Source organism: Peribacillus sp. ACCC06369 (assembly GCF_030348945.1).
In the GTDB taxonomy this organism is placed as follows: Bacteria; Bacillota; Bacilli; order Bacillales; family DSM-1321; genus Peribacillus.
In genome coordinates this window covers 4,381,634-4,439,304 of sequence record NZ_JAUCEN010000002.1, presented here as the reverse complement: position 1 = coordinate 4,439,304, position 57,671 = coordinate 4,381,634, and the positions used below count along the sequence as shown (strand labels likewise).

52 protein-coding genes and 1 pseudogene (2 of these 53 running past the window's edge) are annotated in these 57,671 nt (G+C 40.6%); 38 read left to right on the top strand and 15 right to left on the bottom strand.

Annotated features, from left to right (window positions below; all coding sequences use genetic code 11):
- The 6 genes from QUF78_RS22505 to pdxR all read left to right on the top strand — a co-directional run.
- Nucleotides 1-545, top strand: partial view of a uracil/xanthine transporter gene (locus tag QUF78_RS22505; RefSeq protein ID WP_289326427.1) — the final stretch only. Its footprint begins 751 nt before the window's first position; only the last 545 of its 1,296 coding nucleotides appear in the window; its start codon lies beyond the left edge, outside the window; its stop codon occupies nt 543-545.
- Nucleotides 546-1,022: 477 nt separating this feature from the next.
- A complete protein-coding gene (locus QUF78_RS28070) occupies nt 1,023-1,202 on the top strand; it encodes a hypothetical protein (RefSeq protein ID WP_483313863.1) in 180 nt (59 codons plus the stop codon).
- Between the two features lie 83 nt (nt 1,203-1,285).
- A complete protein-coding gene (locus tag QUF78_RS22495; protein WP_289326425.1) occupies nt 1,286-3,229 on the top strand; it encodes a putative thiazole-containing bacteriocin maturation protein in 1,944 nt (647 codons plus the stop codon).
- Nucleotides 3,226-5,169, top strand: coding sequence for a TOMM precursor leader peptide-binding protein (locus tag QUF78_RS22490; RefSeq protein WP_289326424.1), 1,944 nt, complete (start codon nt 3,226-3,228; stop codon nt 5,167-5,169). The genes QUF78_RS22495 and QUF78_RS22490 overlap by 4 nt, the downstream gene beginning before the upstream one ends.
- Nucleotides 5,170-5,192: 23 nt before the next feature.
- On the top strand, nt 5,193-6,764 hold the full coding sequence (locus QUF78_RS22485) for a SagB family peptide dehydrogenase (protein ID WP_289326423.1): 1,572 nt from the start codon (nt 5,193-5,195) through the stop codon (nt 6,762-6,764).
- 201 nt (nt 6,765-6,965) lie between these two features.
- Nucleotides 6,966-8,396: a MocR-like pyridoxine biosynthesis transcription factor PdxR gene (pdxR, locus tag QUF78_RS22480; protein WP_289326422.1), complete on the top strand. Its 1,431-nt coding sequence runs from the start codon at nt 6,966-6,968 to the stop codon at nt 8,394-8,396.
- Between the two features lie 510 nt (nt 8,397-8,906).
- On the opposite strand, the gene QUF78_RS22475 is transcribed toward pdxR, so the two are convergent.
- The gene (locus tag QUF78_RS22475; RefSeq protein WP_289326421.1) at nt 8,907-11,366 is read right to left on the bottom strand and encodes a SpoIID/LytB domain-containing protein; all 2,460 of its coding nucleotides are present in this window, start codon (nt 11,364-11,366) and stop codon (nt 8,907-8,909) included.
- A gap of 129 nt (nt 11,367-11,495) precedes the next feature.
- Between QUF78_RS22475 and QUF78_RS22470 the strand changes: the two are divergent.
- The 3 genes and pseudogenes from QUF78_RS22470 to QUF78_RS22460 all read left to right on the top strand — a co-directional run.
- Nucleotides 11,496-11,729 (top strand): annotated as a pseudogene (locus QUF78_RS22470) (IS4 family transposase); the annotation flags it as partial.
- Between the two features lie 995 nt (nt 11,730-12,724).
- Nucleotides 12,725-12,919 (top strand): hypothetical protein, encoded by a 195-nt coding sequence (locus tag QUF78_RS22465; RefSeq protein WP_061464872.1) that lies wholly within the window; start codon nt 12,725-12,727, stop codon nt 12,917-12,919.
- 213 nt (nt 12,920-13,132) lie between these two features.
- Complete coding sequence (locus QUF78_RS22460) at nt 13,133-13,582, top strand: YfmQ family protein (RefSeq protein WP_289326420.1); 450 nt, start codon at nt 13,133-13,135, stop codon at nt 13,580-13,582.
- Nucleotides 13,583-13,944: 362 nt separating this feature from the next.
- On the opposite strand, the gene QUF78_RS22455 is transcribed toward QUF78_RS22460, so the two are convergent.
- The 3 genes from QUF78_RS22455 to QUF78_RS22445 form a co-directional block, all read right to left on the bottom strand.
- Nucleotides 13,945-14,799, bottom strand: coding sequence for a MurR/RpiR family transcriptional regulator (locus QUF78_RS22455; protein WP_289326419.1), 855 nt, complete (start codon nt 14,797-14,799; stop codon nt 13,945-13,947).
- A 147-nt stretch (nt 14,800-14,946) separates the two neighbouring features.
- Nucleotides 14,947-15,639: an N-acetylmannosamine-6-phosphate 2-epimerase gene (locus tag QUF78_RS22450; RefSeq protein WP_289326418.1), complete on the bottom strand. Its 693-nt coding sequence runs from the start codon at nt 15,637-15,639 to the stop codon at nt 14,947-14,949.
- Nucleotides 15,640-15,670: 31 nt separating this feature from the next.
- The gene (locus QUF78_RS22445; protein WP_289326417.1) at nt 15,671-17,206 is read right to left on the bottom strand and encodes a maltose/glucose-specific PTS transporter subunit IIC; all 1,536 of its coding nucleotides are present in this window, start codon (nt 17,204-17,206) and stop codon (nt 15,671-15,673) included.
- 337 nt (nt 17,207-17,543) lie between these two features.
- On the opposite strand from QUF78_RS22445, the gene QUF78_RS22440 reads away from it, so the two are divergent.
- The 12 genes from QUF78_RS22440 to QUF78_RS22385 all read left to right on the top strand — a co-directional run bounded on the left by QUF78_RS22440 (nt 17,544) and on the right by QUF78_RS22385 (nt 30,724).
- The gene (locus QUF78_RS22440; protein ID WP_370016368.1) at nt 17,544-17,912 is read left to right on the top strand and encodes a DUF2294 domain-containing protein; all 369 of its coding nucleotides are present in this window, start codon (nt 17,544-17,546) and stop codon (nt 17,910-17,912) included.
- 197 nt (nt 17,913-18,109) lie between these two features.
- Nucleotides 18,110-19,156 carry an ABC transporter substrate-binding protein gene (locus tag QUF78_RS22435; RefSeq protein ID WP_289314959.1) on the top strand — a complete coding sequence of 349 codons (1,047 nt, stop codon included), beginning with the start codon at nt 18,110-18,112 and terminating at the stop codon, nt 19,154-19,156.
- Nucleotides 19,157-19,177: 21 nt separating this feature from the next.
- Nucleotides 19,178-20,107, top strand: a complete 930-nt coding sequence (locus tag QUF78_RS22430; protein WP_289326416.1) for a nucleoside hydrolase — start codon at nt 19,178-19,180, stop codon at nt 20,105-20,107.
- 24 nt (nt 20,108-20,131) lie between these two features.
- Nucleotides 20,132-20,953, top strand: a complete 822-nt coding sequence (locus QUF78_RS22425; RefSeq protein ID WP_289326415.1) for an ABC transporter permease — start codon at nt 20,132-20,134, stop codon at nt 20,951-20,953.
- A 6-nt stretch (nt 20,954-20,959) separates the two neighbouring features.
- The gene (locus QUF78_RS22420) at nt 20,960-21,748 is read left to right on the top strand and encodes an ABC transporter permease (protein WP_289326414.1); all 789 of its coding nucleotides are present in this window, start codon (nt 20,960-20,962) and stop codon (nt 21,746-21,748) included.
- 15 nt (nt 21,749-21,763) lie between these two features.
- Entirely contained in the window at nt 21,764-22,828 is a 1,065-nt protein-coding gene (locus QUF78_RS22415) for an ABC transporter ATP-binding protein (RefSeq protein WP_289314963.1), read from the top strand.
- Nucleotides 22,829-22,844: 16 nt separating this feature from the next.
- On the top strand, nt 22,845-24,563 hold the full coding sequence (locus QUF78_RS22410; protein WP_289326413.1) for an adenine deaminase: 1,719 nt from the start codon (nt 22,845-22,847) through the stop codon (nt 24,561-24,563).
- A 309-nt stretch (nt 24,564-24,872) separates the two neighbouring features.
- A complete protein-coding gene (locus QUF78_RS22405; protein ID WP_289326412.1) occupies nt 24,873-25,031 on the top strand; it encodes a hypothetical protein in 159 nt (52 codons plus the stop codon).
- Between the two features lie 666 nt (nt 25,032-25,697).
- Nucleotides 25,698-27,602 (top strand): endonuclease MutS2, encoded by a 1,905-nt coding sequence (locus tag QUF78_RS22400; protein WP_289326411.1) that lies wholly within the window; start codon nt 25,698-25,700, stop codon nt 27,600-27,602.
- 810 nt (nt 27,603-28,412) lie between these two features.
- A complete protein-coding gene (locus tag QUF78_RS22395; protein WP_289326410.1) occupies nt 28,413-28,826 on the top strand; it encodes an Rrf2 family transcriptional regulator in 414 nt (137 codons plus the stop codon).
- A 66-nt stretch (nt 28,827-28,892) separates the two neighbouring features.
- Nucleotides 28,893-29,798 (top strand): NAD(P)/FAD-dependent oxidoreductase, encoded by a 906-nt coding sequence (locus tag QUF78_RS22390; protein ID WP_289326409.1) that lies wholly within the window; start codon nt 28,893-28,895, stop codon nt 29,796-29,798.
- A gap of 293 nt (nt 29,799-30,091) precedes the next feature.
- Nucleotides 30,092-30,724 carry a class I SAM-dependent methyltransferase gene (locus QUF78_RS22385; RefSeq protein WP_289326408.1) on the top strand — a complete coding sequence of 211 codons (633 nt, stop codon included), beginning with the start codon at nt 30,092-30,094 and terminating at the stop codon, nt 30,722-30,724.
- 267 nt (nt 30,725-30,991) lie between these two features.
- On the opposite strand, the gene QUF78_RS22380 is transcribed toward QUF78_RS22385, so the two are convergent.
- Entirely contained in the window at nt 30,992-31,135 is a 144-nt protein-coding gene (locus QUF78_RS22380; protein WP_289326407.1) for a hypothetical protein, read from the bottom strand.
- Between the two features lie 35 nt (nt 31,136-31,170).
- Entirely contained in the window at nt 31,171-32,136 is a 966-nt protein-coding gene (locus QUF78_RS22375; RefSeq protein WP_289326406.1) for a DMT family transporter, read from the bottom strand.
- A 135-nt stretch (nt 32,137-32,271) separates the two neighbouring features.
- On the opposite strand from QUF78_RS22375, the gene QUF78_RS22370 reads away from it, so the two are divergent.
- From QUF78_RS22370 to QUF78_RS22355, 4 genes are all read left to right on the top strand, one after another.
- Nucleotides 32,272-33,168, top strand: a complete 897-nt coding sequence (locus QUF78_RS22370; RefSeq protein WP_289326405.1) for a LysR family transcriptional regulator — start codon at nt 32,272-32,274, stop codon at nt 33,166-33,168.
- 97 nt (nt 33,169-33,265) lie between these two features.
- Nucleotides 33,266-34,159 (top strand): LysR family transcriptional regulator, encoded by an 894-nt coding sequence (locus QUF78_RS22365; RefSeq protein ID WP_289326404.1) that lies wholly within the window; start codon nt 33,266-33,268, stop codon nt 34,157-34,159.
- An 811-nt stretch (nt 34,160-34,970) separates the two neighbouring features.
- Nucleotides 34,971-35,210 (top strand): hypothetical protein, encoded by a 240-nt coding sequence (locus QUF78_RS22360; protein ID WP_289326403.1) that lies wholly within the window; start codon nt 34,971-34,973, stop codon nt 35,208-35,210.
- Nucleotides 35,211-35,291: 81 nt separating this feature from the next.
- Nucleotides 35,292-37,523, top strand: coding sequence for a transglycosylase domain-containing protein (locus tag QUF78_RS22355; RefSeq protein WP_289326402.1), 2,232 nt, complete (start codon nt 35,292-35,294; stop codon nt 37,521-37,523).
- Between the two features lie 147 nt (nt 37,524-37,670).
- On the opposite strand, the gene QUF78_RS22350 is transcribed toward QUF78_RS22355, so the two are convergent.
- Complete coding sequence (locus tag QUF78_RS22350; RefSeq protein ID WP_289326401.1) at nt 37,671-37,922, bottom strand: hypothetical protein; 252 nt, start codon at nt 37,920-37,922, stop codon at nt 37,671-37,673.
- Nucleotides 37,923-38,162: 240 nt separating this feature from the next.
- Here QUF78_RS22350 and QUF78_RS22345 point away from each other — a divergent pair, with 240 nt between their 5' ends.
- The 4 genes from QUF78_RS22345 (at nt 38,163) to QUF78_RS22330 (ending at nt 42,520) form a co-directional block, all read left to right on the top strand.
- Entirely contained in the window at nt 38,163-39,365 is a 1,203-nt protein-coding gene (locus tag QUF78_RS22345) for a M20 family metallopeptidase (RefSeq protein ID WP_289326400.1), read from the top strand.
- A gap of 71 nt (nt 39,366-39,436) precedes the next feature.
- Nucleotides 39,437-40,867, top strand: a complete 1,431-nt coding sequence (locus QUF78_RS22340) for a YfcC family protein (RefSeq protein ID WP_289326399.1) — start codon at nt 39,437-39,439, stop codon at nt 40,865-40,867.
- A 226-nt stretch (nt 40,868-41,093) separates the two neighbouring features.
- Entirely contained in the window at nt 41,094-41,960 is an 867-nt protein-coding gene (locus tag QUF78_RS22335; RefSeq protein ID WP_289327387.1) for an RNA polymerase sigma-70 factor, read from the top strand.
- 98 nt (nt 41,961-42,058) lie between these two features.
- Complete coding sequence (locus tag QUF78_RS22330; protein ID WP_289326398.1) at nt 42,059-42,520, top strand: carboxymuconolactone decarboxylase family protein; 462 nt, start codon at nt 42,059-42,061, stop codon at nt 42,518-42,520.
- 267 nt (nt 42,521-42,787) lie between these two features.
- Here the strand turns inward: QUF78_RS22330 and QUF78_RS22325 are convergent, their stop codons facing one another.
- The 4 genes from QUF78_RS22325 to QUF78_RS22315 all read right to left on the bottom strand — a co-directional run bounded on the left by QUF78_RS22325 (nt 42,788) and on the right by QUF78_RS22315 (nt 44,590).
- Nucleotides 42,788-43,015, bottom strand: coding sequence for a hypothetical protein (locus QUF78_RS22325; protein ID WP_289326397.1), 228 nt, complete (start codon nt 43,013-43,015; stop codon nt 42,788-42,790).
- A complete protein-coding gene (locus tag QUF78_RS22320; RefSeq protein WP_289327386.1) occupies nt 43,015-43,335 on the bottom strand; it encodes a YbjQ family protein in 321 nt (106 codons plus the stop codon). Before QUF78_RS22320 ends, QUF78_RS22325 begins: the two co-directional genes overlap by 1 nt.
- Before the next feature lie 640 nt (nt 43,336-43,975).
- A complete protein-coding gene (locus QUF78_RS27910) occupies nt 43,976-44,110 on the bottom strand; it encodes a LuxR C-terminal-related transcriptional regulator (RefSeq protein ID WP_353957923.1) in 135 nt (44 codons plus the stop codon).
- Nucleotides 44,111-44,122: 12 nt separating this feature from the next.
- A complete protein-coding gene (locus tag QUF78_RS22315) occupies nt 44,123-44,590 on the bottom strand; it encodes a hypothetical protein (protein ID WP_289326396.1) in 468 nt (155 codons plus the stop codon).
- A gap of 531 nt (nt 44,591-45,121) precedes the next feature.
- Between QUF78_RS22315 and QUF78_RS22310 the strand changes: the two genes are divergently transcribed.
- The 6 genes from QUF78_RS22310 (at nt 45,122) to QUF78_RS22285 (ending at nt 50,804) form a co-directional block, all read left to right on the top strand.
- Nucleotides 45,122-46,939 carry a sensor histidine kinase gene (locus tag QUF78_RS22310; protein ID WP_289326395.1) on the top strand — a complete coding sequence of 606 codons (1,818 nt, stop codon included), beginning with the start codon at nt 45,122-45,124 and terminating at the stop codon, nt 46,937-46,939.
- Nucleotides 46,911-47,657, top strand: coding sequence for a LytR/AlgR family response regulator transcription factor (locus QUF78_RS22305; protein ID WP_289326394.1), 747 nt, complete (start codon nt 46,911-46,913; stop codon nt 47,655-47,657). The genes QUF78_RS22310 and QUF78_RS22305 overlap by 29 nt, the downstream gene beginning before the upstream one ends.
- A 141-nt stretch (nt 47,658-47,798) precedes the next feature.
- Nucleotides 47,799-49,592 (top strand): carbon starvation protein CstA, encoded by a 1,794-nt coding sequence (gene cstA / locus QUF78_RS22300; protein WP_289326393.1) that lies wholly within the window; start codon nt 47,799-47,801, stop codon nt 49,590-49,592.
- A gap of 259 nt (nt 49,593-49,851) precedes the next feature.
- The gene (locus QUF78_RS22295) at nt 49,852-50,007 is read left to right on the top strand and encodes a DUF1540 domain-containing protein (protein ID WP_065310844.1); all 156 of its coding nucleotides are present in this window, start codon (nt 49,852-49,854) and stop codon (nt 50,005-50,007) included.
- Nucleotides 50,008-50,207: 200 nt separating this feature from the next.
- Nucleotides 50,208-50,336 carry a hypothetical protein gene (locus QUF78_RS22290; protein ID WP_289326392.1) on the top strand — a complete coding sequence of 43 codons (129 nt, stop codon included), beginning with the start codon at nt 50,208-50,210 and terminating at the stop codon, nt 50,334-50,336.
- A 270-nt stretch (nt 50,337-50,606) separates the two neighbouring features.
- On the top strand, nt 50,607-50,804 hold the full coding sequence (locus tag QUF78_RS22285) for a hypothetical protein (RefSeq protein ID WP_289326391.1): 198 nt from the start codon (nt 50,607-50,609) through the stop codon (nt 50,802-50,804).
- Between the two features lie 223 nt (nt 50,805-51,027).
- Here the strand turns inward: QUF78_RS22285 and QUF78_RS22280 are convergent, their stop codons facing one another.
- The 4 genes from QUF78_RS22280 to QUF78_RS22265 form a co-directional block, all read right to left on the bottom strand.
- Complete coding sequence (locus QUF78_RS22280; RefSeq protein ID WP_289326390.1) at nt 51,028-51,666, bottom strand: O-methyltransferase; 639 nt, start codon at nt 51,664-51,666, stop codon at nt 51,028-51,030.
- Nucleotides 51,653-51,997 (bottom strand): hypothetical protein, encoded by a 345-nt coding sequence (locus QUF78_RS22275; RefSeq protein WP_289326389.1) that lies wholly within the window; start codon nt 51,995-51,997, stop codon nt 51,653-51,655. The genes QUF78_RS22280 and QUF78_RS22275 overlap by 14 nt, the downstream gene beginning before the upstream one ends.
- A 169-nt stretch (nt 51,998-52,166) precedes the next feature.
- Nucleotides 52,167-52,610 carry a MarR family winged helix-turn-helix transcriptional regulator gene (locus QUF78_RS22270; protein WP_289326388.1) on the bottom strand — a complete coding sequence of 148 codons (444 nt, stop codon included), beginning with the start codon at nt 52,608-52,610 and terminating at the stop codon, nt 52,167-52,169.
- A 133-nt stretch (nt 52,611-52,743) separates the two neighbouring features.
- Complete coding sequence (locus QUF78_RS22265) at nt 52,744-53,835, bottom strand: low temperature requirement protein A (protein ID WP_289326387.1); 1,092 nt, start codon at nt 53,833-53,835, stop codon at nt 52,744-52,746.
- A gap of 209 nt (nt 53,836-54,044) precedes the next feature.
- On the opposite strand from QUF78_RS22265, the gene QUF78_RS22260 reads away from it, so the two are divergent.
- From QUF78_RS22260 to QUF78_RS22250, 3 genes are all read left to right on the top strand, one after another.
- Nucleotides 54,045-54,605, top strand: coding sequence for an NADPH-dependent FMN reductase (locus tag QUF78_RS22260; RefSeq protein ID WP_289326386.1), 561 nt, complete (start codon nt 54,045-54,047; stop codon nt 54,603-54,605).
- Nucleotides 54,606-54,783: 178 nt separating this feature from the next.
- Complete coding sequence (gene ycaC, locus QUF78_RS22255) at nt 54,784-55,425, top strand: isochorismate family cysteine hydrolase YcaC (protein ID WP_289326385.1); 642 nt, start codon at nt 54,784-54,786, stop codon at nt 55,423-55,425.
- 436 nt (nt 55,426-55,861) lie between these two features.
- Nucleotides 55,862-57,671: the 5' portion of a BglG family transcription antiterminator gene (locus QUF78_RS22250; protein ID WP_289326384.1), read on the top strand. It continues 257 nt past the right edge of the window; 1,810 of the gene's 2,067 nt are visible here — the first part of the coding sequence; the start codon lies at nt 55,862-55,864; the stop codon falls past the right edge of the window.

Below are 57,671 nucleotides of genomic sequence, written 5' to 3'. Positions count from 1 at the left end.
CGTTCGCTTCCATTCAAGCCGCATCCGAGTTAATGGGGGATGACGCTGACCACAAGCAGTATCGAAATTCTTTATTCATGACTGGCGGATTTACCATTTTCGCTCCGGTGCTTGGCCTTGTGCCGTATACACCTTTCACTTCATCCATCGGATTTTTGCAAAGCACGCAAATCTATGAGCGGAGGCCCTTCTTATTCGGAGGCATGTTGTTGACCATGATTGGTCTCATTCCTCCGTTTATCTCTTTCCTGGCCAGCATGCCAATAACAGTCGGGAACGCTGTATTGTTCGTCGCTTACCTTCAACTGTTTGGAACGGCTTTCAACAGCGTCAAGGGTCAGCAATTCACTTCAGACACGATATTCAGGCTTGCCGTACCAGTATTGATCGGAGTGAGTTTGATGAATATCCTGCCCAATGCATTTGCGGGCGTTCCCACGCTTTTACAGCCCTTTTTGACGAATGGGCTCATAATGGGTGTATTAATATCAATCGTGCTGGAAAAATCGGTAAACTGGAATCGCTATGAACAACTGCAGAACTAAGGTGACTTTTCATGCATATCCTGATGACCGATCGATATGGCCTATACATAAATGATCCTCCATTGAAGTATCTTGTAAGGACTTAATTTAAGAGGTGAGCATGAAAACCGGAAGGATATTATCCTTCCGGTTTTCTGCTTTTTCATTGGGTTTTTAATGGTGATCAGGCATTCGACGTGAATGGGATTTAGTAAAAATAGGCTTTTTAATCAGTGGCAATACCCACTCCCCTTACATATTTTGTTGGAGGGATACTTGACGTGGTGTTAATTCCCTGACCATTTCGTTCCGGTTTTTTTATCTATTCCAAGCACTACCTTATAAATAATACACGGAGGTTATATAAAATGTATGAATTTCAAAATCAATTGCAAAACCTGAATGTCGATGATTTCCAGGTGACTCAGCCAGTTTCTTGGGAACAAGTCCCTCAGCAGTATTCCATGGAAGATTCTCGTCAATTTGGTTTAGGTTGTTTTGGCTGTTTCTTGTGTTTTGGCTGCTTTGGCTGTGGAGGATGCGGCGGTCGTTGTGGTCGTTGTGGTGGATGCGGACGTTGTGGAGGATGCGGTGGACGTTGCGGACGTTGCGGCCATTAAGGTTTCAGGTCTAATAAAGAAAAGTCCCTGCGGTGCAGCAGGGACTTTTCTTTATTAGACATAAGGGACAAATTGTCGTACATAGGATTAAAGTGAAGTGCTGAAGCAGAACGTAGAATGCTTCGGGTTAGGAGGAGCGGAATGGTGAATTTGACCCCTTCTATGCGTTTGAAAGTGAAAAGGGATACGTTTTTTCTACCGGAACCAAACAGAGGTGTTTATTTCAGGAATAACATAAGTTCGTTCCGAATGGAGGGCAGCACAATCGTCCAATGGATTGAAAAGTTATTGCCGATGTTCAACGGGGACCATACATTAAGCGATTTGACGGATGGATTGCCTGGACCGTATCGGAACCGTGTCATGGAAATTGCCGAGGTTTTGTACGCGAATGGGTTCGTTCGGGATGTAAGTCAGGACAGTCCCCATCAATTAGGGGATCAGGTTCTTGAAAGGTATGCTTCCCAAATCGAGTTCCTCGACAGCTACGGCGATTCCGGGGCATACCGTTTTCAAGCTTATCGAAAGGGAAGGGCTCTGGCAATAGGTTCTGGCCCACTGTTCCTTTCAGTGGTGTCCGCGCTGATCGAATCCGGACTGCCCACATTCCATATCCTCATTACGGACACGGTACCGACCAATAGAGAAAGATTGAAGGAAATCGTTGCACATGCGCGTAAGTCGGACGAAGAGGCAGCGATAGAGGAGGTCGTGCTTGAGAAGGGAGCAGGGATTGAATGGCAGGAGATCGTGCGGCCATTCGACTCGATATTATATGTGTCACAGGAGGGTGATATTAAGGAATTAAGAGAACTTCATTCGGTTTGCAGGCAAGGGAAAAAGGTCCTGTTTCCTGCATTGATCATCAATCAAATAGGCATGGCTGGCCCGCTTGTCCATCCGGATTCCAAAGGATGTTGGGAGTCAGCGTGGCACCGTTTACATCAAACTGTGCTGGAAAAGGATCAGGCGTCTTCTTCTTTTTCCTCCACAGCCGGAGCGATGTTAGCCAATATAATGGTATTCGAGTGGTTCAAAGAGGCTACAGGTGTTACAACTGCAGAACAAGCCAATCAATTCTATCTGTTGGATATGGAAACATTGGAGGGAAAGTGGCATCCATTCATTCCCCATCCGGGGGTGACGGGAAAAGGGGCAGCTAAATGGATTGAAGATTTTGATCAGCGGCTTGAACAGAAATCGGGCCGGGGTGAGCCGGGGAAAGTGTTCATGCATTTCAGCCGGTTGACATCGGCGGAATCCGGAATCTTTCATACTTGGGAAGAGGGCGATTTAAAACAGCTGCCGTTGGCTCAATGCCGCGTTCAGGTTGTTGATCCGTTGTCGTCAGGTCCAGCCGGACTTCTGCCTGATATTATCCGTTCAGATTTGACGCATGAGGAAGCGCGGAGGGAAAGCGGTCTGGCAGGGGTTGAAGCATATGCATCGCGGACACTCAGCCAGCTCATTCAGACTCTTCCTCCGATTGAGGGAGCAGGCGAAATAAAGGAATCGATCGGTGTCGGAGGAGGGGAAACATTTGCTGAATGTGTTTGCCGTGGGCTGCAAAGCAGTTTAGATACAGAGTTTGGAAATAAGGAGTTCAACCAGGAGAAACTTGTGTCGGTGCAGTTGGGAGATGTGGATGATGAACGCTGCCGGTATTATTTACAAGCGTTGACCCGGCTGCAAGGAGATCCAATCATCGCGTTTGGTGAGGAAGTGTCCGGTTTCCCAGTTGTTTGGGCAGGAACGAGCGACGGCTGGTCTGGCGCTGTCGGTTTGAATGTAACGATCGCATTACGGAACGCGCTGCAAAAGGCAATCATGAAAGTTCAGAACCAGACCGTTTGCCTCACAGCTCCAGGTCTAGTGGCATCGTCTGTTCTTAAGGAAAAAAAGGTGAATCTTGTGATTCCTTCGTGCGAGGTAACAGGGAATTCCGAGATAGTACAGTCCGCCATTCAAGTCCTGAAGAAGAATAAGAAGCGGATTTTCGTTTTCGAATTAGAACTGGAACCATTCTTTAAGGAAGAACTGGCAGGTGTGTTTGGGGTATTTTTGCGAGAGGAGGAATCAGGGTGAAAACTGACGTATTGGTTGTCGGGGAAGGAGTGTTGGCCGACCATGTTCATGGGGACCTGTCCGGCCAATATCAGGTCAATCGCCAAACCGATTTCGAGGCAGGAATACCGCAAACGACGGCTTTGGTCCTTGTGCTTCAAGATGCTTGGAACCCCACGGTCCATCAAAAGGCGGAAGAGGTGATAAGAACAGCTGGCATTCCATGGCTGCGGGGGTTCGTATCATTTGGAGAGGGAGTGGTAGGTCCGCTGGTGCGCCCAGGTATTACAGGTTGCTCACAGTGTGCAGACCAAAGACATTTCATGGCCGGGCGTGATCGTAAAGAAATGTGGGGAATCCGCAAACAGCTGCAAGAAAATGGGGGGATACAGCGTGATGCGGCGGCATCACGCACAGGCCTTTTGCAGATGGCTCACCTGATTGGTGCAGAGGTAAGGAAGGTGATGAAAGGAGAACACGCCAATTCGGAAGGACGTGTATCATTAATCAATCTGAAAACGCTGAACGGCTCGTGGCACTCGTTTTTACCTGATCCCTTGTGTCCTGTTTGCAGCCAATTACCTGATGACTCGAAGGATCGTGCAAGGATTTCGTTACAGCCAAGTCCGAAAATAAGTCCCGACAGTTACCGGACCCGTTCAATGGATGATCTGAATGAAGTTCTGGCCAAGGATTACTTGGATCACCGCACAGGATTCTTGAATAATAAAATGATAGACCTTGTGCCGCCATTTGCCGATGTAAGTGTTAATTTGCCTTTGTTCATAGGAGATGAGGGGGCGGCAGGCCGTACTCTCTCATACGCCGTCAGTGAGATGACTGCCATATTGGAGGGATTGGAAAGGTATTGCGGAATGGAGCCCCGCGGCAAACGGACAGTCATACATGACAGCTACAGTAACCTGAAAGATCATGCGCTCGATCCCATCAAGATAGGGGTGCACTCGAAGGAACATTATGCCCAGAAGGATTTCCCTTTTCGACCGTTTGATCCTGACCGCAAGATAGATTGGGTGTGGGGCCATTCATTTTTGCAAGAGCGGCCGATCTTGGTCCCGGAATTGCTTTCCTATTACAGCTTGGGCTGCGGAGATGGATTCGTCTATGAAACTTCCAATGGCTGTGCATTAGGGGGAAGTTTGGAGGAGGCCATTTTCTACGGCATCATGGAAGTGGTGGAACGTGATTCGTTTCTGCTGACCTGGTACGCGCAGTTGCCCCTCGCACGTCTTGACCCCTATTCTGCAAATGACAAAGAACTGGAATTGATGATTGACAGGGCAAGGGCGGCAGCGGGGTATGATATCCATTTGTTTAATGCCACCATGGAACACGGTATACCAAGCGTATGGGCGTTGGCAAAAAACAGGAAACAAAAAGGATTGAATCTCATATGTGCGGCAGGGGCTCATCTGGACCCGATCCGGGCGGTGAAAAGCGCGGTCTTCGAGTTGGCAGGCATGATGCTGACCCTTGACGATAAATTGGAAGAAAACCAGGAGGAGATTGAGAGAATGCTGCATGATTCCTCACTGGTACGGAAAATGGATGATCATGGCATGCTGTACGGTTTACCGCAAGCCGAGGAGCGACTGCAGTTTCTGCTGGATGCTGACCGGCCGATGCGAACATTCGATGAAGAATTCGGGAAAAAGGTGAATCATTCGGACTTGACCGAAGATCTGCAGGATATCCTTCAGGAGTTCCGCCGATTGAAACTCGAGGTGATTGTGGTGGATCAGACGACACCGGAGATTGAACGGAATGGATTACATTGCGTAAAAGTGCTGATCCCGGGGATGCTGCCGATGACATTCGGCCATCATCTTACCCGCATAACGGGGCTTGAGAGGATACTGAGGGTTCCGATGGAACTTGGATATGCAAAACGGCCGCTTGAATTCGAACAGATCAATCCGCATCCGCATCCTTTTCCATAAGCGGTGACTTAGGAGGTAGGAGGATGAGTCTAGAGGCATTTCTGCACAATTTGCATTTTGACATCGAAAAGGCAAGTCCGCCGGATTGGGAAGTGGATTGGGATGATGCACCGCTAACGTATAAGATTTACCGTGACTTGCCTGTTTTTCCACTATCACTGGAGGTGCCGCTGACGCTTGAGGGGGGCAATGGGCCTGCAAAGCTGGACCTCGAAGGAATCGGTCATTTCCTCTGGTATGCATATGGCCTGACCCAAGTCAGTCAGGTACCGAGATCCTCGGAATCCGAGGACCTCATGCAGTCATTCCGGCGTTTTCCGCCATCAGGGGGAGGTTTGTATCCAAGTGAATTGTACGTGTACTTGAAGATGGAGGAAGTGCCTGCTGGCGTATACCACTATGATGCGGCACACCACCGGTTGGTATTGCTGCGGGAAGGGGATTTTGATTCATATGTAACAAGAGCTCTTGGTGAAACCTTTGATATTACCTCATGTTTTGGGACGGTTTTTGTATCGACGATGTTTTGGAAAAACTTCTACAAATATAATAATTTTTCATACCGCCTGCAAGGTCTGGATGCGGGCGTGCTCATTGGACAGTTACTCGAAGTGGCGAAACGGTTTGGAATCGCATCTGGGGTTTGCTTCCAATTCCTTGACCGGGCCATCAATCATCTGCTCGGGCTTTCGAAAGAGGAGGAGAGCACGTATGCGGTGATTCCCTTATCGGCAGAACCAGCATTTTGGTGTACGGATGAAAGCTACAGTGACGGACATGTCACTTCGACGGAATTATGCAGGGAATTGACGGGGATTCAGCCTGAACACTATGTTCGGTCGAAGAGGATCAGGGAATTTCCGATGTTAACTAAAATGAATGAAGCATCCATGATCGAGTCCACCCAATCATTCCGGCCGATCGATCCAAAGAATGGGGCCGAATGCGAAGGGCATGTAGTAACCCTACCTATCGTTAAAAGGTTATCCCATGATTTGGCTGCGGTTTGCCGAAAGCGGTTTTCACCTGAAATGGACTTCGCTCTAGGGAAAGTCAGTCAACTGCAACTGGCGGCTCTCCTGCAGGAGGCAACCGCCTCGTTCTCCTATCGAAATGATTTGGATGGAACAAACGAGAACAACGAACATCGCGTTTCCTTATATGTTTGTTTGTATAATGTGGAAGACATTCAAGATGGTGCATACCATTATGACAGCACGACACATTCATTACGACAGATACAATCAGGAGATCATCGGCTCCAATTGCAATACGGAATGTCCCTGGATATCATGAACTTTCAGCAAGTGCCGATCTGCATACATGTAGTTGGCGATCAAGATCATTCCAAAAAGAAGCTTGGATATAGAGGGTACCGCATCCAGCAAATGGAGGCAGGTATGCTCGTACAGAAATTACTGATAGCGGCCTCAGCCCTCGGAATGAACGGGCACCCGCTGCTCGGCTTTGATGTGAATATGTGTGATGAACTTTACAAAATCGGTGGTGGTCCTCAAGGAAAAACGAGCCTTATCCAAGTCCCGATCGGCCACTATCGGAATCGTCCTTGGCTGAAGGGGAGTCTGCATTGTTGAAAAAGATGAAACGAAAGCCTCCATTTCATTTAAGAAATGGAGGCTTTCGTTTTTATTTTGTAGTGCAGCTTCTATCCTAAGAGTGCAATAATCTCTACTGAAGATTATACTGAAATTAAAGATTTTACTACTTTTGGGAATGAATAAGTATATAAAGTTAATTAGTACGCTTTTAACTAAACATTTTAAAGGATGTAGCTTATGGAATGGAAAACTGACAGAAAATCCAAGAAGCCTTTATATAAACAAATAGCAGCTTACATCGAGAGTGGCATTGCTGATGGAACATTTTCATTGGATAAGCCGCTACCGTCTGAACGCTTCTTGGCAAGTGAACTGGGAGTTAACAGAAGCACAGTTGTTGCTGCTTATGATGAATTGGAAGCAAATGGGCTAGTTGAACGAAAAAAAGGAAGCGGAACCATGATCAGCAAGGATATCTGGGGAATTACCCGAAAACGTATACCTAGTTGGAATAGATATATCGAAGCGGGTTCTTTTTTGCCCAATATGCCAGTAACCCAAAGAATTCGTAAAGAGACGGAAGGGCATAACCTTATTAACTTAGCTAGTGGGGAACTTTCAGAAGACTTATTTCCAGTCCAATCCTTACGTGAAATCATTTCTAATAGGTCCTTCATTGGTAGCTTAGGTTATGATCACCCTCAAGGCAATGCGGTTTTAAGGGAAACAATAACCAAACATGTTAAACAGTATAGGAGAATTGACACGCATCCATCTTCTATACTCATTACTTCGGGTGCACAGCAAGCCATACATCTGGTGGTCCAATGCTTGTTAAAGCCAGGAGATGCCGTTGTATTGGAAGATCCATCATATAGTTACAACCTTCCCATCTTTCAATCCGCGGGGCTAAGAATTTTTCATTTACCAGTTGATAAAGATGGAATCAACCCAGAGGATTTACTGGAACTCCATAAAAAACATCGGATCAGGATGATCTTTTTGAACCCTGTATTTCAAAACCCTACAGGAACTGTCCTTCATATCAACCGTCGTAAAAGAATTCTTGAACTTTCATCCGAATATGGAATACCGGTCATAGAAGACGATCCTTATAGTTTAACTTCCTTTACCGGGGAAGAAATTTCCACTCTTAAATCGATGGACAACAACGGAAATGTTTTGTATATAAGCTCTTTGTCAAAAATTGTTGCTTCCGGTTTAAGAATTGGGTGGATTATAGGACCGAAACCAGTTATAGAGAGACTTTCTGATGCTAAGCAGCAGGTTGACTTCGGTCATGGCTCATTCACTCAATGGATAGCAAACGATTTTTTGGATTCAGAGTATTTTCCTGCCCATATTGCCTACTTAAGGGGCCAACTGAAAAAAAGAAGGGATGCAATGGTTTCGAGTCTTCAACAATTCCTGCAAAAAAAAGTTGATTATAATTCGCCAAATGGTGGAATTCATTTGTGGTGTAAGCTGAAAGTGCCATTGAACGAAATAAAGTTACTGGAGGAATCCATCAAAAGAGGAGTCATATACGTTCCGGGTTCAACACTAGGTACAAATAAGGAATACGTACGCTTTACTTTTGCAAGGGAAAATGAGGAATCCATTCACGAAGGCATCAAAAGGTTTGCAGAGGCTGTAAAAAGTTTATAATCATATGCTTTGATATTCACGAGAGAGAGTCATGATGATTCCAGACTGTAGACAAACTTGTTCGGTTTGCCTGCAGTTTTTTAATTAAAAAGTTCCGTTGATTTCAGAAATCCGCTCCCTTTCCGCCTACTGTCTGCCAAGCCTCCTCGGCGCAAGCGCCTGTGGTGTCTCGGCTAGCCAGTAATTCGGCAGGAGTGTCGCAAATTTCTTCAATCTAATGAGGGTTTCATCCACATACCCATCATCAAGCTAAGATATATTTGTATCCCCATAACGAAAAAATTCTTTTTTCTATTAATTTTACAGAAAAAGTAGCTCTTTTTTCGTTTTGGAGTGTTTTATATTTTTTATCTTGATGGCGATGCGGTGGGGACCCCAATAAGGTGCTGTTTCAGACTGAATTTACAATCGGAAATGAAATATATAGAAAAAGACCATGACTATTAAAAAATCATGGTCTTTTTCAGTGCTCACCAAATTTTGATTAGGGCTTTTCACTGATTGATTTCGTTATCGGACGTTCGTTAGGTATTTTGCATGCACATAACCTGTTCCCTTACCGTACTGAATTTTGTACCAAGAGCTACTCTTATTAATTACGGTAACGATTTGGTTTTTCTTCAAAGAGCCAAGAACTTTCCCAGATGTGGTTGGTTTGGAACGGACATTCAACTTCGTAGCATTGACCTTACCAGTCATATTTTTCGCTGCCGGTTTGTTTAAAGTGTAGGAAGTCGTCGTTGTACGTTTGTTCTGGCTTGGATCAATCGCTGTAATGGTAAACGTATACTTTCCGTTCGATACCTTTGATACATGCCATGATGCACTTTGGATACCGGCATTGTTTGTAGCATTATTGGTTAGTGTCGCCACGGTTTTGTCTTTTGCATCTTTTACTTGAACGGTTACCTTCGCCTTTTCATTAATCTCATACTTCAAAGCAACATTACTCGTTTTTGAATCATATGAGGTTTTTATATTATTAATGGAAGGTGCCGTTATATCGGGTTTCGTTAAAGTAAATGGAACCGTTGCTGAGTTTTTATTTTGATTGCTGTCGATCGTTGCAATTTCAAATGAGTACTTACCGTTCATAACCTTCGATACATTCCACGATGTCCATTGGACACCGGCATTTTTCTCTGCATTATTGATCGGAGTAGCTTGGATTTTGCCTTTTGCGTCTTTTACTTGAACGGTAACCTTTGATTTTTCATTGATCTCATACTTCAGGAAAACTTTATTTGTTTTTGAGTCATATGAGGTATTTGTATTTTTAATAACTGGAGCCGCTGTGTCAGGCTTTGTTAATAAAAATGGAACAGATGCTGAACTTGCATTATTACTACTATCAATCGCTCTAACTTCAAAGGTGTATGAACCGTTACTTACCTCTGATGCATCCCAAATGGCTAATTGCGATCCTGACGGCTTTTGATCCCCTTTGACAAGAGAAGCGATGATTTGCTCTTTTTCATCCGTAACTTCCACTGTCACATTCGCTTTTTCATTTGTATCAAAGGTTATTTTGACTTGGTTTGTTTTAGAATCGTAATGGGCTTTTAAACTATTAATCATTGGTGCCGTTTCATCTTTAGGTGCGGGATCCGGAGCTGGTGTTGGAATTGGCGTTGGAATGATAGGTGCCGGTTCTGGCTTGACTGGTTCTACTTCTTCAGGCTCGGGCTTATAAGCTTGTTTTAAGCTTGTCCCTTCATAATAGAAAGCAAGAATCTCGCGATACGTATTTCCCTTTTCGCCAGCCTTTTTCGCGCCATACTGACTAAGTCCGACACCATGGCCGTATCCCTTGCCTGAAACGTTAATCGCATCCCTTGCAGTATCCACTTTGTCTACTAAAAAGCTTTTCATGATGCCCAGACCGATAATGTCTCTAATTTTCGAAGCCGTTACATCTTCTAATATTACACTTTGCTGTAGCGCTTTCCCCTTTTCTTTCACCATAAATTCAATCTTTATACTTCCTTTACTCACCCTGCCGCCACTTGTTAGTGCGTGAAGGGATAGGTGAGGGACAGCCGTTATTTTAATGTCTTTGCCGGTATATCCATTTTTCTGTAGCCATGCTCTTATATTAGAAATTACTGGTGTTTGTTCAGCTTCCTTGGTATTAGCCCACCATGTATCTGCTTTTGTCAAATCTAAATTTGCAAGGTCTATTTGTTGCTTTTTTACACTAAAACTCCACACAGTTTGCGGATCATATGGATCGTCTTTGACCATTAAATATGGTAGCTCTGTACCAATCCAAACATTATTGTTGGACTCGGTTTTCCCTCCATTGCTAGAGGAAAAAAGAGCATCTGAACCTATATGTTGTTTTTCACCATAACCGATGACCTGACCTTCTGTTGCTTTAACAGCTTTTGTTGAGTTTTCGTGCCAAGTGTAGCCACCGTATACCTGGTAACTCATTGTGTCATCGGGCGTTCTGTTGATGTAGCTCATCGCATAGGTTCTTGCCGCAACAGCCTGTGCCTTTAAGGCTTCCTGATTCCATAAAGCCGGCATTTCAGCTGGAACAACCCCTTTTAAATAATCTTCAAGACCAATTGAGTTATATGGACGGATGAATTTCCCATCTTCCATAATAAAACGTAAACTACCTAAGTATGTACGCCCATTAATCGAAAGTGGACCGTTCCCTGTTTCAGGTTTCACTTCAATCTCAGAAGCTTTGCCTATTTCTTTTGAATCTGTCTGAACAACAATGTCCGTACCGCTGACCCTCAACGTATACTTCTTGTTCGATTCTAGTTTTACATTTGCTAGATTCGTAGTGTACGTGACTTCCGGTTCGACGGTAATCTCGGATTTATTACCAAGATAGCCTTTTAATTTAACCTTAATGATCGGATCGGCTGCCGCCTTAACAGACATTTCTGGAAGTAAAGATAGCATGAGAACGAGTGTAACAAACATCCATATTCCATTCCGTACCTTTTTCATTGAATAACCTCCTCATAATTTGGAAATTTATTAAAATAATAGTATATCATCCATAATGAGACATTAGTCGATATTTTACTATTTTAGGAGTCCCACCGCATGGCCGTTAAGCTAAGGTTTTTAGACATGAAAAAGAAGGAGTTAAGTGAATATAAATCTATCTATATGATAAAAGACTATTATTTATTGTTTTATCAAGGATTACAAAAAGACACCCAAGAACTATCAAAGACTTTTCTCCGTCTGTTTTACCTTTTGGAGAAAAACGGACGGAAATGTCATCGTTATAACAAGAAAACGGTCTTCGATATCTTAGGTGTTGTCTATGATTATTCGATGTCACAAAAACTCAAAGTTGCCTAATACTTTTTAAAAAACCTATTTAATAGGTTTTTTTGTCATGCACAATTTTAGTATTACTGTAGCAAAATAAAGAGAACGCACTTTCAAATTAACTCTTGGCAGGTTAGCTTGATGGCGATGGGGTTTCATCCATAAAAAGTAAAAAAACATGAAGGATAACCACGTCTTCTTTAAAATCATGGTTCAGGATGAGACCATTACGAACCATGATTTTAAAACAAAGTTGATTGGAACGTAAGGTACGAGACTCCTGCGGGAAGAGCACGTCCAAGGGGGACCCCGCAGGCTTGCGCCGAGTACGGATTAAAAAAACTGTAGGCAACTCCATTATTATCGAGTTTATCTACAGTGTGTAAGGTGCCGATCATGGCACATTCCTGTTGTCGACAAAAGAGGTTCCATCTATATGTTAAAAAAAAGTTGATTGGAACGTAAGGTACGAGACTCCTGCGGGAAAAGCGCGTCAAAGGGAGACCCCGCAGGCGCTTGCGCCGAGGAGGCTCCCGGACCGCCCGCGGAAAGCGAGTGCCTGGAGTGGAAATCAACATCTAAATTGTAACCATACCCGAGGATTTGAAGGTGTTGTTTTGGGTCAGTTGGTTCAGGAACATCATTTGATGAAAGTTAGTTTTCCGAACCCCTTTTTTTTGTCTTTTTCGAGGAAGCAAGTTAGGTCAGAGTTCCTGCAATACGTGGTATCTTAGCCATTTCTTCAGTGGCGCTTTGCACTTTTCTATGTATATGAACGAAAGAATTCAACAAGTGGATGGTGAAAATTTCACTTGATTGGATGGTCCGAAAATTGGTTGTTCTTTTATTATAGAGTAGTAGGCTTTTTTTAAAATATTTACTTAGTAAACACGAAGAGCGATCTACCTGGATACAATTTAATTTTGACATCCAAATTAGGTAGTTACACTACGATATACGATGAGAATCGGAATAATTTGAAGTGGTTCAAGGAAATAGATAATAATATTGGGAGGCGTTGAATCATGACGATAAGTGTAATATTAGTAGTAGCCATTAGTTTAGTTGCTCTGGTTGGCACCCTTTCATTAACGGGGAAGAGTGATAGTGATTATTCTGCAGCAACGAGAGGGAATTTGTTGAACCTTAGTTATATTTATATTGGTCTTGCCCTAGTATTAACTGTGGGCATCATCTACTTCGTAATAAAATTAGCCTAAGATACCACGTGAATGATTATTATAATAGTATATCAACATGCATAGAAATATAGGCTTAATTGTAAATAAAGGTCATGTTTTGTACGAGTGATTTACAAGACATACTCTATTTGTGAAACCAAAAATGAAACGTTAATAGAAGTCACTTCAAAGAAAAACTGACCGCCTCTTTCATTTAATAATTAAATTATAACGTCGCGGAGATGATCAAATATGACATTGCCTGTATTGATTTTGACAATTATCTTAAGCTTGCTTAAATTATTAGTTACCTGTCTTCCAACCGATGCAGTGAATTGGATTATGAGTAAATTTAAAATGCATTCAGAAATTAGTGAAGCGAATGCAATCGTAACCTTTGATGAAAAACGTTTGGAAGGTGAAGACAAAATTCAAGTAATTAATTATTTTAACGAAGCTAAGTTTTTGAAAAAAAATCATATATTCCCAGGGAACGAGAAATTGTTTTTACATCCAGAGAACAGTGGGACTCCAATAATAATTGATACTAGAAGAGGAAAAAACGATGTTAGATTATTTGTGTACATTTACAACGACCACGTGGATGTGGTCAAACAGTTCAAGAATAAAGTAGTTGCGTATAGTCTTCTTTCCGAGAGCCTCCAAGAACGATCCATGCCAGTAATAAGGAATTTAGTTTAAAAGGAACAAATAAAAAGATGTCTTTTAAAGTCTTTTAAAGTGAACTGCCCCCCAATTGTTAGTAACATCTAACTAATTGGAGATGCAGTTTTTTTATACGATGAATAACGAAAATGACTTTCGGTCAGGTTCTGTTAATCAAACAAACTGATAACTTTCAGCCCTACCATGGATTTGCCCCGTTTTCTGCCAATCATAAAGCTGTAGTTGTACGGGGGCTGTGGGGGAGTCGCTTTTATAAGAATATAATAAGGGTGAATCTGAATTTTGGGTATTACAGCTGTATGTAGTCGTAAATGAAATCTCAAAAAATACCCAATGGATCTTGTATAATTGTATGGTTTTAACGGATCGGCCGAAAGTCAGTCGGTCTCGGTTAATACCTTTAAAGTCTTTTCCCTGATGCTTATCCTGTTTTTATAATCTTTAGCAACCAACTCTGTATATATTAAATCGAAAAGTAATAGTAGTGGAAGCAATGGTGAGATGTTTTGTCCCATATGCAGGCTATTTTTGCTGGTGACCGATAGCGATATATCACCAAGCTGTGAGAGCTCGGAATTTTTATCACCAGTAAAAACCAAGATGCGCGAGCCTTGTGCCTTTGCGATTTTAACTGCGCGAATCACTTCTTTTGTTGTTCCGGAAATGGAAATGCCGATGACAACACTATTCTGGTCACTTAAAGCTGCGTCCATCATTGACTGGTGGGGATCTGTAATAGCCTCAACAGATAAGCCAATCCGGAAAAACTTGGATTTGAACTCCTGGGCGGCTAAACCCGAACTCCCTATTCCATATACATGTATCTTATTTGCCTGTGTAAGGAAAGATACCGCTTTCTGGATATCGTCATATGTGGTTATATGAAAGGTATTATCTATGATACCTAAGTGATCTTGGTACAGTTTAGCGAAATAATCCACCTGCTTGATGTCCTTCATATTTTTCGGTGTTTTTCGGAGATCCACGAACCTTTTTAACTCATGCCTGAACTCATTAAACCCAGAAAAGGCTAATTTTTGGCAGAAACGCGTAATCGTTGCCGGCGAAATATGAAGCTTTTTAGCTATTTGACTAATGGTTAACTGACTTACTTCTTCAGGGCGTTCCAGAATGTATTTGGCCAATTCTTCTTCTGTTTTGGTGAATTTGTCCATGCTGCACTCAATGCCATATATGAGGTTTTCTGCTAGATATTCCATGTGATCACCCATTTCAAATTACTTATATGTATACCTTTTATAGTTTAATGTATCCATTAGGGACGTCAATAACCGGAACGGATGGCTACAGGAATATGGATCAAAAAAGAGACCCAAACTATTGCCAGTCTGGGTCATTTCATTACTATGTGCAATTTTCTATTCTTGGATAGCATCCACGAATCTTTTAGTGATTTGCTGCGGTCTGGTAATGGCACCGCCCACTACTACTGCATGGACATTAATATCCAATACAGAGCGGGCGATTTCTGGTGTTATGACATTTCCTTCAGCGATCACTTTCGCTTTTTTCACTGCTTTTACTATCTCTTTGAGCACAGCATAATCATCCTGATATATTTTTTGGCCAAATGTTTCGTTCGTATAGCCGTATAAAGTGGGTGCTACAATATCGAATCCTAACTGTTCGGCGTATACTGCTTCCTCTATGGTGGATACATCAGCCATTAGTAAAACATCCGGATATTTAGCTCTTATTTCGCAATAAAACTGTTTTAACGTTTTACCGTCCGGTCTTACCCGGGCTGTAGCATCCGTCGCAATGATTTCCGCTTTAGTTTCCATCAATGCATCAATTTCGGCCATGGTGGGAGTGATAAAGACATCATTCTGTCCATACACCTGTTTAATGATCCCTATGACAGGAAGGTTCACATTCTTCTTGATTTCCATTATGTCAGCTACGGAGTTTGCGCGAATGCACTTCGCACCGCCTTCTTTGGCAGCAATAGCCATGCGTCCCATAATAAAAGAGCTGTGCAGCGGCTCATTCTCCAATGCTTGACAAGATACAATTAAGCCTTTGTGAATTTGATCCAGCACCTGTTGCATGTTTAACACTTCCTTATCGTTATCTATGTTCTTAATGACCCAAGAATTCTTCCACTTCATTTTTGATGATCGTTACTTGGGGACCGTAAACTATTTGAATGCCATTCCCTTTTTTTACGACGCCTTTTGAACCGGTTTGTTTAATGACGTCCTCTTTCACCAATGATTCATCCTTTACCGTGACACGGAGACGGGTTGCACAGCAATCGACTATATCGATATTTTCCTGTCCGCCTAATCCATTAACGATGGTCTGGGTTCTTTCTGATGCCGTTACTTGTGTAACAGCGGCCTGTTCATCATCTTCACGGCCAACCACTTTTAAATTCTTCTTCCTGATCAAGAATTTAAAAGTGAAGTAGTATAGGAAAAACCATGGAATGCCGACGAGAAGTACATAAACCCAGTTTGTTTTACTGATACCCTGGAGAATCCCGAATAAAGTGAAATCAATAAATCCTCCAGAGAAGGTTTGACCGATTGTTATATTGAATATATCTGCCATCATGAAGGCAAGCCCGTCAAACAAGGCATGAAAAACATAAAGGATTGGGGCGACAAATAAGAAACTGAATTCAAGCGGTTCGGTAATGCCTGTTAAGAAAGATGTTAAGGCAGCTGAAAGAAGCAAACCGGCCACGACTTTCTTATTTTTAGGTTTAGCGCAGTGATAAATGGCCAGTGCAGCGCCTGGTAAACCAAACATCATCGTGATGAACCGCCCGGACATGAACCGGGAAACACCCTCATAGTACTTGACAGTAGTTGGATCGGCCAATTGCGCAAAGAAGATATTCTGAGTCCCGCTGACAATCTGCCCTTTAATCTCCATCGTCCCGCCTAAAGCTGTTTGCCAGAAGGGAAGGTAGAAAATATGATGCAACCCTAACGGCCCGAGCATCCGTAATATGAATCCGTAAAAGAAAGTCCCAATCGTACCTGTGCTCGTTACCAGCGCACCTAATTGGTTAATGAGAAGTTGGAAATAAGGCCATACGATAAAAAGCACGGCTCCAACCAAGATGGACGCGAAGGAAACGATGATTGGAATGAAACGGGAACCACCGAAAAACCCTAAAACTTGCGGAAGCTGAATTTTATTATATTTATTGTGCAGATATGCAGCAGAGATACCTACTACGATACCGCCAAACACACCAGTCTCCAGTGTTTGGATCCCGACCGCCATTCCCTGTCCGGCACCTGCCAGATTCTCTTTGGCAAGTTCCCCGTTTATTAGAAGCAGTGCATTTATTGTACTGTTCATGACGAAGTAGCCGATCATGGCTGCAAGTGCAGCGGTCCCTTTATCCGAGCGTGCCAAGCCCACTGCAACACCTACGGCAAAAATAACCGGCAAGTTGCCGAATACGATGCTTCCTGCAGAACTCATGATCGTGAAAATGGCCTGCAGCCAAGCAAAGTCTAAAAAAGGATAGGCCTCAACTGTATTTGGATTAGAAAGAGCACCGCCAATTCCCAGCAATAAACCGGCTGCTGGCAAAACGGCAATCGGGAGCATAAAAGATTTACCGAACTGTTGCGCTTTCTCAAAAGCTTTCTTCATATTAATTCCTCCCTCATTTAACGAGCCCTTTGATACTCTCTATTTTTAATCGCTCTATACTAGCTATATTAAATCCTTATGATAGCGTTTTCAATGCGGTGCAAGGTTATATCAATGGTTTTCAATCTTGCGCTTATTTCTCTGAAAAAGTTTTCATTAATAGAAGTGCTGGCTTGGATATAAAGTTATATGAATATATTGAAATCCTCATTTGTTTATTTTTATAATTCGTGTATTGGTAAGTAAATGTACGCTTTTTATAAAAAAAAAGATATTTTTGTACGAAATCCGAATATTATCTTGTGCAATTCTGAAAAAGTATATATAATTACCTCAAATGATAGTTTGGCAGGTGATAGTCATCTTACCGATAAACTCTAACGAAACGAAGAAATTGCTTTCTCATATGTATAATGAGGTATCGAAGGAATTGTTCGGCTTTGGTACGACTTTGCTAAAGGTTACCATTGAGAAGAATGTGATTACATTTCAGGCCAAACATCGACGTGCCCCGCGCTCTGAAGCTTTAGAGGGTGAAGTTCCCAGCCTGAAGCAGGAAGTTGACTTCCATATGTCACTGCTTTATAAAAAGAAACTGAGACAAAAGCTGGAAACGCAAACGGATTGGGATATTGAAGCCGTCCTGAGGGATTATGACTCAGCGACGCAGCTGGCATTCACCAATATTGTATTGAAGGAAAATTAATATAATCATATAAATGGATTTCCACTCGGATTTATCTGGAGGGAACGCCACAATAGAACCAAATGATAAGTTTTATCTTTGTTTACAAAGAAAAGACAATCTTGGGTAGAATTTCAATTCTATTTAAGATTGTCTTTTTTTACATTTATATCAGTAAAAAGGAAATTTTAAACAATATGAAAGTGGAGGTTTGAATGATGAAAAAAATGATTAGCGTATTGATGGTGTTATCCCTTTTCACATTTGTTTTAGCTGCATGCTCTTCAAAGGAGGATGGCAAGAAAAAACCAGCCAAATTAGTCGTTTCCACTTGGGGATTCGCTGATGATTTCTTCCGGCCGGAAGTCTACGCACCATTTGAAAAGAAGCATAATGTCGAGATTGTCGTTGATTCAGGAAATAATGCTGATCGACTGAACAAGGTACGCCAAGCGAATAGTGATGTGGATGTTATCTATTTATCCGACTACTATGCACAGCAGGGCATCGATGAAGGCTTATTTGAAAAAATTGACCACAGTAAAATTCCGAATATTGATAATATATACGACAAAGCAAAAGCACCAAATGGAGAGGACTTTGGACCAGCCTATACCATTGCACAATTTGGCATTGCTTATAATCCCGATGAAGTGAATAAGCCAATTACGTCTTGGAAAGATCTTTGGAGCAAGGATTTGGCAGGGAAGATAACGATCCCGTCAATCACATCAACAACTGGACCGATGTTTTTGGATGCCGCTTCAAAAGTCAGCGGAAGTAAAGAGTTCAATGAAGATAAAGCCTTTGATCAAATGAAAAAGATCATGCCGAATGCGGTAAAGGAATATGGGCAAACATCTGAGTTCGTAAACATGTTCTCGCAAGGGGAAATTGCTGCAGGCCCGATCATGGAAATGTATTTTGGCGATTTACAGGAAGCTGTTCCTCAAGCTAAGTTCATTTCACCTGAAGAAGGCGGTTACGCAGTGATGAATACGGTGAATATTGTAAAAGCCAGCGATCAAAAAGAATTGGCCGGGGAATTCATGAATTACATCTTAAGCAAGGAAGTTCAGGAAAAATCAGCGAAAGCGAAAGTGGATTCTCCTGTCAATACCGAAGTCAAGCTCTCTAAAACGGAAGCGAAAGGCTTAACATATGGGGATGACGTCATTAGCAGCTTGCGTGTGTTAGATATGAAGTTTGTAAACCAAGAATCTAAACAATGGATCGACCGTTGGAATCGTGAACTTACACACTAAGAAAAAAAAGAGGTGTGCTTGATGAAGAAAAAAATGATTCTTGATGTGGATACTGGAATAGATGATGCGATCGGGATCATTCTTGCTGTTAAAAGCCGTCAATTCGACATATTGGCGATTACGACAGTGAACGGGAATGTATCACTTGATACGGCCACACTGAATACATGCAAAATATTGGATTTATTGAATGAACAGGACATTTCAGTCATAAATGGGGCAGATAGCCCAATTATCAGGAGCCCCTTTTTTGAACACCGGATCCATGGCGAAGACGGGATTGGCGGTGCCTTGAAGGATGTGCCGGTCAAAAAGCAGCCTGATGATGGATTTGCTTCTGATTTCATCATCAATTCCATTTTGAATTTTCCTGATGAAGTGACGCTTGTCATGACGGGACCTCTTACGAATTTGGCATTGGCGGTGAAAAAATGTCCGCAAATCACCAAGCTTGTTAAAGAAGTCATTTTCATGGGCGGTGTTGTACAAGGGGTTGGCAATGTCACGCCAACTTCTGAATATAACACGTATGTCGATCCTGAAGCTGCCAAAATCGTCTTACAGGCGGGATTCGAATCGATCACGCAAGTTGGTCTTGATGTCACGAGAAAGGTTCTATTGGATGAAGAGCATATCCAATTGATCCAAAACGATGCACTTGCTGACTATATAAGCGAAAGTACATCCGATTATCGGAAAAGGTATTTTGAACGTAACGGTATATGGGCTTGTGCGATGCATGATCCATTAGCTGTAGCCATTGCTTTGCAAAATGATCTTGTCACTAGAGAAGAATATTATGTGGATGTAGAAACAAAAAGTGAAATTTGTGACGGACAGATGGTTTGCGACTTTCAAAATAGGCTGAATAAGCCGCCAAATGCGCATGTTTGTCTTGACGTGAATGCGGAAGCGTTTTTCGACCTGTTTATTCGCATAATCAATTCATAAATAATACGAACAGGGGGTTCCGAGGTGAAAAAACGCTATCTATACCTGTTGCTGTTGCCAGGGGTTCTATTTTTAACGATATTCATGATCATTCCAATCCTATTGACGATTGGCACGACATTTTTTACTGAAAGCGGCTTTTCCATACAAGGATATCTCGATTTTTTCAGAGATCGATACTTTATTGAAATACTGCTCACGACACTTAGGGTGAGTCTGTTCACGACCATCATTTGCATTCTATTAGGATTTCCAGCAGCTTATTATATTTCAAAATTGAAACAACGAAAAAAAGTGATCATGCTTTTACTGACGATCTTTCCGCTATTGACAAGCCCTGTGGTTCGCTCATTCAGCTGGATGGTGATTATCGGTAAAAACGGCGTGGTGAATAAATTGCTTATGGGCATGGGCCTGATTGAAAAGCCGCTTGATATTTTATACACGCCTACTGCAATCATCATCGGATTGGTCCATTTATTCCTGCCATTGATCATCGTGACGCTGGTGGGGGTGATGGAGAACATCGAGACGGATTTGTTAAAAGCGGCGGAGAGCCTTGGAGCGTCAAGATTGGCAGTATTCTCAAAAGTGATCATTCCGCTTTCGGTTCCAGGTTTGGTCATTGGCAGCATCCTTGTTTTTGTAGGGAGCTTCACTGCCTATACGACGCCTGCTTTACTAGGTGGGAAACAGCGGGTCATTTCGACATTTCTTTATCAAAACGCAATTACATTGAACGAATGGCAAGTGGCATCGATTGTCGCCACCATCATGATTGCCGTGACCGTTCTAATCATATCGATCATGAATGGTTTGGCAAAAAAATTAAATCCAAAGGGGTAGAGGTGTATGCAGGAAAAAAATCGAGGATTGGCCCTGTTTACTCTCCTGGTGTTTCTCTTTTTACTAGGGCCTTTGCTTATCATATCCGTTACGTCATTTGAAGGCGGAAATATTTTGAAATTCCCGCCGGAAGAGTTTTCTTTAAGATGGTACGAAAATATTTTTAATGTGGAAATGTTTTTGGTCGCTTTTAAAACTTCCATCCTTGTTTCACTCGGAGGCAATCTTTTGGCACTGTTACTGGGAGTGCCAGCTGCCTATGCATTGAGCCGATATGATTTTAAAGGGAAAAGCGTGATTAATGCATTTTTCGTTTCGCCAATATTAATTCCGGGAATTGTGCTGGGCTTTGCATTTTTACGTTATATTGTCGGAACTTATCAGCTTCCGATATATGCGGCCCTGTTTGTTGGACATACTGTTATCATGCTGCCGTTCATCATCCGTGTGATTTCTTCAAGCTTATCAAACTTTGACTTTTCCATTGAAGAAGCGGCGGAGAGTCTCGGAGCCAGTAAATTGGGGACATTCTTTACAGTCGTCCTCCCGAATATAAAATCAGGAATTCTAGCGGCAGTCATGATCGCCTTCTTGGAATCCTTCAATAATGTAGACATTTCAGTTTATATGACAGGCCCTGGGGTAAGTACGTTTCCGATCCAGATGCTGACGTATGTAGAGAACTACTTCGATCCTACCATTTCGGCCATTTCCGTATTACTCATGTTCATAACAGCTTTCTTCATGTTTATAGTAGAACGGCTCATGGGCTTGTCTTATTTCACAAAACGATAAAGGAGGTAATGATGGATGGCTTTATTCACTTTACAAGATATATCTGTAGCTTATAACAAACAGAATATATTAAAGGATTTCAATCTTGAGATAGAAAAAGGGAAACTGGTATCCCTTCTTGGCCCGAGCGGCTGTGGGAAAACGACGACCCTGCGTTTAATTGCCGGATTTTTACAGGCGAATGAAGGGAAGTTTTTATTTAAGGAAAAGGACTATACGAAAGTGCCCGTAAACAAGCGGAATTTTGGCTTTGTGTTCCAAAACTATGCATTATTCCCGCATTTGTCGATATTCGATAATATTGCATTCGGTCTCCGCCTTAGAAAGAATTCAAAAAGTGAAATTGAAAAAAAAGTGATGAATGTGCTCGAAATCGTTAATTTAAAAGGATTTGAAAAGAGATATCCCCAAGAGCTTTCCGGAGGCCAAAAGCAGCGGGTTGCGATTGCCAGGGCATTGGTGATTGAGCCGGACATCCTATTATTCGACGAGCCATTGAGTAATCTTGATGCGAACTTAAGGGTGAATATGAGAGTCGAGATTCGTCGTATCCAGCAAGAGCTGGGTATTACGACTGTGTATGTCTCCCATGATCAGGAAGAATGTTTTTCCATTTCCGATCAGGTAGCGATCATGAATAAAGGGATCATCGAGCAGCTTAGTGACCCTGCCACCATTTACAAATATCCTGAAACCAAATTTGTCGCAGACTTCATCGGTTTTAAGAACTTCATTGAGTTTGATAAGCGGACGGATCATGAAGGCAAAATTGAACTGAATAAGTCTGGCTACTCATTTGTCCTGCACAAGGATGCACAGATGACCAATTCGACTGGAAAAATAGGCGCCATCAGACCGGACGATCTGTTGATTAGGGAAAAAGACAATGTTGGAGCGGTTCTGGAAAATAGTTTATCAGGCCGGGTTAAGGTAAGTACGTATCTGGGAAGAAGCTATCAATATGTCGTTGAAACGCCAATAGGGGATTTCACTGTGAACAAGGAAATGACGGAATCCTACCGGACGGGGCAGGAAATCATCCTTGAAATTCCGAGAAACCAGATGGTGCTTGTTGACTAGCTTAGGAGGGTAAGTTATGCGAATGGATATGCTTGTAAGAGATATCAACGTGTTTAACAGCTATTTTAAAAGATTCATTAAAGGGAATGCAGCCATCAAGGATGGAAAGTTCTATTATATTGGAGAACGGGAATTGGATGCCTTCGAGCCGGATAGAATCGTCGATGGACAGGGGAAGTATATGGTTCCAGGTCTGATCGATATCCATCTCCACATTGAAAGTACAATGGTCACGCCGGCCACGTTTTCCTACGGGTTAATCAAAAACGGCGTGACGACGATCGTGCCGGAACCGCATGAAATGGCCAATGTTTTCGGAATTTCCGGTGTGAAGGAAATGATCAAAGCGAGTAAAGATTGCGTAGCGGATATGTTTTATGCCATCCCGAGTTCTGTTCCTGCGACATCGATGGAAACGACAGGCGGTTCTATCGAAATAGGCGACATAGATGAATTGATGCAAACAGAGGACATTATATGCCTCGGCGAGATCATGAATTACTATGAGGTCATATCCGACCCGGATTGCAAGACGAATCGGATCTTGTCCCATATCCGTTCCCGCTATCCGAATCTGATCATAGAGGGGCACGTTCCAAAGCTGCTCGACTTGGACTTGCAAAAGATTATTTATGCCGGAGTGAATTCAGATCATACACACCAGACCGTGGAAGGGATGGATGCGAGGATCGCAGCCGGAATGTTTATTGAGATTCAAGAAAAATCAATGACTGAAGAAGTGATCGAGTACTTGAAGGAAAAGCAGGTGGATGAGCATTTCTGCTTTGTCACCGATGACGTCATGACCGACTCTTTCCAAAAAAGAGGACACCTGAATGTCCTTTTGAAGAAAGCCATTCAAATGGGCATGTCCCCGGAAAAAGCCATCTATGCATGCACATATACACCTGCACAGCGGATGAGGATGTATGACCGCGGCGCCATTGCGCCAGGAAAAGCGGCAGATTTTCTACTTGTATCCAACTTGGAAACATTTGATATTGAACAAGTATACAAAAAAGGCGAGCTAGTCTATGAATCTTCCCGGCCATATGTGCAAGAAGTGAAGGAAAGGCAATTTCCTGAGCATTTCTATCAAAGTGTGAAACTAGCGGAACTTACTGAAAACGATTTTAACATCCCAATTTCAGACAAGCATGGACACAGCAAGTGCCGGATCATCAACGTGCAGAATGGTTCCACTTTCACAACGGAAACCCATGATTTTATTGATGGGAAGAATGGTGAATTATGCTGGGAAGAAAGCCCTTATGGTTTAATTGCAACATTCGAGCGATACGGGAAAAACGGCAACAGGGCGCACGGGTTAATCACCGGCGATGTTTTGAAGCGGGGAGCAGTTGCCACAACCTATTCGCATGATAACCATAATCTTTTGGTGATTGGCCATAACAAGCAGGATATGCTGCTTGCCGCCAACGAAGTGATAAAGAAGCAAGGCGGAGTCTGTTGCGTAGAAGATGGCAAGGTCCTATCCATGATACCTCTTCCGGTAGGGGGCATCCTTTCCGAAGAGCCAATGGACATCGTATCTGAACAGGTTCAGCACCTGACAGATGCACTTAAATCGTTAGGCTACGAACATTATAATGTCATCATGTCATTAAGCACCTTATCGCTTCCTGTCAGCCCGGCCCTGAAAATAACCGACCATGGATTGATCAACGTGAATGAAGGGAAAATAGTCCCTCTCATAATGAATGATGAAGCTTAAACCGCAAAGGGGGATTATCCAATGGATAATCCCCTATTCTTAATGACTTAACAGGACGGACTCATTTCGTCATTACGTATCATATGTCTAGTTACTTAGGAGATATTGTTCAAATGTTAGCTGCACTTCTAAATAAAGGGAATTAATCTACTCTAGAGTAGAAGGGGGAGAATACATCCTCTAATATTTATTTTCATATATTTTCCATAATGTGAAAGATATGATAAAATAGAGGGACAACTGAGGATAGAGTGGAAGGTCACAGTTTTGCTTTTCCATCTAATTATAGATGGGGAAGGAGGTGACCTCATGATTCATTTCTTATTGAACTTAATTACAGATTTGGGTAAAGAGATAATTGTTGCTGTAGCAACCAGTCTAATCCTGTCTGTGTTCGCCAAGAAAATGAAAAAGAACCACTCATCCTCCCAAGATGGCAATGGTTCTTCTTCTGATTCTTCTGATTAAGAGTTATTAGTTGTGACCAACCACTCTTGCTAGTTGTCAGCCTCATGTTAGCGCATGAGGCTGTTTTTAGTTTATGTTAATATAAGGATAACATACCCAAATTTTAAAGTAAATATTCAGACACTGAAAAGGGGAGTTACTGAAGCATTATGGCTGTTAAAGCCAATATCCCCTTTTGTTTTACATGAATGGATTCGAAGGACGGCAAAAAAATGAATTGACTCTTTCTTACTGATATGGTATATTAATCCCAATCTAAGAAAAGGTGTGGTGTTTTATGTCGGGAGTAGGTATCAACTAATTTAGTTGAATAAGGTATTTAATCACTGATTGGTCAGTGGATTAAGTATGCCTTTTTTCACAGTGTAATTATGCATTGTGAATACCTACCTTAAGACTGCTTCCTTTTCCATAAATCGTGTAACATGTAGGTGTTACGACGAAAAGCATGGTGGGATTTGTCCTATCATGCTTTTTTGTGTACGCAGGTCTATTCGAGCTGCCTTATTTGTTAACGATTTTAGGTCCTTATCTATAGATAAGACCGATGTCCGCAGGAGCTTTCTACTCAAATGGCTTGTTCATTTGTAAAGGTAGGGGGACCATTGCGGGCATTTTTTGGATTCGGGAATTTTAATCACTCACTAATTCAAGGGGGATCATTAGATGAATACAATGACTTATGAAAAAATACAATATATCCAACTCAAGGAAATGGTGAAAAACCATTGCGTAAGCGGTTTAGGAAAAGCATTATTGGATCAGCTTAAGCCTAGCAGCAATTTGAAGGTCGTTAAAAATCGTTTGAACGAGACTACGGAGGCTAGGAACTTACTGAATGCGGAAAGCCATATTCCCTTAAAAGGAATTTCACATATTGGCCTCCATATCGACAAACTGGAAAAAGGAATGATTTTGGAGCCGTCAGAGTTAGTGGCGATAGCAGACTTCTTAAGAGGCTGCAGGAATATCAAGAAATTCATGACCGATAAAGAGTTCTTTGCACCAACACTGCATTCCTACGCCCGCTCCATGACTGAATTCAGGAGCATTGAAGAAGAAATCCAATTCACCATCAAAGGAAATGCTGTTGTTTCCGAAGCCAGCAAGGATCTGAAACGGATCAGGAACCAAATCATCAAGACAGAAGGTAAAATAGAGGAACGACTGAATAAGTTCTTGAAGAGCGGAGCCAATAAAGAGTTCATTCAGGAATTTTTCATCAGTAAAAAGGGTGATCGCTACACCATCCCGATCAAAGCCTCCTATAAAAATCAAGTGGCTGGAACGATCGTGGAAGTATCCGCAAAAGGGGCTACCGTGTTCATTGAACCTGCCTCGGTAACGAAATTAAATGTAGAATTGGCCAGTTTAAAAGCGGAGGAATCGATGGAAGAGTATCAACTTTTGGCCACATTATCCGGAACGGTTTTCGAACAGCTGAAACCGATCAAGATAAACATCGAGTTAATCAGTCAATATGACATGATCTTCGCAAAAGCCAAATTCAGTAAAAGCATGGATGCCATCGAACCGAAAATCAATGATCATGGTTATATTAAATTAAAGGGCTGTAAACATCCCCTTTTGCCGCAAGACAGCGTACCTTTAGATTTCGAAATCGGTAAGGACTATCGCAGCTTGATTATTACCGGCCCTAATGCCGGGGGTAAAACGGTCGTCTTGAAAACGATCGGCATCCTTACATTGGCCGTCATGTCAGGGCTGCATGTTGCCGGTAAAGAGGGGACGGAGCTTGCCGTCTTCGATCAGGTATTCGTCGATATCGGTGATAACCAAAGCATTGAAAATGCACTGAGCACATTTTCATCGCATATGAAAAACATCTCGGAAATCATGGGGGCATTAACCAATAACTCATTACTGCTGTTCGATGAAATCGGGAGCGGAACGGAACCAAATGAAGGTGCCGCGTTAGCGATTGCCATCCTTGAGGAATTTTATCAGAGGGGCTGCATTACCGTTGCGACGACCCATTATGGTGAAATCAAGCGCTATTCGGAAATACACAGTGATTTCATGAATGCGGCCATGCAATTCAATAGTGAAACACTTGAGCCAAAGTATAAGCTGTTGATCGGTCAATCCGGGGAAAGCAATGCCCTGTGGATAGCGAAAAAAATGAATGTACGTGAAAAGGTTTTGCAAAAGGCAAAGCTATATATCGACAATAAAGACTACGACTTGGAGCGTGTCCAGGAAGGTAAAATCAAAAAAGCGAAGCCAGCGGCCGTTCCTAAGGAAATATTATATGAATATGAAGTCGGCGACAAAGTGAAGGTAAGCGAACTGAATGGGTATGGGATCGTTTATAAGAAAAAGGACTCCTTCAATAATGTCACAGTCCTTTTCGAAGATACCTTCAAGGAAGTTCATGCCAATAGGCTCGAGCTGGAAATAAAGGCCGCCGATTTATATCCTGAAGGCTATGATCTCAATTCCCTATTTGTCAGTTACAAAGAAAGGAAATTGAACCACGACCTTGACAGGGGATCAAAAAAGGCGCTAAAGAATGTAGCAGCGGATATACGGAAGAAACTTGGTGAATAAAACAAATCCTGATGATTAATGAAATGGTAATATGGAGGTTGTAAAAACCGACACCGGCAGGGTATGAGTTCTGTTTTAACAGGGCTCATACCCTTTAATTTTGTCTTACTTTCTCGTGTGAAGAAGGAAGGATTAGGCTATAGACGCAGATATGAAAGGCATAAACAATCAAAATCAATTAGAGTTGAAAGATAAAATAAGAAAGGGATACATACATCATCTGAAAGGTTGTTAGTATCACCTAGATATTTAGCTTCTTACATTTTTTGAATGATCAAACATCTTTAAAATAAAAATTGCACTTAGAAAAAGTACTGGAATTCCTACAATAAAATAATAAATACCTTTGGGCATATACATATCAAAGTAATATAAAAATAATACGACCCAGAGAAATAGGACAATATATTTTTTGGATTTTTTCATTATTAATCATCCTTTGAATTTAATAAAAATCTATCAACCATAGCAAAGCCAATTGCTCCGTTAAGGTTAAACACCCAAATACCTAGAATGAAAATCACTTGTTTATTAATCCTTGTTTCCAAAATAAACGATTTTTTTAGTCGGTGGGTTCCAAAAATGACCAGTAAAATTTCAGAAATGATACGGCCCTCCTTGTATAGAGGGAGCGATGTCGACATTACTTTCTCGTGTGGATCGTAACCAGGCAAATTATTACAAGTTAAGATTTTGGCAGGATGATCAACGTTAGGTGAGGTGAAAAAGGTTTGCGGTTTTTTGCAGCTTGAGTTACAATCAATTACGGGTATTAAAAGTCTGTAATAGATTTAATTATGAGGTGCATCAATGAAGTATTCAAAGGCAACCAATTATGCACTACATACAATGGTGCATTTAACGTCGGAACCAAAAGGCCAGACGGTAAGCGTGGATCAGCTGGCGCACATGCAGGATTTGTCCCCGACGTACTTGTCGAAGATTTTGACGAAGCTTGTGAAGGCTGGATTAATTGAATCAGTGCCAGGGGCAAAAGGCGGCTACAGTACTTCACGCCGGGCTCAGGACATTTCGTTTCTGGATGTTATTGAAGCGGTGGAGGGTCAGTCGGTGCTGTTCAACTGTGCGTTTGACCATGAAGAAAGCGAGTGTTTAATTGAGCGCGTGATGATCGAGGCGGAAGGCAACATGAAGAAAGAACTGGCTGGACGAACGATTCAAAGCATTGCGGAGCAGTGTCAGGAAACAAAAAAAGAAAAATAAATTTTTTTACACAAATTAAGGACATTAAGGGTCTTTAATAGATTTTATAAAGAAGGAGTGTTTCATGTGTTGGATTGTGTAATTATTGGCGGAGGACCTGCAGGACTGAATGCCGCATTGGTCATGGGGCGTGCTGGACGGAAAACAATTTTGTTTGATGAGGATAAACCCCGTAACCGGGTGACGCAGGAGTCGCACGGATTTATCACACAGGATGGGGTAAAGCCGTCAGAATTCAAGAAGCGGGCAAGAACGGATGTCCAGAAATATCCGTCCGTCTCCATTAAGGATGAGCGGGTGGAGATTATTGAAAAAGCTAGTGGTGTGTTCCGAATTCAAACGAAAGGCGGAACGGATTACATGGCGAAAAAGGTGCTTCTTGCAACAGGTCTTCGGGATGTTTTGCCGGAGATTCCAAACATACAGAATGTATACGGAACGAGTGTTTTCAGCTGTCCGTTTTGTGACGGCTGGGAAATGCGGGGCCAAGCATTGGCGGTAATTGCAGAAAATGAACGGGCTTTTCATATGGGAAAACTGCTGTCAAACTGGAGCGGTGATGTGATCGTTTTTACAAATGGCTATCAGGTTCTTGATGAGGAGAAGGATATCTTAGCTAGGCAGCACGTAACAGTCGTGGAAGAAAAGATTGAAAGTCTTAAATCGAAAGGAGGTCAGCTGACATCGATCCGGCTGCAAAACGGACAGGAAATCAAAAGGGAGGCAGGGATTGTGGTCACTGACTTGGTGCAGTCTGCTCCTTTTGCGGAACAGCTTGGCTGCGAGATCACTCCAAACGGCGGGATTAAAGTGGATTCATTTGGACGAACAACGGTTGAAGGAGTATTTGCATGCGGAGATACATCACTCAGCACGCCTTCCCAGCTGGTGATTGCGGCGGCGGAGGGCAATAAAGCGGCGGCCGGAGTCATCATGGATTTAGTTGAAGCTGCATTTCTTTTGGAGGCATAAAATCCTTGAATGCATAAGAGTATTTTTCAAAAGAAAAAGATCTTTTTGTAAAGATTGTTGTTTTTAAAACGAAACTATTTAAGGTTGATTGGAGCGGAAGTGCGAGACTCCTGCGGGAGCAGCGGGACAGGTGAGACCCCACAGGCGTTCACGCCGAGGAGGCTCACCGCCCGCCCCGCGGAAAGCGAGCAATGGAGGGGAAATCAACCACACCGCATTATTTGGTGAATAGCAACAAAGTATGCGAAAACAGCCAAAGAAAAAGAGCTAATATTTGTAAAGGGGATTGAGGCATGACAGAATTCTGGGAAGCAAGTTTTATAGAAAATCAAATGATGTGGGGATTTGAACCTTCAGACTCCGCAATCTTGGCAAAGGACTTTTTCCTTGAGAATAAAGTTAAGGATATATTGATTCCTGGTATTGGATATGGCAGAAACGCAAAGGTTTTTATTGAAAACGGAATAAATGTAACAGGTATTGAGATTTCAAAAACAGCGATTGATTTGGCAAGGCAAAATGGGCTTAATATTAGTATTTTTCATGGTTCAGTAACCGATATGCCTTTTGATAACAAACTTTATGATGGTATATTTTGTTATGCGATTATTCACTTATTGAATAATCGTGAGAGAGAGAAGTTTATTAATGATTGCTATAATCAGTTAAAGCCAAACGGCTATATGATTTTTACTACCATTTCAAAAGAAGCCCCAATGTTTGGAAAGGGCAAACAACTGGATAAAGACTATTTCGAGATAATGGAAGGGGTAAAAATGTTTTTTTATGATTCCGACTCGATAAAACAGGAATTTGGAAAATATGGATTGATAGAATCTTCGGAAATTGTCGAGCCGCATAAGAATATGGAAAATAAACCTCCATTTAAATTTATAATGGTAAAATGTCAAAAAGAACTATCATAAAAAATCAAAAATAGTGAATTGTTAATTGTTACGGCTTATGAAGTGATTACGCATTATCCATAAAAAGGGCATGTTTTGATCAATCATTTTTCAACACATGCTCTTTTCTATTTGCTCGCGGACGCTGACAAAGCGAAGGTAAGTGAGCTGTGGACATGCAATCGTTTATAAGAAAAGGATTCATAGAAGATGTCGTCGTTCTGGTTAGTACAAAAAAAGCCTATCTAAATGACAGGCTTTTTTGCGTTGTATTGCCAAAAGTCTATTTTATTGAGTTCGTTTATTTCTATCATTATATAGATTGATTAATTCTGCATTTTGCTCATTCATTTTTTTCACATTCTTATTAATCGTTGCCAATTCCCATAGTACAGCTAATCCAAAGATTAGCATAAGCGTTAATAAATCCATTGTTGCCCTCCTATTGATGTTTTGTACCTTTATGTTTAAACGATTCTCTTTACTTTCCTTGGATTCAATTCCTCAACTTGGGAAGGCGAGTTTTTTCTTTGATAATAATTGTTTTGAATCAATGCATATATCACTAAAAAAGTTCCCAGTAATTCGAATGATGATAGTGATCCTCCTTGGATGAAAACGATGGCCAACGTGGTTATTGGCACTAAATTAATAAATAGGATTCCATTGATCGGCGTTAAAAGTTTTATGCCTAAATTCCAGCTTAAAAGGGCTATGGCACCGGGGAAAATAATCATGAAAATCATTTCGCCATAAATGGATTGCATAACCTCTGCTGTAGGGACAGACAGGCCCAGTACACTTGCAAATAATGTTATGATTCCTGATACCGAAGTTCCTAAAATACATGTTAAAGTCGAATAGCGGAGTGTTGACCATCCATTGAATTGGTTGCCGCCCATCGTATATATAACCCAGCCTATCACCCCGATGAGAATGAAAAGTAGAGGAATGATGCTATCTTTCAATGATAATAGGAATGATAATTTGCCACTTGTAATGACAAGAATGGCCCCAATTAAGGCAAGGAGCATACTGGCGATGTTATATTTCATGGGTTTGGAATTTTTGAAAACCCACATTATTAAAATTGAGATCATGGGCATTAATGATTCCATGATGGAAGCAACAATTACCCCGTTATGTCCCAGTAAGTCCTGACCTGCGAAAATGAGAAAGTTGTATACTGTAAAAGCCATCGTTCCGAAAAACAATAACCTCTTTCCTTGCCCTTCCAGCTTAAATGACTCCTTCCCCTCTTTCATTAAAAGCAATATCCCTAAAATTACGCAAACAGCTAAATATCGCAAAAAAGAGAAATAAAAAGGATCAATATACATTAATGCCCTTTCTGCAACTGGAAACATGGCTCCCCAGGAAATACTGGCTGTCAAACATAAAAGTGCACCGATTAAAACTTGATTTTTTTTCATAAAAGCTTCCCCTCAAAAAATAATGATTGATTAAATTCCTATACACACCTTATGATAAAGTCATTATCATGTAAAATGACTTAAAATGAATATAACCATCATTATTAATGATAGTTGAGAAAGGGGGTCACTTTTATGGAAATACGGGATTTGCAAATATTCCAGTGCGTCGCTAAATATGGCAGCATAAGTAAGGCGGCTGTTGAGTTGAATTACGTCCAATCCAATGTAACGGCGAGGATTAAGCATTTAGAGCAGGAGTTACGGACGCCTCTATTCAATAGACATAAACGTGGCATGTCATTAACTGCAGAGGCTCGAAAAATGTTGGAGTATGTAAACAAAATTTTGCTTGATGTTGAAGAACTCAAGCAAGTATTCCTGGATAGTGAAACACCTACAGGGATATTGAACATAGGTACAGTTGAAACGGTCACCGATCTTCCCAAGATTCTAGCCTCTTATCATAAACAGTATCCAAATGTTGATTTATCCATAAAGGCTGGGTTAACAGAAGACCTAATTAAAGATGTCATTGAACATAGGTTGGATGGAGCTTTCGTTACAGGACCGATTAAACATCCGCTCATTCAGCCATATGATGTGTGTACAGAAAAACTTGTATTGGTTACAAGAAATGAAACATTTGACCTTGAAGAAATTATAACAGAACCATTTTTGGTATTCAGTCAGGGTTGTGGCTATCGCTCTAAACTGGAACAATGGCTGAAAGAAGAAGAAGTGATGCCCAAAAGGATCATGGAGTTCAATGTATTGGAAACGATCTTAACCAGCGTAACTCTCGGTCTTGGCATTACCCTCGTACCACAATCAGCGGTAAATCACCTTGCAGCCAATGAAGAAGTGCACGTGCATGCAATTCCGGAAGAGTACGGCAATATTTCGACTGTCTTCATTCACCGTAAAGATGCTTATATGACAAACTCCATGCAAAGCTTCTTGCAAACGATTGAAGTTCATCATGAAGACCGATTTAAGCAAAGTCCTGGAACCACTCCTGAGCTAGTATGAAGGAAGGGGAGCATCATATCTCTGTACATAGAATGATTGAGGATCGCTGAAACCGTTGATTATTAGGCTGCGAAACTATTAGGGGTGGCGAAAACTTATGGATGAGAAAGATTGTTTAATTTTGCAATATTTATATCAAGACCAGAATCTGACAAAAGCTGCGGAGCGGCTTTACATGACCCAGCCTGCATTAACGTACCGCGTAAGGCAAATTGAAAAGGAATTCCAAACTGAAATATTGTCCAAGAACGGAAAAAACATTAAAATGACACCAGCTGGAGAATATTTGGTAAGCTATGCAAAAAAAATGCTCATAGATTTACGTCAAACCAAAGAGTATTTATTGAATATGGGAAGTGAAACAAAGGGTAGTTTAAAGTTAGGGATAAGCAGCCATTTCGGTCTTTATAACCTGCCTTCCATTTTACAAGATTACATGGTCAATTGTCCTATGGTCCATTTAAATGTTGATACGGGCTTCAGTACGGAAATGATGGAATTGCTCATGCAAGGGGAGATAGATGTTGCGATTGTAAAAGGCGATTATGAATGGTTCGATGAAAAGCATCTTCTTGCGGAAGAAAATATATGCATCATTTCAAAAGATGAGATACCTGTTGATAGCCTTCCGGGATTGCCGATGATTAATCGTAAAGAACCGAATGTTTTGCTGAAATATAGAAATATATCGCAAATTCCTTCTGAAATGAGTATCGATCATTGGTGGAATGAAAGGTTTACATCACCTCCTTTGATGATGATGCAAGTGGATAGCTATGAGACATGCAGAGAAATGGTAAAAAGAGGGCTTGGGTATGCCATTATTCCTCGTGTTTTTTTGCAAGAAAATGATGACTTGTTTTCCCATGATTTGATTTTAAAAAATGGTGAAGAACTAAAAAGAAGAACATGGATGCTATACCGGCAATCATCTTTACAATTAGCCAGTGTTTCCAAGTTTGTGAGTGAAATCAAAAAGCTATATTGCTAAACGGAGATAATGATTGTTCTCCTTTCAGACTGCAGGCAAACTCGAAGAAAAGCGAGTTTGCCTGCAGTTTTTTTATTAAAGGCTATGTTAAAGAGTGTTGTTGATCATCTTGATGAACTAACGGGGCATGTTAGTGCCATAAGACGGGTTGAAAATCCAGCTCTCTTTTAAGTCGCTCTTGAGAAATATTATTCAGCTAAGAAAAGTAAAAAATAAAAATCCATCCCTGAAAAGCTTCAAGGATGGATTTCAGACAAACACCAAGATCCTTAGGGTGTCTCTTGGATAAATCTTATTATGTCTATAGAAAGGTAAGTTATCCAGGTTATTACGTAAAACGAACATAATATATAGAATAAGAGAATGTGCTTATAAACGGGAACAAAATCCGGCTGCCATAATAGGTGGCTTTTTATTTGATTAAAGTGCAGATTTGGTCTTTATATAGAGGGGGGAATCGAGGTGCCCCCTTATTACTAAGGTTCCTTTCGAATTAATATAAATGGACTGTGTAATGGACTGAAAAAAATGAAATTTTCTATACACGCTTTGACCTTTTTAGGCTGTATCTATGGTATTCATAAAATATTTATAGATGGTATACAAGGTATTTTTCAAAAATAGTAGGAATGCTATCCATCATTTTATCAACATGGGTATTTGCTTCATGAATAACGTCTTTGAAAGACAAAGCTGGTCGATAATTGCATTCTTATTCAGTATATAAATTTTAAGACTATTCGCTTCAAATAAGTAGACGTGTTTCCCTACTTAAGACAATCAGAAGTGGTTCTCGAAAGGGGGATTTAATTTGAAGAACTTTATTGTTTGTTATACCTTGGAAAATGATATTAAACGAGAAAAAATAATAAAAGGGCCAGATGTAAAGAAGGAAGACGTTCTACAAGATGTATTAGATAAGATAGTACGAAGTAATTACTTTATTGCTAAAACCGACCAAGGAGAGTATAGGATAAATTCTTCCTTAATACGTTATATACAGGTTTTGCATGAAATGCATTGTATTAAATACCATACTGATCATCAATGACCAGTGAGTAAATAAAAGGTTATTTCTTTGCAAAGTTTTCTTCAATTTTGTTGAGTAACTTGAATATGGGAGAGAAGATTAATGTCAGAAACGTATCGTTCTCGTCAGGAACGAAAACAAGTGGAAAAAACAAAACAAGATCAAAAAAAAGGTAAAAACTCCCCTAAAAGAAGGTCTTTCTTGAAAAAAGTTTTACTTTGGTGCTTACTGTTAGGTGTTGTTTCAATTGGAATAGGGGCAGTTACGGTTACAGCAATGATTAAGGATGCACCTAAAATAGATGCTTCAAAACTAGTCGATCCGCTTTCTACCAAATTATACGATAAAAACGGGAATTTCCTTTACGAATATGGTAAAGAAAAGCGGACAAAAATTAAGTATTCTCAAGTTCCAAAAATGTTGGAACATGCTTTCATTGCCACGGAGGATGCACATTTTTATGAACACAATGGCATTGATATAAAAGGAACTGCGAGAGCAATCTTCAAGAACCTAAAAGGGGATTTCGGATCTCAAGGCGGAAGTACGATTACACAGCAGGTCATCAAAAACTCCTTTTTGTCCCCACAGAAAACAATAAAGCGAAAGGTACAGGAATGGAGTTTGGCATATCAGCTTGAGCAAAAGTATTCTAAACATGAAATCTTAATGATGTATTTAAATAAGATCTACCTTGGAGACGGGGCATATGGTGTAGCAGCTGCCGCCAAAAATTACTACGGAATCGATGCCGATCATCTAAATAAATTAACGCTTCCGCAGGCCGCTATGTTGGCGGGGCTCCCACAGAGTCCAAGTTATTACGATCCCACTGAACCCGAACATGTGAAAGCTGCAACAAATCGTCGAAATATTGTTTTAGAAGCCATGTATAAACTAGGGTATATTACGAAAAAGCAATTGGAGGATGCAAAGAAGGTTCCAGTTACATCAGGACTTGTTCCAAAAAAGAAACAACATGGAATGCCGTACGAGGCGTTTTTGGACGCTGTTGTAAAAGAAGTTGAAAGAAAGCTGAAAAATGTAGATATCAGTTCGGATGGATTATCTATTTATACGACGCTAGATCCAAAAGCTCAGACCTTTGCGGACAAAATAATGAACACCGATACGATTATTTCTTATCCAAATGACAATTTTCAAGGAGCCTTCGTATTTTTAGATACAAAAACAGGAGAAGTTCGAGCTATTGGAAGCGGTCGAAACCAATATAAAGCTTCCTTCCGAGGCAACAACTTTGCGGTTGATATTAAACGTCAACCAGGATCTACTTTCAAGCCAGTCTTTGATTATGGTCCGGCTATTGAAAATTCAAAATGGTCTACAGCACACCAAATTAATGATCATGAGATAACCTACTCAAATGGTCAATCTATTTCTAACTGGGATCATCAATATCACGGAATGTTGTCGATTAGAACAGCACTTCAATGGTCATACAATATTCCAGCACTCCTTACCCTTCAAGAAGTAGGGATGGATAAAGCACAAAACTTTGCAGAAAATCTGGGTATTACTTTTAATAATAATAAGGTGTACGAATCATATGCGATTGGAAGTAATACGGTTAATCCATTAGAGCTGGCAGGGGCATATAGTGCTTTTGGAAATAACGGTGAATACAATACACCACATTTTGTTCGTAAAGTTGTCTATCCTGATGGCAGAGTTGTTAATTTAACTCCAAAGCCAAAACGTGTTATGCATGACTACACAGCTTATTTGGTGACGGATATGTTACGGACAGTCGTAAAATCTGGTACAGGAAAAACAGCAGATGTCCTTGGACTAGATGTGGCTGGAAAAACTGGCACAACCAATTTTGACAGTAAAACCAGAGCACAATATGGATATCCATCCGGTTCGGTAAATGATAGTTGGTTCGCTGGTTATACACCGCAATACACTATGGCGGTTTGGACTGGATATACTAAAAATGGTCCGGGTAATTATATGGATGGAAATATAACTAAAATCTCGCACCAAATGTTTAAGGTCATGCTGGAAGCGTTTGGAACAGACCGGAGTAGCTTCCAACAGCCTAGTGATGTATACCAGGTGAATAATGAACTGTTCATTAAAGGTGCAAATCCTGAAGAAGCTCCACCAGTTACAAAAAATAATAAAGATAAACCATTTGATATTGATGGAAATAAAGAGGATAAACAACATAAACAAGAGGAAGAGAAATATAAACAAAAGGAAGAGAAGCATAAACAACAAGAGGAAAAGAAACACAAACAAAAGGAAGAGAAGCATAAGCAAAAAGAAGAGAAGCATAAACAACAAGAGGAAAAGAAACACAATCAATAAAGATTTTTAGGATGGGATCGCATTGGTTCCATCCTTTTTTTTGATACACGTAAGAGAATGTGAAGGTTTCTTCTTAAACTATAGGGTGCGTTAGTTCCATAGGATGCACTAAAGAAGATCACTTATTAGGTGGTCTCTTTTATTTGTTCAAAAATCAACATTAATCTTTAGCAAAGCCTTATTTAAAAAAAGTTCTAGCTTGATTTCAGAAATCCGCTCCCTTTCCGCCGACTGTCTGCCAAGCCGCATCAAAGCAAGCGCCTGTGGGGTCTCGGCTAGCCAGTTATTCGGCAGGAGTGTCGCAGATTTCTTCAAACTAGTGAGGGTTTCATCCATATAAAACAGTAAAAAATCATGGATTATAACCAATTCTTGTTTTGAAATTATGGTAATCCCCAAGTATTGATTCCGTAATTCGCTCCTTGCTGATTCAAGATGAGACCAATCCGAACCCTCTTTTTGCGTTAGTTGTTAACAGAAAGTTCAATGAATTTTTAAATATTCATGGTTGTTACTATTTAAACTATAAAAGAATTTTTTAGTATCATAAAAAAACCTTAATTTTACTTATCATTAAAGTGAACGTAATATTTAAAAATAAACATTTAATTTTCTGAATCTTTTGGAGGTTGTATATTTATGTCAATTAATGTTGTGGAAGGAAAGAAATCTATTCAAGTGGCTGTTGATGCCCGTGATGCTGAATTACGTGAGCTAGCATTAAACATTCATGCTCATCCAGAACTTAGTTTCCAAGAGTACCAGGCAATGAAATGGTTGATAGAGCCTTTAGAGACGGCGGGCTTCTCGGTTGAAAAAGGGGTTGCTAATTTAGAAACTTCATTCAGGGCAACATGGGAGGGGCACCCCGGCGGTCCGACGATTGCCATTTTAGCTGAATATGATGCACTGGCAGGACTTGGCCATGGATGTGGCCATAATATTATTGGAACATCAGCCATTGGAGCAGCATTAGCATTGAAAGATGCTCACCCTGACCTTCCGGGGAAAATCGTCGTATTAGGGACGCCTGCGGAAGAGGAAGGCGGAGGGAAAATTTTAATGGTAGAGGATGGAATTTTCGATGATGTGGATGTAGCCATGATGTGTCATCCGCAAAAACAGACAATGGTATTGCGTGGGGGTCTGGCATGTGTGGATGCATCTTTTAAGTTTTATGGAAAAGCCTCTCATGCGTCTTCTGCTCCGGAAAAAGGAATTAGTGCTCTTGATGCAGTTATTAATACTTTTGTTGCCATCAATTCCTTACGTCAATTTTTTAAAGATGATGTGAGAATCCATGGGATCATTACAAAGGGCGGGGATGCAACAAATGTAGTTCCTGCCTATTGCCAGGCTGAGTTTTTACTGAGAGCAAGCACTGTGGAAGAGTTAAATGTTGTTCGTGAGAAAGTATATGCTGCAGCTCGTCATGCTACAGAAGCTGTCAGTGCCAGAATCGAGATAACCGAAGGGCTGATATATGCTGAACGAAATAATAATAAAGCGCTAGCCGCCTTATTTAAAGACAACCTGGAGTTGTTAGGGGAGGTAGTATGTGACCCGCCTGCAAAAGGGGGAATCGGTTCATCGGATATTGGTAATGTTGGACAAGTAACTGCAACGATTCATCCGTATATCAAAATAACGGATGACGCAATAACCCATACTCCGGAGTTTGTACAAGCAGCAGCATCGGAGAGAGGGATGATCGGATTGAATAAAGCGGCAAAGGCATTAGCGATGACGGCATACGAAGTATGTATGAACCCTCAATATATTCAAGGAATTCGGGGAGAATTCGAAGCATGGAAAGCTACTAAATCATGTAATGGAAGATAAAGAAAGCTTCCATTTTGCGGGGTGGATCCAGGAAATACAGGTGGAAATAATGTTGAAGGTGGTACGGGAAAATGAGTAAAGTGAGCGTCGGAAAAATAAAGAGTGAACCCCCATTCAAAAAAAGCAAAATAAAAATGCCACACACATTTGTAATTATTATTTGTATGATCCTGATTGCAGCTGCATTAAGTTATTTAGTACCCGCAGGTGAGTTTGACAGAGTGGAAGATAAAAAAACAGGCAATACGGTAGTAGTGGAAAACTCTTACCATTCTGTAGAGAACAACCCCATTGGTATATTCGAAGTCCCTTTAGCCATTGTTCATGGCCTTATTGATGCAAGTGATACGGTTTTCTTTATTTTCATTGTCGGTGGAGTATTTCAAATCATTAATTCCACAGGTACGATTGAAGCCATGGCTGCGAGGGTTGGAAAGACTTTCATGAACCAAGGAATCGTCATTATTCCTATTTTTTTAACTCTATTTTCAATCGGGGGATTCACGATTGGAATGTCAGCTGAAGTGATGGCATTTGTGCCAATTGGCATTGCCGTTGCAAGGTCATTAGGCTATGATGCCTTGACTGGAACAGCGATGGTGACGCTTGGCGCAGCGGTCGGATTTACAGCTGGACTCCTTAATCCTTTCAATGTAGGAATCGCTCAAGCCATTGCTGAAGTTCCGATGTTTTCAGGAATGTGGTTACGGGGAATCATCTTGGTGGTTTTACTAATTGTCACGAGTTTTTATATCATTAAATATGCAAAAAAAGTGCAAAAAAATCCACAAGCCGGTATTGTATATGACTTAGAAAAAGAAGAAAAGCATGAGAATTTGGATATATCCACTTTATCCTCCATGAAGCTCAATCATTACTTAACGATATTTGCCGTGTTGATAGGATTTAGCTTCTTAATTTGGGGTGTTTCAAAAAAAGGCTGGTGGATGGAAGAATTAGCTGCATTTTTCTTAACATTAGGTGTGATTGTTGGCTTTATATCTAAATATGGGCCGAGCAAAATTGCTAGTGAGTTTGTTCAAGGGGCAAGGGATATTACTTTCGGGGCCTTTATTGTTGGTCTGGCAAAAGGTGTAGTCGTAGTGTTGGAGCAAGGACATGTCATCGATTCAGTTGTAAACGGACTTGCATCAACAGTAGGCCATTTGCCAAGTTCGATCCAAGTTCTTGGCATGTATATATTTCAGACAATCATGAATGTGTTCATTACTTCAGGAACGGGTATGGCAGCAACGACCATGCCGATTTTAACACCGCTTTCCGACCTGATCGGTGTTACGAGACAAACGACCATCCTTACTTATCAGTTAGGAGATGGTCTTTCAAACTGTATTCTCCCTACCTCTGCCATGCTTATGGGAAGTTTAGCAGTCTCTAAAATTAAATATCAAGAATGGGTAAAATTCTTCTGGCCTTTGTTATTGATATGGATTGTAATAGGTGCTGTATTTATTTTAATAGCAGATTTCATTCGATATTAAATATGGTAAGTGGTGAATTCGGTTATATATGCCTGGATATACTGAACAAGAACGAATCGAGCAGCTCTTTGGCTGCTCTTTTTTATGTTGTTTGAATTAAACTATATCAATTTTAGAATGAATGCTTTATACCAGGTGAAGAAGGATAAATGATTGGTTTAGAGAATAATTATGGAAAGGGTCATACGTTCTCGAAAATGAATTTGATAGAAAATAGGTGAAGCAAGTGGAGTTGGATACATTATATAAGACATATCAACCTTTTCTTTTTTCCATCGCATACCGGATGCTTGGATCAATTACCGACGCAGAAGATATCGTTCATGATTTATTCCTGCAGCTTAAGCTTGATACCGACCAAATTAAGGACATGAAAGCATATCTTGCGAAAATGACGACAAATCGCTGTCTAAACTTTTTAAAATCAGCCCGGAAGAGAAGAGAGGTTTACACAGGACCTTGGCTGCCTGAACCTCGGGTAAACGAAACAGAGCAACCTTTAGATAAGGTTGTAACAGATGAAACGGTTGCTTATGCCTTCCTCGTTTTGCTGGAACAGCTGTCACCTGTTGAAAGAGCGGTGTTCGTGCTTAGAGAAGCATTCGCTTACAGCTATGAGGATATTGCCGAGATGCTGGAAAAGAATGAAGTGAACTGCAGAAAGATCTACAGCCGGGCTAAGCGGAAATTAAAGAATGATATGCCAGTCCTTACGGAGGATACAAAACATGTCGATCTTTTGGCAAAAACATTCATAAAAGCATCAATGACAGGGAACTTTGAGGAGTTTTTGGATATCCTTACAGAAGATGTCGTTCTTGTCACTGATGGCGGAGGAAAAGTGCTTTCTGCTTTAAATCCAATTGTAAACAAACAGCGCGTATCCTCCTTTCTTAAAGGAGTTTCTGCTAAAGGAGGTTTCATAGGAGAGCTTCTTCCGGTGATGGTCAATGGTCAGGAAGGAATTTTGCAAATGAAAGACGGGCAGCCTATCAAAGTCATCTGCTTTGAATTAGATCCAAAACAAGAAAATATCCGGAAAATCTTCATTGTTTCAAATCCGGATAAATTAACTCATATTCCTGTTCCTTAATAGGATGGACTGAGGGCTCTCTTTTTGGTATGTCACAAATCAATCCTCTATTTTGTCTTATAAGTGAAACCTAAAAAGATTTAATGGAGGAGATAGACATGGAACAACGCATTAACTACATGAAAACAAATCGGGAAGTAGTCAAATTGATGATGGAACTCGAGGAGTACAAGAAAACAACGGAAATCGATAGCAAGTTAATCGAATTGATTAAAATTCGTGCGTCTCAAATCAACGGCTGTGCGTACTGCTTGGATATGCACACAAAGGATGCCCGGGCAATGGGTGAAACGGAACAAAGAATTTACTGTTTGAGTGCTTGGCGTGAATCGCCATTCTATCTTGAGTCGGAAAGGGCAGCGCTGGAATTGACGGAAGCGGTCACGGCCATTTCTGCAAACGGTGTCCCTGATGATCTGTATGAGCGGGTCCGCCTTCACTTTGATGAAAAACAATATATCGATCTCGTTACCATAATCATCACGATCAACGGCTGGAACCGATTGGCCATTTCAGCCAGAAGCATACCCGGACACTATAAGCCTGTAATGGAAAAATGATTTTGAACAAAAAAAACCCCTTGCATGGTTATAACGGGTTCCGTTGACAGGGAGAAACAATACAATTAGCATATAAATTAGATGACCAATTCGAAAAGCGATTTGGTCTCAGTTTTCCCCATTAAACGTTGATTTAACGGGAGTTTAGCACACTTCTGCGAAACAACTAATGGACTTGATGGTTAAGAATTAATACCTGCTCAAAATTTAGGGATAAAATAAAAACAATAAAAAGCCACGTTTTGTATAAATCGTGGCTTTTTATAATTATTTTTCTTTTTTATAAAAGCGTTCACCCGTATCAGGATTATAATACACCCTTGTTTTTTCTCCAGTCACAGGGTCTATATTTATTTCATCTGTCGATTGAAATCCATCAGGAACTTTTACACCGTGATTACGATTAATCCGTTTATCATAGATAAAGTATCCTAGTAAAATGCATAAGATAACTATAATAATTTGTAATATATAGTACCCTATGATGAGTTTCATTATATAGTCTCCACAATGACGGCAGTTCCATATGCAACAATTTCACTCATATTTTTACCGATTTCCCCAGAATCAAATCTCATCATTACAATTGCGTTTGCACCCATTTGATTGGCATTTTTTATCATACGGTCCATTGCTTCTTTTCTTGAATCTTCAAGCATAGCTGTATATTGCTTGATTTCTCCACCTACTAGGGATTTTAACCCTGCCATGATATCGCCGCCAAGCCCTCTGCTTCTTACAATTAGACCAAAGACAGGTCCTTTTACTTCTACAATTTTGTAACCTTCAATTTTTTCTGTGGTAACTACCAACACATTAATCGCCTCCATCTTATGCGTATATGAATGTTCTCTTGTCATAACGTAGCACTGCAATTCCTTTTTCCGACCAAACCTTCAGCGGGGTCTGACTTTAAAAGGGTAATTATTACTTTTTCATCCCTATTACTTGGTCCAGAGCCGTGAACGAATACAACGGAAGGAACCAATCCATTAATTATTAGTTACTTTATTTCAGCACCCATAACACTTTTTTTATCAGCCATTGTGTTACCTCCAGTGAATAATAACAAATAATAATTACCTTTTTATCAAGTGCAAAAATAATACCATTCCTTTAAATTTTAACATAATATAAGTTTTATCCTTCTTATACAATAGGAAGTGCACTTATTTAACACGTAGCATATTTCGAGTAAACATAAAAAATCCCATTTCGTAAAAAAGAAATGGGATAAAATTTTTTAGTGTTATTTTCTGTTGATTTGAATGTTATTTGTGTGAAGATTTATGATGCTAATTGCACACCTTTTTCCACTTCAATATGAATTTTTTCCCCTCATAACGGAACCCGTTAGTATGATTACGAGGGGTTTGCTTTTTATAAAAAGCGGTTTTAAATCTTTATTTGATTAAGAATGTCATACAATTTATTTTCATAGTACAAGCTGATTAATTATGATCTGGAGGTTATCTCTAATTCTTCAAACATTTTATTTACATAGTTACGAACTGTAGAAACACTTATATGCAGATTATCAGCTATTTCTTTATCTTTGAGACCTTGAGTTATATTCTTTATTATTCGCAATTCAACTTTATGTTATTGCTCCCTGGTAATTAAAGATGATGTATCTGTTTTTATTATATCTTCAATTAATAATTTCTCACGATGCACATGTAACTCGTAGGAGATTTGATTAGCTAGCCATTCAGAAATCATTTTGAAATTTTTACTATCATCCGTTGTTATTATACTTACATATCCTTGCAATTCCTTATTTTTAATTTCATGGATGGGGGAAGATATGACACTAAAATCCTTCCCGTAGATTTGGTTTTTAGTTCTTACAGTAGTATTTTGCAATGTACTTAAAACAAATGCATTATTTTCAACAGATTCTTTTATAACCACGTTACATATATCTTCATTTTCAAAATTACTCTTAGAGTATAAAACATTTAGCTCTTTATCAAAGATAAATATAGAAGTTTCAAAATTAAATTTGAAATTCTTAATACTATTCAATACTTTTTTACTGATATAAATGATTTGATTTTTCAATTCCATATTCATACCTCATAGTTATAAAAGATAATATTTTTGGCATTTAAAAAGGGTGTGAAGCACTGCATCTTTAACCCATCAGTTTACCTTTTTTCATGAAATAACCTATTTATTCTCCTCGTTTAACAATAAACTATTTTTCAGTGTGATGGATTCCAAAAATGACGAATGCAAATTCAAAAATGATACCCGGAGGTGCAGATGTGAACTTTTCCGATAATTAACCTTTTTGTGACGAACCTACAAAGGTAATTTCGAAAGCGATAGAAAGGACATGTTTTGAAAAAAGATTAATCAAAACATGCCCTTTTAATATTTAATAGAATTGCCCTAAAGCTTCTGTCCCACTAGATTTATTCTGCTCTAACTAGTATTTTAGCTTTTTCTCCCGATATATTGATGAGAGGTATCTGAAGGCGTATGTCCCGAATGTAGATGATTAAATGGAGGTCCCCCTGTTTCTTTCCATGTTCTAGGATTATCAGTGTTAATCGTAAAAACAAAATTCGACAAAGATTTCATGGCTGATGTAAGATGAATGAAAAAGCCAGAAATGGGGTGAGTGAGTTGGTTCATTTATTACCGTCGCTGTTTGAAAAAGTGGGGATCATCGTGATTGCTGCATTCCTGCTTTCTTATATGAAACCCTTTCGGCAAATGATAGGCCATGAACATGAAATGTCGAAGAAAATCATGTTTATCGCACTTTTTGGAACTTTCGGCATCATAAGTAACTATACAGGAATCGAAATCGGGAATCATGCCATACCAGAGGGTGCTTGGCATACTGAGATAGCTCCGGATAACGCGATTGCCAATACAAGGATCATGGGTGTGGCAATCGGCGGTTTGCTGGGGGGACCATTTGTCGGTTTGGGCGTGGGTTTGATTGCGGGGCTTCACCGTTATTCTCTCGGGGGTTTTACAGCGTTGGCCTGTGCGATCGCAGCGATTTTGGCTGGAGTCTTATCGGGGTTTTTGGGAAAAAGGCGCCGAAAGCATGGGACGATCACCCCTTGGTTTGCCCTCCCTATTTGCATGGCCTTGGAAGCGATCCAAATGGGGATCATACTAGTGACGGCCAAACCATTTGAAAGGGCGTGGGAGCTCGTACAAGTAATCGGTCTCCCGATGATCATCATCAACGGGTTCGGCACTTTACTATTCATGCTCATCATTCAATCGATCACGAGGGAAGAAGCACGGACGCGGGCCGTGCAAACGAACCTTGCGTTCCTGATTGCGGATCAGACATTGCCCTATTTCCGGCAAGGGTTGAATCAATCTTCCTGTAAGAGAATTGCCCAAATCATCTTGGGGCTGACTGAAGCCGATGCCGTGGCCATTACCAATGAACATAGTGTACTTGCCCATGTGGGTGCTGCGTCCGATCACCATGTCCCGAAAGTGGGAATAGCGACAGGCTTAACGAAAAAGGCCCTTGAACAAGGCAAAATCATCGTGGCCAAAACAAAAAAGGACATTTATTGTTTTCATGATCAATGCCCATTGCAGGCGGCCGTAGTCCTGCCGTTGCAGGTACAACAGAAAACGGTGGGGACTTTGAAGATGTATTTCAAGCATCCGGATAAATTAAGCCAAGTGGAGCAAGAGCTAGCGGAAGGATTGGCGAAACTATTTTCCACTCAATTGGAGCTCGCTAAAGCGGAAATGCAAACGAAATTATTGAAAGATGCTGAAATTAAGGCCTTGCAGGCACAGGTCCATCCACATTTTTTATTTAATGCAATCAATACGATATCCGTTTTATGCCGGATGGATGTCGAGAAGGCAAGAAATTTATTGTCGGAGCTCAGTGCCTTCTTTCGCTCAAATTTACAAGGGGCCCGTCAAATCCTGGTACCGCTTGAAAAGGAATTAGAGCATATCAACGCTTATTTATCACTGGAGCAGGCCCGTTTTCCAGATAAATATCATATCGATTATCGCATTGAGCCAAGGCTTAAGGAAGTCCTCATTCCTCCATTCACGTTACAGCCACTTGTTGAAAATGCGGTACACCATGCATTTCCACATGTGAAAAACAAAGGTGAAATCATCATACAGGCTTTTTTTAAAGACGATAAGATGCAGATTGTTGTGGCAGATAACGGGAAAGGGATTTCAAGCGGGAGATTAGATGAATTGGGTAAGCATGCTGTAGAATCGACTAAAGGTACAGGAACGGCGCTTCATAATATCAGTGAACGGCTGGATGGGATCTATAATGGTCAGGCCAGTCTCTCGATAGAAAGCGAAACGGGGCACGGAACACAAGTGAAAATATCAATACCACTCAACGAAAAAGGAGCATATGTCAACGATGATGAAAGCATTTATCGTAGAGGATGAACCACTGGCAAGAGATGAATTGAAATATTTACTGAAGAGAAGCAGGCAAGTAGACGTTGTGGGTGAGGCCGAAGGGATAGAAGATGCCATGAGGGATATTTCCCACCTTAAACCTGATCTTGTCTTTTTGGATATTGAGCTAGCAGAGGGGAATGGTCTCCAATTGGCTAAGCAATTAGCTGAACTTGACCCTGCACCTTCGCTCATTTTTGCGACCGCTTATGATGAGTTTGCCCTCCAAGCCTTCGAATTATATGCGTTTGATTATCTATTAAAGCCCTATAATGAAAATAGGATTCGTCAAACATTGGATAAGCTAATGAAGCTGCGTAAAAACAGGGAAGATGGACCCAGAACAGCACCTCTAGACAGTCGGACGGCGGTGGAACAGACAGGTAAATTGGCTGTAGAGATAGATGATCGGATTGTTTTGATCGACCGGGACACTATTTTATTCATAGGACTCATAGAAGGAAAGACGATCATTAAAACCGAGGAAAATGAATATAAAATCGGTGACCCTCTCATCGTTCTTGAAAGGAAGCTCGACAATCGCTCATTTTTACGGGTCCATCGCGGCTTTATCGTGAATGTCATCCATATATCTGAAATACAGCCTTGGTTCAATTCGACTTATAATCTCATTATGAGTGACGGATCAAACATTCCGGTAAGCCGCACGTATGTGAAGGAGCTAAAGCAGCTAATCGGTTTTTAAAAATTTTCACAATTCTGCATTTTATCTTCTATATAATGCAGCCCATCCCTCATTATCTGCATTATAACTTGAAAACCTATTGAACCCGCTTTCATCGTGATATCATCAGTTTACGATGTAAGTAATAGAGGGGGTTCAAATATGAATGCGGTTCCAATAGTCATAGGCTCCATTTGTATATTAATGATTGCCTACCGTTTATACGGGACATTCATAGCACTTAAAGTATTAAAACTAGATGATTCCAAGCCGACTCCTGCCCATAAATTAGAGGATGGAAAAGATTATGTTCCAACAAATAAATGGGTGGCATTCGGCCACCATTTTGCAGCCATTGCAGCGGCTGGTCCATTGGTGGGCCCGATCCTTGCTGCACAATTCGGGTATTTACCAAGTTTATTATGGCTTTTAATCGGGGCTGTAATCGGGGGAGCCGTCCATGATGCCGTCGTGCTTTTCGCGTCGATGCGTAAAGACGGAAAATCCCTATCGGAAGTTGCGAAAGAAGAACTTGGCCCTGTAGCAGGCTTCTGTACAGGACTTGCCATGCTTTTTATCATTACCATTACGATGGCAGGACTTTCAATGGTCGTTCTGCATGCTTTGGAAAATAATCCATGGGGGACATTTGCTGTCGGGATCACCATTCCCATCGCCATGGGTGTTGGGCTTTACCATAAAAAAACTGGCAATCTGAAAGGTGCGACCATCGTCGGGTTCACGCTCATCATGGCCGGAATTTTACTTGGGCCGAACATTCAAGGAACGGCATTTGGTGAATTATTGACACTGGAAGCGAGCACACTTGCCATCATTTTGCCAATCTATGCTTTCTTCGCTGCCGCATTGCCTGTTTGGCTGCTGCTGGCACCTCGTGATTACTTGAGTACATTTATGAAAATCGGCGTATTTGCCGCATTGATTATCGGCGTTTTCGTGGTGAATCCAGAAATCCAATTTCCTGCGTTTACCGAATTCATTAATGGCGGGGGCCCAATTGTAGCCGGACCTGTCTGGCCATTCATTTCAATAACCATCGCCTGCGGAGCGATTTCAGGATTCCATGCATTTGTTGGATCAGGCACAACTCCAAAAATGTTAAACCGATGGAGTGATATCAAATCCGTTGGTTTCGGAGCGATGCTTGTAGAATGTGTCGTTGCCATCATGGCACTGATTGCTGCGGTTTCGCTACAGCCAGGAGATTATTTTGCCATTAACTCCACACCTGAAGTATTTCAAACATTAGGCATGGAAACCGTACACCTTAACGAACTCAGTGAAGAAATCGGCATGAATCTAGAAGGACGGACAGGCGGGGCAGTTACACTTGCTGTCGGCATGACCTATATTTTTACCGAAATACCCTTCTTTGACAAACTGGCTTCGTTTTTCTTCCAATTCGTCATCATGTTCGAAGCGGTGTTCATATTAACCGCAATCGATTCGGGGACACGTGTTGCCCGTTACTTAATCCAGGATTTCTTCGGGGAGTTCTATAAACCATTAAAAAGAGTCGACTGGTTGCCAGGTAACATCTTCGCCAGCGCGTTAGCCTGCTTTATATGGGGATATCTTCTTTACTCTGGGGACATTGGTTCGATCTGGGCACTCTTCGGTGTATCCAACCAGCTCATGGCTTCGATTGGACTAATTATCGGTGCGACCGTCGTTTTGAAAATTGCAGACAAACGCTGGTATATCTGGACATGCCTCGTACCCCTAGCCTACTTATATGTAACGGTTAATGTAGCTGGGTACTGGATGGTGAAAAACGTATACCTGAACCCGGACTCTGCAGGATTCAGCATCTTGAACGGAGTATTATCGATCATCATGCTATGCCTAGGCCTGGTCATTCTCATTGCAGCCTTGAAAAAATGGCGGGAGCTTTGGAAAATCCCACAAGCAGAACTACTGAAAAAATCAGCATGATCATAAAAAGAACCGGGCGGAAGCTGCCCGGTTTTTTTTGTCCTTAGATTCCACACGAGAATGAAATTCTTTCATCGAAAAGCGTTTAAATCGTGAATTTCTGCGTTTTACAGGTGAATTTGGTGGTTTACTCGTGAGTTAGAGCGCTCTATTACACGAGGTTGGCGGTTTTCTTAAAATGAAGGAACCTGAACCTAAAAAAGGAAAGTATCAATAACCCCAATTTTGTTAATGATAGCAAATGAGGAGGTGTGATACGATGGCAAAAGATGTTCTATGTGAAGTGAATAATTGTAAATATTGGGATTCTGGAAACAAATGCAGTGCAGATGCTATTTATGTTGTCAGTCATAAAGGGAACCAAGCATCAAATAGCAAAGAAACGGATTGCAAAACATTTGATCCAGAAATTTAAATCATCGGGGGTAACCATCAAACTGGTTACCCTTCTTTCATATTTATTATTGATAATAAAAATCATTTTCATTCAAGATTATAGAAATTCATTTTATTTTTTCTTCAAGAAAAGGAAATTTGGCGATATATACGTAAGTTTGATTGATAAAATTGTGAGTTTGTGCGATATATACGAGAGTTTGGACGATAAATTCGAGTTTGATCGATAAATACGAGAGATTGATCGATAAAATCGAGAGTTTGATCGATATCCTCGTGAATTTAGCAGCTTTACTCGTGAAATTGAGCACTTTACTCGTGAATTTAGCAGTTTTACTCGTGAGTTAGAGCACTTTACTCGTGAATTAAGCTGTTTACTCGTGAGTTAGAGCACTTTACTCGTGAATTTAGCACTTTGCTCGTGAGTTAGAGCACTTTACTCGTGAATTAAGCAGTTTTACTCGTGAGTCTCGTGAATTAAGCAGTTTTACTCGTGAGTTTGGCTGTTTTACTCGTGAATTTAGCAGTTTTACTCGTGAGTTTGGCTGTTTTACTCGTGAATTTAGCAGTATTACTCCTGAATTAAGCTGTTTACTCATGAGTTAGAGCACTTTACTCGTGAATTTAGCAGTTTTACTTGTGAGTTTGGCTGTTTTACTCGTGAATTTAGCAGTATTACTCGTGAGTTTGGCTGTTTTACTCATGAGTTTGGCTGTTTTACTCGTGAATTTAGCAGCTTTACTCGTGAAATTGAGCACTTTACTCGTGAATTTAGCAGTTTTACTCGTGAGTTTGAGCACTTTACTCGTGAATTAAGCTGTTTACTCATGAGTTAGAGCACTTTACTCCTGAATTAAGCTGTTTACTCGTGAGTTAGAGCACTTTACTCGTGAATTTAGCAGTTTTACTCGTGAGTTTGGCTGTTTACTCATGAGTTAGAGCACTTTACTCCTGAATTTAGCAGTATTACTCGTGAATTTTGTTTTTTGACTTATATGTCTTCATGCACGTACTTTTAATCAAACTTCATTCCAATTCTTTATTTCTTTACTTTTGAAATGGTCAGCCCATCACCAATCGGAATGATCAGGGATTCCAATTGAGGATGATTGGCCACAGTTTCATTGAATGTCTTCATGAATGCAGTATAATGTTTAGGTTTAGCATCCTGGTCTGCGACACTGCCTCCCGCAAGTACGTTATCCATGACGATTAAAGCACCCGGTTCCGCCAGTCTAATGCAATATTGCAGGTAATTTTCATAATTGTCCTTGTCAGCATCTATAAAGAAAAAGTCGAATTTTTTGTTATCACCAACAAGTGTTTCAAGACTTTGCAAAGCTGCTCCGGTCATATATGATACTTGATCTCCAAGGCCGGCTTTGGATAGGTTGCCATGAGCTAACTTTACGTAATTCTCCTCTAATTCAAGGGAGGTTAATTTGCCTTCGCTGCCGAATCCCCGGGCAAGGCAAATCCCGCTATATCCCCCTAGAGCGCCTATTTCCAAAATATTTTTAGCCCCTGAAATGGATACAAGCATGGTAAGAAGTTTTCCAGATGAGGGAGATACCGATATGGACGGCATTCCGTTTTCTTGTATGGACGTAATGACTTCTTCCAAAAGTGCATCTTGGGTATAAAACACTGAATCGATATAACTGTTAATTTGTTTCATTGCTTTCAATTCCTTTCTCACTATTATTGGAAGTTTCCTTTTCTTCACTATTCTTATCGGCTGCTTCACTTTCTTGTATTTCAAATAATTGAATGAATTCGTTGATTAACATATCAATGGCTTTTAATTCACCGACTAAGATTTGATTAATGGATTGAAACTCTGGTTTATCTAACTGTTCCTTAATGGTTGAACGTTTAAGGTTCATCATTTCCAAAAAAGCAATTGCCCGCCCGCGGCGAAAGGTTTTTGGACCATGGCCTTTGCCACTGTGATGCTCCCCACGGTGATGTCCCTCTTTCTTGAAATCCTTGAATTTTTCATTTCTCATGTTAAATCCTCTTTCTGTGTATACGATTGTATACACATTGTGTCTTGGTTTAAATGTATACAAATGTATACAAAATGTCAACGCATACAAATAGAAAAAAACATCTGCTCAAAGTACAAATTCGATTATCAATAGAAAAACAGATCACCATTAAACAGGTGATCTGTTTTTATTTTTGAACTTTACTAAGTAGTTCTAAAAGCTGTTGTTTTTCCGTCTCATTCAAGTTGGCAAACTGTGATGCCTGAAAATGCTCTTGCTTTGGAACAACTTCATGAAAAAACTCTTTTCCTTCCTCAGTCAATGAAAGGTATTTTGTTTTCCATTCCTGTTCCCGTTTAATCAATCCCAACTCTTCCATTTTCCTTAATAGTTGAGTGATATTGCCTTTTGTCACAAAAAGCTTGTTTGCAAGTTCTTGCTGAGATAATCGTTCATGGGAACCAACTTGAACCAAGATATCGAATTGGGCTGCCGATAGATTCCATTTTTTTAAATGTTGATTGGATTCCCGGATACTCTGGTTATATATTCGTGTTATTCGGAACCATAACATTAAACCCAGTCGTTCCTCATTATTAGATGTGGAGGGATTCGTTGTGTTTTCTTTCATGAATGTCACCTCATTCTTCTTTTGTCACAATCAGTTTATGAATAAACTAATTCGAAGTCAAATACAAAAACTTCCAAATTCCATACAAAGAAACCAGTATTATCGTTTGATACTGGTTTCTTTGATTCCTTTATTATGTGGTCGTCAGTTTAGCAAAGATGATAAAAAACAGTGTTAATTCGCCTATTATCACAATATTCGGTACCACGACAATCAAATTAAAAATAAAAAAGACCGCTAAAATCCCTAAAAATAACCCTAAATGATATATTTGCAACCGCTGGTGCTTATGTCTATATTGGTGGAAAACAAAAGTGGTTGAAATGAAATAGAGCGATACGGAACCAAAAACAAAATAGAGGATAAATGAAAAATGGACTTCATGTAAAAACAATAATCTGATGGCTGCTGCAATCATGCTTATAGACATTAAAATAAACAGATGACCGTAAATGATGATTTGGCCGGAAGATTGTACAGACTTGTCGACTTTCTTCTCCATGTTATCGAAATATTGCCACCACATAGCTATTATCAAGGCAAATGAAATGATGGAAAAGGCTATCGAGTCCCAATTTCCTTGTTTAGGTTGAATTACCGCAAGAGTGCTGATAAGCGCTTCCCCAAAGAGAATGATGGTAAATAGACCAAAGCGCTCTAACAAGTGGGCCGTATTTGTAGGAACCTTTTCTAAGCATTTTCTTCCAAGGATTGGGACAATGATGTCGATCAGGATGCCCAAATACAACACAGCATATCGAAGCCAAGAATCAAAAAGGACGGAGAATAATGAAATGACGATTCCAATCCAAAAATACCTTCCCAAAAAGAGTGCCGCTTTTTTTCGAAATCCCTCTTCTATACGCTGTACAACAAGATATTGGATAGCAGTCACGGCTCTTAAGCCAATATAACCAATAAAAAAAGAAAGATAATAAGGATCAAAATCAGCTGATAAGCTTGATGTCATAATTAGGACAAAAAACATTTGCAGTATCAAAAATAGCCGTTGATGAAATAAATCCTTTCCAAACCGGTTAATAAAGATGGTTTGCCCTACCCAAGCCCACCAGATAGGAATAAAAATCAACACGAACTTCAATAAATACTCCGGATGGATATATCCATCTTCAACATGCAGTAAAACATGAGTTGCGCCCGCAACGGCCGCCACAAATAACAAATCATAAAAGAGCTCTAACCATGTGACTTTCTTTTCATCCATTTCTGCACTCCTCCCAATACCCTTCTAGTTTATAGTATGTTGGGAATATTCAGAAAATGGAAGTGGAATCAATATAAGGAAGTTCTTTTTACCCAGCAATCATGTTATGCCATATTTAGATCACAAGCTTAATTGGGAATAACGTCACTTTTTTATAGTTGGTAGATTATGGTACTATAGGAGATGATTTCAAACAGGGAGGGAAGTAGATGACTAGAACCATCGGCCTTATTTGTGGCAGTTTACGGGAAAATTCTTATAATCGAATCATTGCTCAATCATTGACAGATATGGTTGATTCTTATCAATTTCGCTGGATCGAAATTAATGATCTTCCTTTGTTTAACGAAGACTTGGAAATGAGTGGGGTACCAGAAACAGTGACATCATTTAAATCCGCCATTCAGGACGTCGACGGTATCATTATCGTAAGTCCAGAGTACAATTCTGGAATACCAGGCGTATTAAAAAATGCATTGGACTGGGCGTCAAGACCTCGGGAGTCCGCTGTTCTTACCAAAAAACCAGTTGGCCTGATTGGAGCTACTCCTGGGGGATTAGGTACTGCATTTGCTCAAATGCAAATCAGGCAAGTACTTGAAGCGATGCAAGTTCATGTTCTTCCATTTCAAAAAATGCTGATATCGCAAGTACATAAAAAGATTGATTCTGATCGGAAAGAGCTTACTGATGATCAAACAAAACGTTATCTTGAGCGTTATTTACAACAATTCATTCATTGGATCGATCACACTCCAGTTCTAGATTAATTATCAATAATCAATGATTCTTATTATATATATGATTGACAGGCTATAAGTTTATAGATAAACTTATGAGCAACAGTCAGTTAAGTTATAAACTGATTGAAACCAACGAAGGAGTTGGGGGGAATTTCCCTACATATGAACTTTCTTCGATAGCTTTAATAAAAGGAGGACTTTAAAAATGTCTGATCTCTATTCTCGTCTATCCAAAGATGATGCTGCCGTTCTTCTAGTGGATCATCAAACCGGTCTTATTTCCGGGCTAGTGCGTGATTATGGTGTTGATGAATTCAAGAACAATGTTATGGCTCTTGCCAACACCGCCAAGTTTTTTGATTTGCCAGTTATTTTAACAACAAGCTTTGAAAACGGACCAAACGGACCGCTGATGCAAGAATTGGAAGAACTCTTTCCTCACGCACCAAAAATAGCTCGGCCTGGACAAATTAACGCATGGGATAATGAAGATTTTGTTAAAGCAATCGAAGAAACTGGAAAAAAACAACTTATCATCGCGGGCGTGGTTACAGATGTCTGCGTTGCTTTCCCGGCACTTTCCGCTTTGAAAGCTGGTTATGAAGTATTCGCTGTCACTGATGCTTCTGGAACAGTCAGCAAACAGGTAGCTGATGCGGCATTATCGCGTATGGCCCATGGCGGTGTGCAGCTTATGAACTGGTTTAGCGTAGCGTGCGAATTACAACGTGATTGGCGCAACGATGTCGAAGGTTTTGGTGCTTTACTTTCCAGCCAGCTTCCTGGTTATCAAAATATAATCGGAAGCTATAGGGGAGCTCAGCGCAATCTCAGCAAGCAGGTATAACTCTTATACAAATGGTACTTTAGTTGAATAAAAGAGGGTGCTTTTTGTTCCCTCTCAGACTGTAGGCAAACTCGATGAAATTCGAGTTTGCCTACAGTTTTTTTAGTATTAGTACAATTTGTCCACTCCAGAGGCACTCGCTTTCCGCTGAAGGTCCGCTCGTGGCGCTCTTTGCGCCTGCGGGGTCTCCCTAAACCCCTTTCACGCTCGGTCTCATGACTTCACTGCGACTCCAAACTAAAAAACAAAAGTTGTATGAAGTACATAATATCCTCTTCTGAATATAGTCTGTATTGAAAATTGATTACATGCGAAATTGTGCACAAATTTATAAAGAGTTTATTATTGTGCAGTACCCATGACAACATTCGGACTTAGAAACGCTATAATTCTAATAAGAAGTGAGATATCGTAGAAGCAGGGAGAGGGATAGAGAATGTTTTTAGATGAAAGAAGCGCCAATTTACTAAAACTATTACAGCATTCGCCCATTTCAAAAATGAAAGAACTTGAAGCCCAAACAGGTCTGACAAGAAGGCAAATACAATATGGTCTGAACAAAGCGAATGACTGGCTCCAATTTCATGGATATCAACCGATTCAATATAATCGTGAAATGGGCTACTCCTTTTCCGAAACAATCAGGGATGAAGAATTGAACGTAAAACTGACAAAACGCAATTATATATTTTCAGAGACAGATAGAGAAAAGGTTTTTTACCTCATGATCCTGTTAAGCCATGAAGAATTGTCCGTCTATCATTTCCAGACGATCACCGGGCTTTCACGAAATACGGTGTTGAAAGATTTAAAAAGGCTTAAGGAGAAAAACAGGGACATAGCGCTCAAAATCCAGTATTCCAAACAAGATGGCTACGTGGTGATTGGGGAAAGCCGAGTAAAGAGATATATCATTGAACGTCTCGTGCATGATGTACTGAACAGTCCCAATAGTGAATTGATCATGGAGTGCATATGGGGAAATCATGAAAAGCAAATCAGCTCAATCCGGTTCCAGCTTGAGGGGATCGAGCGTAAATTAGGCATCACCTTTACGGATGAACGGCTTCATGAACTGAGCTATTTATTTTTATGTACAGATCAGCTCATAGGAAAAAGGGAAGAGTTACAGGCCGACCAGAGCTGGGCTCCATTTGTAGCGACGGAAGAATACAAAATGGTTGAGGAAATGACCATGACGGATGCCTTTCAATCAGTGTGGAGCGAAACGGAAAACTTATACGCAACGTTACATTTACTGAGCATGAATCGAACGAAGGACATTTCCCCTCTTAAGGATGATGAAGTCATTCAACAGCTTTTGCAGGAAATCGTGGAAGAGTTCGAGAGGCTGGCGTTTGTTCACCTGAAAGACAAAGAGCAGCTATGCCAACAATTATACGTTCATTTTAAACCGGCATATCATCGCCTGCGGTATGGTCTCCCGCAAATGAACCCGATGACGGGACGGGTTCAGAAAGTATATCCTGAACTGCATCATTTGACAAAAAAATCCCTATGGGTGTTGGAGAAAGAGATTGGCTGTCCAGTATCAGAAGAGGAAGTGGCATACTTCACGATCTATTTTGGCGGATGGCTGCGCAGGCAAGGGACCACATTGGATGATCGAAAACGGGCCATTGTCGTATGCCCGAATGGTATCGGCATCAGCAATATCCTCATTTATACATTGAGGGAATTATTTCCGGATATTTTGTTCCTGGATGTTCTGTCAGTAAGGAATGCGGCAGAATACCCATTGTCGTACGACCTTGTTTTTTCAACGGTGCATATGAGAACGAAAGCGGCCTTATTCGTTGTACCGCCCATTTTGGAAATGCAGGATAAACATACATTGCGCCAGCAGGTCATGCAGGAATTGTATGGATATACAACGGAAAGTGTGGATGTTGCAGCATTATTAAAAATCATTTCCAAGCATGCGACAATCCATGAACCGGATCAGCTTGAAAAGGCACTGCAGTCGAATGTGTTTACTCACACGCCAAAAGTAACCCAATTTTCTTTAAAGGAGGCAGAGAAGCCTGTGTTAGAAGAACTGCTCAATATGCAAACGATTCAATTACAGCCGCATGTTTCCAATTGGAAAGAAGGCATTCAAGTCGCGGCCAAGCCTCTCGTGGACTTAGGAACCGTCGAAGAACGATATGTGGATGCAATGATCGAGGCCATAGAAACGAATGGCCCATATGTAGTGATAACGCCTGGAGTGGCGATTCCCCATG

Bases quoted from the DNA above. Each gene is read 5' to 3' on its own strand.
- QUF78_RS22495 (WP_289326425.1), top strand. From the start codon at position 1,286: ATGGTGAATTTGACCCCTTCTATGCGTTTGAAAGTGAAAAGGGATACG.
- QUF78_RS22485 (WP_289326423.1), top strand. From the start codon at position 5,193: ATGAGTCTAGAGGCATTTCTGCACAATTTGCATTTTGACATCGAAAAG.
- pdxR (WP_289326422.1), top strand. From the start codon at position 6,966: ATGGAATGGAAAACTGACAGAAAATCCAAGAAGCCTTTATATAAACAA.
- QUF78_RS22475 (WP_289326421.1), bottom strand. From the start codon at position 11,366: ATGAAAAAGGTACGGAATGGAATATGGATGTTTGTTACACTCGTTCTC.
- QUF78_RS22465 (WP_061464872.1), top strand. From the start codon at position 12,725: ATGACGATAAGTGTAATATTAGTAGTAGCCATTAGTTTAGTTGCTCTG.
- QUF78_RS22460 (WP_289326420.1), top strand. From the start codon at position 13,133: ATGACATTGCCTGTATTGATTTTGACAATTATCTTAAGCTTGCTTAAA.
- QUF78_RS22455 (WP_289326419.1), bottom strand. From the start codon at position 14,799: ATGGGTGATCACATGGAATATCTAGCAGAAAACCTCATATATGGCATT.
- QUF78_RS22450 (WP_289326418.1), bottom strand. From the start codon at position 15,639: ATGCAACAGGTGCTGGATCAAATTCACAAAGGCTTAATTGTATCTTGT.
- QUF78_RS22445 (WP_289326417.1), bottom strand. From the start codon at position 17,206: ATGAAGAAAGCTTTTGAGAAAGCGCAACAGTTCGGTAAATCTTTTATG.
- QUF78_RS22440 (WP_370016368.1), top strand. From the start codon at position 17,544: ATGATAGTTTGGCAGGTGATAGTCATCTTACCGATAAACTCTAACGAA.
- QUF78_RS22435 (WP_289314959.1), top strand. From the start codon at position 18,110: ATGAAAAAAATGATTAGCGTATTGATGGTGTTATCCCTTTTCACATTT.
- QUF78_RS22430 (WP_289326416.1), top strand. From the start codon at position 19,178: ATGAAGAAAAAAATGATTCTTGATGTGGATACTGGAATAGATGATGCG.
- QUF78_RS22420 (WP_289326414.1), top strand. From the start codon at position 20,960: ATGCAGGAAAAAAATCGAGGATTGGCCCTGTTTACTCTCCTGGTGTTT.
- QUF78_RS22415 (WP_289314963.1), top strand. From the start codon at position 21,764: ATGGCTTTATTCACTTTACAAGATATATCTGTAGCTTATAACAAACAG.
- QUF78_RS22410 (WP_289326413.1), top strand. From the start codon at position 22,845: ATGCGAATGGATATGCTTGTAAGAGATATCAACGTGTTTAACAGCTAT.
- QUF78_RS22405 (WP_289326412.1), top strand. From the start codon at position 24,873: ATGATTCATTTCTTATTGAACTTAATTACAGATTTGGGTAAAGAGATA.
- QUF78_RS22400 (WP_289326411.1), top strand. From the start codon at position 25,698: ATGAATACAATGACTTATGAAAAAATACAATATATCCAACTCAAGGAA.
- QUF78_RS22395 (WP_289326410.1), top strand. From the start codon at position 28,413: ATGAAGTATTCAAAGGCAACCAATTATGCACTACATACAATGGTGCAT.
- QUF78_RS22385 (WP_289326408.1), top strand. From the start codon at position 30,092: ATGACAGAATTCTGGGAAGCAAGTTTTATAGAAAATCAAATGATGTGG.
- QUF78_RS22380 (WP_289326407.1), bottom strand. From the start codon at position 31,135: ATGGATTTATTAACGCTTATGCTAATCTTTGGATTAGCTGTACTATGG.
- QUF78_RS22375 (WP_289326406.1), bottom strand. From the start codon at position 32,136: ATGAAAAAAAATCAAGTTTTAATCGGTGCACTTTTATGTTTGACAGCC.
- QUF78_RS22370 (WP_289326405.1), top strand. From the start codon at position 32,272: ATGGAAATACGGGATTTGCAAATATTCCAGTGCGTCGCTAAATATGGC.
- QUF78_RS22365 (WP_289326404.1), top strand. From the start codon at position 33,266: ATGGATGAGAAAGATTGTTTAATTTTGCAATATTTATATCAAGACCAG.
- QUF78_RS22355 (WP_289326402.1), top strand. From the start codon at position 35,292: ATGTCAGAAACGTATCGTTCTCGTCAGGAACGAAAACAAGTGGAAAAA.
- QUF78_RS22345 (WP_289326400.1), top strand. From the start codon at position 38,163: ATGTCAATTAATGTTGTGGAAGGAAAGAAATCTATTCAAGTGGCTGTT.
- QUF78_RS22340 (WP_289326399.1), top strand. From the start codon at position 39,437: ATGAGTAAAGTGAGCGTCGGAAAAATAAAGAGTGAACCCCCATTCAAA.
- QUF78_RS22330 (WP_289326398.1), top strand. From the start codon at position 42,059: ATGGAACAACGCATTAACTACATGAAAACAAATCGGGAAGTAGTCAAA.
- QUF78_RS22325 (WP_289326397.1), bottom strand. From the start codon at position 43,015: ATGAAACTCATCATAGGGTACTATATATTACAAATTATTATAGTTATC.
- QUF78_RS22315 (WP_289326396.1), bottom strand. From the start codon at position 44,590: ATGGAATTGAAAAATCAAATCATTTATATCAGTAAAAAAGTATTGAAT.
- QUF78_RS22310 (WP_289326395.1), top strand. From the start codon at position 45,122: ATGAATGAAAAAGCCAGAAATGGGGTGAGTGAGTTGGTTCATTTATTA.
- QUF78_RS22305 (WP_289326394.1), top strand. From the start codon at position 46,911: ATGATGAAAGCATTTATCGTAGAGGATGAACCACTGGCAAGAGATGAA.
- cstA (WP_289326393.1), top strand. From the start codon at position 47,799: ATGAATGCGGTTCCAATAGTCATAGGCTCCATTTGTATATTAATGATT.
- QUF78_RS22295 (WP_065310844.1), top strand. From the start codon at position 49,852: ATGGCAAAAGATGTTCTATGTGAAGTGAATAATTGTAAATATTGGGAT.
- QUF78_RS22280 (WP_289326390.1), bottom strand. From the start codon at position 51,666: ATGAAACAAATTAACAGTTATATCGATTCAGTGTTTTATACCCAAGAT.
- QUF78_RS22275 (WP_289326389.1), bottom strand. From the start codon at position 51,997: ATGAGAAATGAAAAATTCAAGGATTTCAAGAAAGAGGGACATCACCGT.
- QUF78_RS22270 (WP_289326388.1), bottom strand. From the start codon at position 52,610: ATGAAAGAAAACACAACGAATCCCTCCACATCTAATAATGAGGAACGA.
- QUF78_RS22265 (WP_289326387.1), bottom strand. From the start codon at position 53,835: ATGGATGAAAAGAAAGTCACATGGTTAGAGCTCTTTTATGATTTGTTA.
- QUF78_RS22260 (WP_289326386.1), top strand. From the start codon at position 54,045: ATGACTAGAACCATCGGCCTTATTTGTGGCAGTTTACGGGAAAATTCT.
- ycaC (WP_289326385.1), top strand. From the start codon at position 54,784: ATGTCTGATCTCTATTCTCGTCTATCCAAAGATGATGCTGCCGTTCTT.